We start from the raw sequence: 55,867 nt of genomic DNA, 5'->3' as shown, positions 1-55,867 counted from the left end.
GGCCTCTTCCAGCCAGGCGATGGCACCGATGTCCAGGTGGTTGGTGGGCTCGTCCAGCAGCAGCAGGTCCGGTTCGGAAACCAGCGCCTGGGCCAGCAGCACGCGGCGGCGCCAACCACCGGAGAGTTCCGCCAGGGTCTTGTCCGCCGGCAGCTGCAGGCGGCTCAGGGTACTGTCCACCAGTTGCTGCAGGCGCCAACCGTCCTTCGCCTCCAGCTCCTGCTGGACATGGGTCAGGCGCTCCAGGTCGTGCTCGTCGCGGATGTTCTGGCTCAGGTGGTGGTACTGGGCCAGCAACTCGCCAACGCCAGCCAGGCCCTCGGCCACCACGTCGAACACCGTGCGTTCGTCGGCACGGGGCAGCTCCTGGGGCAGTTCGCCGATCTTCAGCGCCGGAGCCCGCCAGATCTCGCCGTCGTCCGCGTGCTGCTCGCCCTTCACCAGGCGCAGCATGCTGGACTTGCCGGTGCCGTTGCGGCCGATCACGCAGACCCGCTCGCCCCGGGCGATCTGCCACGACACCTTGTCCAGCAACGGCATGGCGCCATAGGCAAGGGAAACATCGCTGAACTTGAGCAGGGTCATGGGGGCCTCCGAAAGATGGGCGCGCATTCTACCCCGATTGGTCATCGCCACGGCCGCCATTTTTTCATCATGTTTCCCCCCTCCGACGAGACTCCACCTGCACCCGGCAAACGGCTAAGCTACGCACCTCCGGTGGCCCCGTGGCCGTCGCCCACTACGTTTTCTCTACCCGGAAGTGTCATGCGCGGTCGTCTGCTCAGCCTGTTCTCCTGCCTGCTTCTCACCACCCTCACGCTCGACGCGGCCCACGCGGTGCCCCTCGCCCAGCAGCGGCAGATGTACGACGAGGCCAAGCGCGCCCTGGCCAAGGGCGACAGCGGCCCGTACAAACGCTACGCCAGCGCGCTGGCCGACTACCCGCTGGAGCCGCACCTGGCCTACGACGAGCTGACCGCCCGCCTGAAATGGGCCAGCAACGAGGAAATCGAGAAATTCCTCGCCGAGCATGGCGACCTGCCCCAGTCCAACTGGATGCGCCTGCGCTGGCTACGCTGGCTCGCCGAGCGCGGCGACTGGAAGACCTTCGTCAACCACTACGACCCCAAGATGAACTTCACCGAACTGGACTGCCTCTACGGCCAGTACCAGCTCAAGCACGGCCTCAAGGCCGAAGGCCACAAGACCGCCGAGAAGCTCTGGCTGGTGGGCAAGTCCCAGCCCGAGGCCTGCGACGTGCTGTTCGAACTCTGGCGCGCTGACGGCCAGATGACCGAACAGATGCGCTGGCGCCGCGCCAAGCTGGCGGCCGAAGCCCGCAACTACGGCCTGGCCAGCTTCCTGGCCAAGAGCCTGCCGAGCCTGTCCACCCAGGGCAAATTGCTGGTGGACGTCGCCCAGAACCCGCAACTGCTCAGCCAGACCGCCCGCTTCAGCCCCGCCGACCGTGCCATGGCCGACGTGGTCGGGCTCGGCCTGCGCCGCCTGGCCCGCCAGGACCCGGACAAGGCCACCACCCTGCTGGACGCCTACGCCGCCCGCATGCCCTTCTCCAGCGAGGAGAAGGTCGCCATCGCCCGGGAGATCGGCCTGGCACTGGCCAAGCGCTTCGACGCCCGCGCCCTGCAGCTGATGACCCAGTACGACCCCAAGCTGCGTGACGACACCGTTAGCGAGTGGCGCGCGCGCCTGCTGCTGCGCCTGGGCCGCTGGCAGGACGCCTACCAGCTGACCCGGCAGATGCCGCCATCGCTGGCTAGCACCAACCGCTGGCGCTACTGGCAGGCCCGCAGCCTGCAGCTGGCACAGCCGCAGAGCGCCGAAGCCACCCGCCTCATGCAGCCCCTGGCCCGCGAGCGTGACTTCTACGGTTTCCTCGCCGCCGACCGCATCCAGGTGCCGTACCAGCTCAACAACAAGCCGATGGCCATCGACCCCAAGGTGATGCAGAAGGTGCACAACACCGCCGGCATCCGCCGGGCCATGGAGTTCCATGACCGCGGCGAGATCGTCGACGGCCGCCGCGAGTGGTACTACGTCAGCCGCCTGTTCAGCCGCGAGGAACTGGTCGCCCAGGCCAAGCTCGCCTACGACATGGAGTGGTACTTCCCGGCTATCCGCACCATCAGCCAGGCCCAGTACTGGGACGACCTGGACATCCGCTTCCCCATGGCCCACCGCAGCACCCTCACCCAGCAGGCCAAGGTGCGCGGGCTGCATTCCAGCTGGGTGTTCGCCATCACCCGCCAGGAAAGCGCCTTCATGGCCGACGCCCGCTCCGGCGTGGGCGCCATGGGCCTGATGCAACTGATGCCCGGCACCGCCAAGGAGACCGCGCGCAAGTTCGGAATCCCCCTCGCCTCGCCCCAGCAGGCGCTCAATCCGGACGTGAACATCCAGCTCGGTGCCGCCTACCTGAGCCAGGTACACGGCCAGTTCAACGGCAACCGCGTGCTCGCCTCCGCCGCCTACAACGCCGGCCCCGGCCGCGTGCGCCAGTGGCTCAAGGGCGCCAACCACCTGGCATTCGACGTCTGGGTGGAGAGCATCCCCTTCGACGAGACCCGCCAGTACGTGCAGAACGTCCTGTCCTACTCGGTCATCTACGGCAAGAAGCTCAACGCCCCGCAGCCCCTGGTTGACTGGCACGAGCGCTTCTTCGACGACCAGTGATCCCCTCCTGAAACAAGACGGGCGCCCATCGGCGCCCGTCTCGTTTCATCGTCCTGCTGCAGCGGGGTCAGCCCCTCACTTCCAGCACCTCCACCGCCATCCCCACCTCCAGGGTGCCGCTGCTGCGGTTGATCAGGTTCTGCCCGAAGAACACCTCGCCCTCCCGCTCCCGATAGGTCTTCAGGGTGGTCAGTGGTTCCCGGTCGGCACTGCGCTCGCCGGTGGCCGGGTCGATGGTGGTGAGGATGCAACGGCTGCAGCCCTTGGCAACGCTGAACTCCACGCCGCCGATGCGGATGCGCTTCCAGCTGTCCTCGGCATAGGGTTCGCTGCCCTCCACCACCAGGTTCGGGCGGAAGCGCAGCATCTCCAGCGGACGACCGACCCGGGCCGAGAGGTCATCGAGGGAGGCCTGGCCGATCAGCAGCAGCGGGTAGCCGTCGGCAAAACCCACCTTCTCTTCCGGCAGCAGGCTGCCCGGAATGTCCCGGGCACGCTCGGCCGGCACGTGCACCAGGCGGCACGGCTTGCCGATGAAGCGGCTCAGCCACTCGGCCGCCTCATCGCCGGCATCCGGCACCCGCATCGCATCGCTCCAGATCAGCGCGCTGCGCAACTCCGCCTCGGCCCCCGGCAGGGGCACCTCCAGTTCCGGCAGGCCGGCGGCACGCAGGCTCAGGCCACCCGTGGCGTTCCAGCGGGCGCTGAGCTGGGACATCTGCGGCAGTGCACGCTGGGTGAGGAAGCGCCCGTTGCTGGCGTCCACCAGCATCCAGCGGCGATCACCGGCCAGGCCGAGGCCGTCCAGCTCGGCGCGCACGAGGGGCTCGCCGATGGCGGATTTCATGGGGTAGCGATACAGGGCGGTGAGACGCAGCATGGGCCAGCTTCCATCAGGCGGTCGGAAGCGTCCCTTATACGGAATCGGCGACGGGCGGCCAAGCCCGTCGCCCGGCGGTCAGTTGCCCTTGCTCAGGCGGTCCGCCACCACGTCGACCAGCTTGTCGGGCTGGAACTTGGAGAGGAAGTTGTCGCAGCCCACCTTCTTCACCATGGCGTCGTTGAAGCTGCCGGACAGCGAAGTGTGCATCACCACATAGAGGTCACGCAGGCGCGGGTCGTTGCGGATCTCGGTGGTCAGGCGATAGCCGTCCATCTCCGGCATCTCGGCATCGGTGAAGATCATCAGCAGCTTGTCGGTCATCACCTCGCCGGAATCCGCCCACTTCTTCAGCAGGTTGAGGGCCTTCAGGCCGTCACTGGCGGCATGGGTGCGGATGCCCAGCTGGGACAGCGTCTCGCGCAACTGGGTCAGGGCGACGTTGGAGTCGTCCACCAGCAGCACTTCGCGGCCACGGGCGCGCTCCAGCAGCGGGTTGCCCAGGCGCTCCTCCGAAACGCGGGTGCTCATGGGCACGATCTCGGCCAGCACCTTCTCCACGTCGATGATCTCGACGATCTGGTCCTCCACCTTGGTGATCGCCGTCAGGTAGTGCTGGCGGCCGGCCCCACCGGGCGGCGGCTGGATGGACTCCCAGTTGAGGTTGAGGATGCGGTCCACGCCCCCCACCAGGAAGGCCTGCACCGAGCGGTTGTACTCGGTGACGATGATGGTGCTGTTCTGGTCCGGCACCAGCGCGCGCATGCCGATGGCGCGTGACAGGTCGATCACCGGCAGCGTATGGCCGCGCAGATTGACCACGCCGCAGACGTAGGGATGGCGCTGGGGAATCAGGGTCAGCTTGGGCAGTTGCAGGACTTCCTGCACCTTGAACACGTTGATGGCGAACAGCTGACGGCCCACCAGTCGGAACATGAGGATTTCCAGGCGGTTCTCACCCACCAGTTGGGTGCGCTGGTCGACTGTGTCGAGAATACCGGCCATTGCATGCTCCTGTAGAAAATTCCAGCCGGGCTGCGGCTGCTTCACCTTATCGGCAGGGTGATGGGATAACTGTAGCCGTCATGGCGGGGAGCCATCATGCACCACCCCGGCGCACCACACCAGAAGGCGGCTCACGGCACGGCAGCCTGTAGCAGCGGCGAACCCTCCGGCAGATGTAAGCGTAGTGCGTTACGGCGTGCACTGAAGCGAACCTGCCGACATTCCAGCGGCTCGCCGTCCAGATTCACATCCAGCCCCTCCGGCGCCTCCACCTCCACCCAGGGCAGACGGGCGGTCACGGACACCGCCTCCAGGCCTCGCATGCCGCCCGACAGCAGCGTCCCCAGGGTGCCCACCACGTCCTGCGGCGCCGGCACGATGCACAGGTCGAGCAGGCCGTCGTCCACCCGCGCATGGGGGCAGAGCACGTGCCCGCCGCCCGCCTGGCTGCCGTTGCCGATGCCCAGGGCGAGGAACTCCCCCTCCCAGGCGAAATCAGGCCCACGGAAGCGCCCGAAGGCGGCATGCACCTCCGAGAAGCGCGTCAGCCCGGTGAGCAGGTAGGCCGCCCCGCCGAGCACCTTCTTCAGGTCCTCCGAGGTGTTGGCCGTGACCTTGGAACCGAAGCCGCCGGTCGCCATGTTGAGGAACAGCCGCCCGTCGGCTTCCCCCAGGTCGATGGCCCGGGCCGGCACGTCCAGCAGCGCCAGCGCCTCACCGGGCACCAGCGGCACCCCGGCTGCGCGAGCGAAGTCGTTGGCGGTGCCCAGGGGCAGCAGGGCCAGGCTGGCGTCCTCGCCCGACAGGGCAATGGCCTCGGCCACGTCCCGCAGGGTGCCGTCGCCGCCCCCGGCCACCAGGGTGCGGTAGCCGGCCGCCAGGGCCTCGTCCACCAGCCGGCGGGCATCGCCGCCTTCCCAGGTCACCCGCACCGCCAGCTCCCAGCCCGCCTCACGGCGGGCCATCACCGCCGCGCGAACCTCTTCGTTCATGGCCTGCTTGCCATGCAGCACCAACACCGCCTTGCGTTCAGTCATCAATCGCTCCACGCCGGGAATGGGCCCGAGTATAGGCACGCACCCAGAGAAAAAGTGAAAAGGCCTGTCAGCCAAACCCAAAACAACCATCGAACACATCGATAGCTGGAACCCAGAAATCCCGCTTCTTCACCGCCTTCAGTCGATGGATCATGGCCACCATTGCACCGGGGAGCCCAACCCACCCCGGCCCGACAGGAGATTCCCATGATCGACGTACGCCCCTTCCAGCAACTCGGCGCCGCCCAGCATGGCTGGCTGAATGCCCGTCACCACTTCTCCTTCGCCGAGTACCACGACCCGGCGCGGATGAACTGGGGCCAGCTGCGGGTGTGGAACGACGACGAGATCGCCCCGCACTCCGGCTTCCCGCCGCACCCGCACCGGGACATGGAGATCATCACCTACGTCCGTGACGGCGCCATCACCCACCAGGACAACCTCGGCAACAAGGGCCGCACCGTGGCCGGCGACGTGCAGGTGATGAGCGCAGGCACCGGCATCGCCCACTCCGAATACAACCTGGAGGACGAGACCACCCGCATCTTTCAGATCTGGATCATGCCCACCGAGTTCGGTACGGCGCCGTCCTGGGGTACCCGACCGTTTCCCAAGGAGGAGCGCGCCGGCACCTTCGTCACCCTCGCCAGCGGTATCGACGAAGGCGGCGATGCCCTGTACATCCGCGCCAATGCCCGACTGGTAGCCGCCACGATCAAGGCCGGCCAGACCGCCGAGTACCACCTCGAACCCGGCCGCAAGGCCTATCTGGTGGCGGCCCAGGGTCGCTACGAAGTGAACGGCATCCCCGCCCAGGCCCGGGACGGCGTCGCCGTGAAGGATGAAACGCACCTGTCCTTCAGCGCCCAGGAAGACACCGAGATCGTGCTGGTGGACGTGGCCTGACCCGAAGCAGAACGCCCCCGGTGGCAACCACCGGGGGCGTTCCATTCAAGCCGTAGCCCGGGCTTCAGTCCGGGATCACGACACGCCCGTGCCGCGGATCCATTCAGGCCGGGTAGCCGGTGATGTCGCGGATCTTCTGGTACAGCGGCTTCAGCTGCCGGTACATGTTCAGGTACACCTCGCGGTACAGCTGCTCGTACACCCGCCGCGCCTCCGGGTTGGGCTGGAACACCTGCCCCACCCGCGTCATCGCCGCGATGGCCGTGGGGAAGTCCGGGTGCAGGCCCAGGCCCACCGCGCAGTCGATGGCCGCCCCCAGCCCCGAGGTTTCGAACACATGGGGCCGCTCCGCCGGCAGGCCGAAGATGTCCGCCGTCAATTGCATCGCCGCATCGCTCTGGGAGCCCCCGCCGGACACCCGCAGCCGGGTGATGCGCGTGCCGGAGCGCTTCTCGATGCGCTCCTTGCCCTGGCGCAGGGCGTAGGCCAGCCCTTCGAGGATGGCCCGGTAGATGTGCGCCCGGGTGTGCACGTCGCCGAAGCCGATGATCGACCCCTTCGCCTCCAGCCCCGGCTCACGGATGCCCGGGGACCAGTACGGCTGCAGCGTCAGCCCCATGGAGCCGGGCGGCACGCCGTTGACCAGCTCGTCGAACAGCGCCTCCGGCTCCACCCCCAGCTCCCGCGCCCGCTGCATTTCCCGCAGGCCGAACTCCTGCTTGAACCAGCTGACCATCCAGAACCCGCGGTAGATCATCACCTCGGTATTGAAGTGGTCCGGCACCGCCGCCGGGTAAGGCGGGATCAGCGGAATCGTCTCCAGGTAGCGCTGGCGCGTGGTGTTGATGGTGGCCGTGGTGCCGTAGGAGAGGCAGGCCGTATCCGGCGCCACCCCGCCCGAGCCCATCACCTCGCAGGCCTTATCGGCAGCGGCGGCCACCAGCGGCAGCCCCTCGGGGATGCCGGTCAGGCGGCTCGCCTCGGCGGTGATGCGCCCCAGGGTCTCGCCCGGCTTGCACAGGTCCGGCAGCTGCTCGCGGCGCACCGGCATCGCCTGCCACTTCCAGTCGCTCGGCTTGGCCCAGTCCAGGCGCTTGTAGTCGAACGGCAGGTAGGCCACCTGGCAGCCCACCGAGTCCACGAAGCGGCCGCACAGCCGGTGGGTCAGGAACCCCGACAGCAGCAGCACCTTGTGGGTCCGCGCCCACAGCTCCGGCTGGTTCTGCGCCACCCAGTTCACCTCCGCCTGGGTGCGGAAGTGGTCCACCGTCGGCTCCAGCCGCAGCAGGCGGAACAGCCAGCCCCAGGGCCCCTTGATGCGGCCCTCGGCCTCGGCGCGACGCTGGTCCAGCCAGATGATCGCCGGGCGCAGCGGCTGGCCCTGTTCGTCCACATGGATCACCGTGCCGCGCTGGGTGGTCAGGGCCACGCCACGGATCAGGCTGCGGTCGATGTCCACCGACGCCCACAGCAGGCGGCAGGCCTCGGCCAGGCTCGACCAGTAGTAGTCCGGGTCCTGCTCGGCCCAGCCGGGCTGCTTGGAGTAGTAGGCCTCCAGCGGCACCTTGCCCTTGCCCACCAGGTTGCCCTGCAGGTCGAACAGCAGGGCACGCACGCTCTGGGTGCCGTTGTCGATGGCCAGCAGGTAGCTCGTTTCGCTCACGGTGACGTCCTTTCTTGTCGTTATGCGGGCAGGCTGTAGTACCGGCGCCACAGTGCCCGGTATGCCTGCTCCTCGTGCGCCCAGCGCGCATCGTCCCATTCCAGCAGCGGCTGGCACAGTGCGCGGATACGCGGCAGGTACGCCTGGCCGCCCTCCGCCACCAGCAGGCCCAGCCGCGTGCGGCGCAGCAGCAGGTCATCCAGGTGCAGCACCAGCTCGCCTTCGGCCGCCCAGGCCAGCTCGGCCCAGAGCACCTCGCTGCCGCCCACCCGCTCGCTCCCCAAGCGCTCCAGCCAGGGCGCCAGCCGCGCCAGTTCCGGGCCATGGCGGCCCGCCAGGCGCCGTTGCAAACCCGCGCCCACCAGCAGGGGCGGCAGCGGTGCCGGCGTGAACACCGCCGAACCGTGGTCCGCCACTTCGCGCCCGGTGAACGGTGCGCAGGCCTGCAACACCTCCAGGGCCAGCAGGCGGAAGGTGGTGAGCTTGCCCCCGGCCAGGGTCACGCAACCGGGCTCCGTCCACAGCGCGTGCTCGCGCTTCTCGTCGGAGGGCTTGCGACCCTCGGCCCCATCGCTGACCACCGGCCGCACACCGGCCCAGGTGGAGAGCACATCGGCGCGGCCGATGGCGGCACCCGGGAACTGCGCGGCGCAGGCGGCCAGCAGGTAGTCGACTTCCTCGGCGCTGATGGCTGCGTCTTCGGTCAGCCCCGCGCGGTGGTCCAGGTCGGTGGTGCCCACCACGGTCGCGCCCTCCCAGGGGAAGACGAACACCGGACGCCCGTCATCCGGGTGCATGAAGCTGATGGCATGGGCCAGCGGCAGGCGCCAGGCCGGCAACAACAGGTGACTGCCCCGCAGCGGGCGGATGTGCTCCGGCCCCTCGCGACGGCGCAGCTCGTCCGCCCAGGCGCCGGTGGCCAGGGCCACGGCGCGGCTGCGAAACGCCAGCCGCCCGCCGCCCTCGGCGTCTTCCGCCACCAGGCCGGTCACCCGCCCCTGGTCGCGGGTCAGTTCCAGCACCCGCATCCCGTTGAGGGCTTCACCGCCCTCGCGCCGGGCCTCGGCCAGCACCCGCATCACCAGGCGTGCATCATCCGTCACGGCATCGAAGAACTGCGTCCCGCCCTGCAGCCCCGCCTCGCCCAGCCCAGGGGCCAGGAAGCGCAGTTGCGGCAGCGGGTGATAGCGGTGGTTGCGCACCCCGGCCAGGGCGTCGTACAGCGCCAGCAGCGTGCCGAACACCCGGGGACCGGGAAAGCCGCCGCGATGGGGCATCACGAAGCTCAGCGGGTCCACCAGGCCGGGCGCCTCCGCCAGCAGGCGCTGGCGCTCGCGCACCGAGTCGCGGGTGAGGCCGATCTGCCCCTTGGCGATGTAACGCAGGCCGCCGTGGACCATCTTCGACGAGCGGCTGGAGGTGCCCCAGGCAAAGTCGCGCTGCTCCAGCAGCAGGCAGGACCAGCCCCGCCGCGCCGCCTCACGCAGGATGCCGGCCCCGGTGATGCCGCCGCCGACCACGATCAGGTCCCACTCCCGCGCAGCCAGCACCGGCAGCGCGGCCGCCCGCCAGGCGGCGTTCCAGGTCTCCACGGCTCAGTCCTGCAGCAGCACGCCGGGCGCCAGGCGGCCGTCCGGGTCGAAGTGGCGGGCCATGGCCTGCAGCGTGGCCATTCCACGCACTCCCTTTTCCAACGGCAGCCAGGGCGCATGGTCGCGGCCCACGCCGTGCTGGTGGCTGATGGTACCGCGGTTGTGGGCGATCACCTCGCTCGCCGCGAACTTGAGGCGCTGCCAGCGGCCCAGGGCCGTCTCGTAGCTCGCACCAGGGCGGAACACGTAGGTGGTGTAGATGCTCGACCCCTCGCCGTAGACGTGGGACAGGTGGGTGAACACGTGCACCCGCTCGCCCTCGTCCGCCAGGCCCTCGCGCAGGCTGGCCTCCACCTTGCCCATCAGGGCGTCGACGTTGGACCAGTCGGTGGCCGTCTCCAGGGTGTCCACCACGTAGCCGGCCTCCCACAGGGCGTGGCGCAGGTAGGGGAAGCGGAAGCGGTTCTCCGCCCACTTGCTGCCCAGCAGGGTGCCGGTGAACACCCCGCCAAACGGCTTCAGCAGCGCCTTGGCCTGGCGCAGCGAGGCGGCGTTCTGCACCCGCGAGCCGGTCACGCCGAAGGTCAGCATGCACTTGCCGGCGCGCGCCCCACGGAACGCCAGGTACTTCTCCAGCAGCGCGATGCGCTCCGGATGGCCGGCCAGGGCCAGCTGGGTCTCGGTCTCGATGGCGTTGGACAGGCGCAGCATGGACAGCGGCACCCGCGCCTGGGCCAGGGTCCGCACCGCTTGCAGCGCCCGCGTCCAGTCCGGCAGGAACACCGCGTAGAAGCGCTCCTGATCGGCCAGGCGCGACACCCGCACCTTGACCTCAGAAATCACCCCGAAGCGCCCCTCGGAGCCCAGCACCAGCTCGCGCAGGTCCGGCCCGGCCGCCGAGGCCGGAAAGGTCGGCAGCTCCAGCGGACCGTCGAAGGTTTCCAGGGTGCCGCCGGCGAACAGCTGTTCGATGCGCCCGTAGCGCAGCGACTGCTGGCCACTGGAGCGGCTGGCAACCCAGCCGCCGAGGGTGGACAGCTCCCAGGACTGCGGGAAGTGCCCCAGGGTGAAGCCCTGGGCACGCAACTGGCTTTCCACCTGCGGGCCGTTGGCACCGGGGCCGAAGGTGGCGATCTGGCTCGCCTCGTCCAGCTCCAGCAGGCGGCTCATGCGCGCCAGGGACAGGGTCAGCACCGGGCGGCTGGAGGCCTGCGGATTGATGTGCCCGGCCACAGAGGTGCCGCCACCGTAGGGGATCAGCACCACGTCGTGCTGGGCTGCCCAGGCCATCAGCACGCGGATGTCCTGCGGGCTTTCGGGGAAGGCCACGCCGTCGGGGAACACCTCGAAGCGGCCTTCGCGCATCGCCAGCCAGTCCGGCAGGCTCTGGCCACGGGCGTGGCGCACCCGCACCTCCGCATCCTGGCTCACCAGCGGGTGCACCGGCAGGCGCGAGGCCGGCACGCTGGCCAGCACCTGCTCCAGGGTGGCATCCGCCAGCACCTGCCCGGCGCCGACCCGCGCGCCCAGGAATTCGGCCCCATTGGCCGGCAGCTCCACCACGGTCGACTCGTCGCCCCAGCCGTTCCAGCGTCGCATCCCGTTCTCCTTGTCCTGGTTGTTTCGAAGGTTTTCGATGGCTGCCTATACTAGCCAGCCGCCCCGCAGCGTCACTGTCTGATCGGGACAGCGGCTATCGCCAATCAGGACAACCCAGAACAAGAAGAACCCATGCACGCGCTCGGCTATACCTCCGTTCCCGCCCTGCTGAAGTACCTGCGCCATGCCGACCACCTGGGCCTGGACCGCGACGCCGCCCTGCGCGCCGCCGGCCTGCAGCCCGAGGACCTCACCGACAACGGCCGGCGGATTCCCAGCGAGAGCCACGAACGCCTGCTGCAGCACCTGATCGAAGTGTCCGGCGACCCGCTGTTCGGCCTGCACTCCGCGCATTTCGTCCAGCCGGGCTCCTGGAGCGTGCTGGGCTACATCACCATGAACTGCGCCACCCTGGGCGAAGCCATGAGCCGCATCATCCCCTACGAGAAATTGGTGGGGGACATGGGCACCAGCCAGATCGAAGCCGGCGCGGACCACATCCGCCTGAGCTGGAACTGCCGCCACGAAGCCCCGGAGATCCGCCGGCACATGGTGGAGAACGTGCTCGCCTCCTGGCTGCTCTACGCCCGCTGGATCGCCGACATGGAGCGTTCGCCCCGCGAGGTGTGGTTCGAGCACGCGCTGCCAACGGGCACGCGCCAGGAGGACTACGAAGCGGTATTCGGCTGCCCGGTGCACTTCGAGCAGCCCTGCAGCGCCCTTCTGGTACCCCTGGAATACCTCGCCGTGCCCCTGCGCCAGGCCGATGCCAACCTCCTGCGCACCCTGGAGGAACACGCCCTGGCGATGATGGCCGGGCTGGACCAGGACGAGCCGCTGCCACAACGGGTGAAGAACGCCCTGCGCCTGCTGCTCAAGGACGGCCTGCCACGCAAGGAGCGGGTGGCGGAGAAATTCCACATGACGGTGCGCACCCTGCAGCGCCACCTGCAGCAGGCCGGCACCAGCTACCAGCAGATCCTCGACGAGCTGCGCCAGGAACTGGCCGAGCACTACCTGCTGCGCAGCGACCTGGCGATCCAGGACATCGCCGCCTACCTCGGCTTCACCGAATCACGCTCGTTCCACCGCAGCTTCAAGGCCTGGACCGGCCAGACACCCGGCGAATACCGGGAGGCCAAGCGCCAGGGCTGAGCGCTCCATCCCGGACTGAAGTCCGGGCTACCAAAAACCCGCAAGCACCGCCCCGTAGCCTGGGCTTCAGCCCAGGAGCTCTTCATCCCCGGACTGAAGTCCGGGCTACAAAAGCCCCGCAAGCACCGCACCGTAGCCTGGGCTTCAGCCCAGGGGCTCTTGATCCCCGAGCTGACGCCCGGGGCTCCGGGCTCGCCAGATCAGGCCTGCAGTTCGCTGAGGGGGATGAAGCGCAGCAGGTCGCCCTCGGCCAGGGTGGTGCCTTCCAGCACTTCCACCAGGCCGTCTGCCCAAGCGGCACTGCGCAGCACGCCGGAGCTCTGGTTGCGGTAGATCACCGCCCGGCCATTCTCCAGCCGTGCCCGCAGGTACTCGCGGCGATTGCCCGGCTTGCTCCAGGTGAACCCGGCCGGCACCGGGAAGCCCAGCGGCTCGATGCGTTCCACGCCCAGGCGACGCAGCAGGTAGGGCCGCGCCAGCAGGCCGAAGGTCACCAGGGTCGAGGCCGGGTTGCCCGGCAGGCCGATCACCGGCACACCCCGGAAATGCCCGAAGGTCAGCGGCTTGCCCGGCTTGATGGCCAGCTTCCACAGCGCCAGCTCGCCCTCCTCGCGCAGCGCCAGGCCGAGGAAGTCCGCCTCGCCCACCGACACCCCGCCCGTGGAGAGAATCAGGTCCACATCGCTCAGCGCGCCCAGGGCCTGGCGGGTCAGTTCCAGGTCGTCGGCGAGGATGCCACCGTCCACCACCTCGCAGCCCAGGCGGCGCAGCCAGGCGCAGAGCAGCGTGCGGTTGCTGTTGTAGATCTGCCCGGGGCCAAGGGCCTGGCCCGGCTCCACCAGCTCGTCACCGGTGGAGAGCACCGCCACCCGCGCACGGCGGCGCACCGGCAGCACGGCCACGCCCAGGGTCGCGGCCAGCCCCAGTTCGATGGGGCCGAGCAGGGTGCCGGCATCCAGCACCGTCTCGCCCACCCGCGTTTCCTGGCCACGGGGGCGCACGTTCTGCCGGGCCTTGAGCGGCTGCAGCAGGCGCACCCGGCCATCGGCCAGCACTTCGACGTTCTCCTGCATCTCCACGCAGTCGGCGCCCTCGGGCAGCGGCGCCCCGGTGAAGATACGCGCGCAGGTGCCGGGCTGCAGCGGTGCCGGGGCACTGCCGGCGAGGATCCGCTGGCTCACCACCAGCGGCTCGCCCTGCCAGTCGTCCAGGCGCAGGGCATAGCCATCCATGGCGCTGTTGTCCCAGGGCGGCAGGTCCAGGCTTGCCACCAGGGGCTCGGCCAGCACGCGGCCATCGGCCTGGGCCAGCGGCAGGGCTTCCACGCCGGCGATCCGCGCCGCATCGGCCAGCGCCAGCAGGCGTGCCTGGGCCGCCTCGACCGGCAGCAACCCGGGGTGGTCGCAGCCGCTCATCCGCGGCTCTCGCAGGGGGCGGCGGCCTTCAGGTGCGGCACGAAGTTGCAGGGGCGGTGGCGGTTGTCCAGCTGCTCGCCGAGGATGCCGTCCCAGGCGGTGCGGCAGGCATTGGTGGAACCCGGCAGGCAGCACACCAGGGTGCCGTTGGCCAAGCCCGCCAGGGCGCGGGATTGCAGGGTGGAGGTGCCGATGTCGGCCACCGAGATCTGCCGGAAGTACTCGCCGAAGCCGTCGACGCGCTTGTCCAGCAGGCAGGCCACCGCCTCGGGGGTGCTGTCGCGGCCGGTGAAACCGGTGCCACCGGTGATCAGCACCACCTGCACGGTGTCCTCGGCGATCCAGGTGGCCACCTGGGCGCGGATCTTGTACAGGTCGTCCTTCAGCAGGACGCGCGCAGCCAGGTTGTGGCCGGCAGCGGTGAGGCGATCGACGAACAGCTGGCCGGAGGTGTCGGTCTCCAGGGAGCGGGTGTCGCTGACGGTGAGCACGGCGATATTGAGCGGCACGAACACCGCCTCGGCCTTGTGGTTCATGGCTGGCTTCCAGTTGTAGGACAGGGAGGCCGGTGTTATATCACAGCGCCCGTTCGCCGAGACCTCGCCCATGCCCGCCGTGCCTGCCCTGCCCTGCTCCGTCCTGCTGCTGTCCGGTGGACGGGGGCAACGCCTGGGCGGCCGCGACAAGGGCCTGGTGGAATGGCGCGGCCGTCCGCTGATCGACTGGCTGCACGCCGTGGCCCGGCCGATCACCGACGACCTGATCATCTCCTGCAACCGCAACACCGAACGCTACGCCGCCTGGGCCGACCGCCTGGTGCAGGACGACAGCCCCGACTACCAGGGCCCCCTGGCCGGCATCCGCGCCGGACTGGCCGCCGCCCGCCACCCGCACCTGCTGGTGCTGCCCTGCGACGCCCCGCTGGTGGACGACGAGCTGCTGCAGCGCCTGCTGGACGCCGCCGGCGAGCGCCCGGCGATGCTGCACCGGGGCGGCTTCTGGGAACCGCTGTTCTGCGTCCTGCCGCGCAGCGTGCTGCCGGTGCTGGAGGCCGCCTGGCAGGCCGGCGAGCGCAGCCCCCAGCGTGCCCTGCGCCCGCTCGACCCGCTGGCCATCCCCTGCGCCGACGACGACCCGCGCCTGGCCAACCTGAACACCCCGGAACTGCTTGAAAGCACGCCCCCGACGGCGTGACACTGGCCCGGTTCCGGAACTTTGGCCGCGCTTCGTCCGTCAGAGCCTCCAGAACAACCCGTTCATTCATCAAGGAGATGGCAGATGAACCAGCGGATCCTTCCCGCTTTTGCGCTTGTACTGGGCCTGGCCGCCCTCGCCGGCTGCTCCACCCCCAGCGTGATCACCCTCAACGACGGCCGCGAGCTGCAGACCGTGGACAAGCCGGACTACGACGACGACACCGGCTTCTACGAGTTCGAACAACTCGATGGCAAGCGCGCCAAGGTCAACAAGGACCAGGTCCGCACCATCAAGGAACTCTGATCGTCCCGCGCCTCACCCGCGCCCAGCCCGCCACGGGTCCTGCCCGTCGCGGGCTTTGTTTCATCTGCACCCCCGCCAGAGCGCGAAAACCGTCGCCCCGCAAAATTTTTTTCGCTAACCCCTTGTCGACCAAAAAGTTTTCTGTAGAATGCGCGCCATCTCACGGAGCGTAGCGCAGCTTGGTAGCGCGTCTCGTTCGGGACGAGAAGGTCGCTGGTTCGAATCCAGTCGCTCCGACCAAATCCCGAAAAAACCCGCCTAAACGGCGGGTTTTTTATTGCCTGCCGAAAACCCCAGGCCCCTCACCCCGCCGTTTCTTCCAGCGCAACGGCTGCAGAACGCAGACCGGTTCACATCCTCACCAACGAACCGGGACGGCCATTGGCCAGCATGGTAGAAAGCCGCCCCCTTTCCCCCCGTCTACACTTCTCCGGGCACACGCCCGGGATAGCCAGTTCATGCCGAGCTTCAAGCCACTTGCCTGCCTCATCGCCTGCCTCCTCTGCCTACCAGCCCGGGCGGACTCCACCGGTCCACTGGTGTTCTGCTACGAGGACCAGGATTCCTGGCCCTGGGTGATGCTCGATGGCAGCGGCCTCAACCAGGCCCTGCTCAACCAGCTCGGCAAGGACCTGCACCTGGACATCCGCCAGGTGCCGATGCCCTGGAAGCGCTGCCTCGACGGCCTGTCCCGAGGGCTCTACGACGGCGCCTTCGCCGCGTCCTTCAACCCGGAACGCCTGGTGCTGGGCGCCTACCCCGACATCAAGAATGGCCGTCCGAACCGCGACTACCGCCTGCACGACGCCAGCTACTCGCTCTACCGCATCAAGGGCAGCGCCGCCGACTGGGACGGCCAGGCCTTCCACGGCATCCAGGGGCAGGTAGGCTCCCTCAGCGGCTTTTCCATCATTCCGATGCTGCTCAAGCACGGCCTGCAGGTGGAAGAAACCAGCCGCGACCCGGTGGCACTGATGCGCATGCTCCACGGCCACCGCTTCGACGTGGCGGCCATGCAGACGCTGCGGGCGGACAAGGTCCTGGCGGACCACCCGGACCTGTCAGTCGATATCGAAAAGCGCCCCATCCCGCTGGAGCAGAAGGACTACTACCTGATGCTCTCCCACCAGCGGGTGCAGACAACGCCCCAGCTGGCCCAGGCGATCTGGGATGAAGTGCGCCGCCAGCGCGAATCGGACGCCTACCGCCAGCGCCTGCAGAGCACCCTCGGCAAGGCCCCCTGAACCGCCGTCGCTAGCCCAGCAACTGGCTCAGCACCGCCCGCAACTTGCCCGGCTTCACCGGCTTGTTGAGCATCGGCGCACCCAGCCCCTGCAGCTCGCGGCGGCACTCGTCACTGCGGTCGGCCGTGATCATCACCGCCGGGATGGGCCGCTCGAACTGCTCCCGCAGGGCCCGCACCACCTCGCAGCCGGTCACCCCGTGGTCTAGGTGGAAGTCCGCCAGGATCGCCTCGGGCGCCTGCCCCTGCAGCACCGCCCGTGCGGCGTCCAGGTCCGGCGCCACCAGCACCTCGCAGCCCCACTGCCCGAGCAGCGCCGCCATGCTGTGGAGGATGCTCACCTCGTTGTCCACCACCAGCAGGCGTCGTCCCGGCAGCGGGTCACCGGCCAGCGGGCGCGCCACTGCGCTATCACGGACCGGCACCTCCGGCAGCGGCGCCAGCGGCACGCGGATGGCGAAGACAGAGCCCCGCCCCGGCTTGGAGCGCACCTCCACCGGGCAACCGAGGATGCCGGCGATGCGGTCGACGATGGCCAGGCCCAGGCCCACACCCTTGCGCTCGGCCGCCCGGCCCCGGTCCAGCTGGTTGAACTCCAGGAAGATCGCCCGCAGTTGGTCCGCCGGAATGCCCCGGCCGCTGTCCCACACCTCCAGGCGCACGGTATCGCCCTGCCGGCGGCACCCCAGCAGCACACGCCCACGCTCGGTGTAGCGGCAGGCATTGCTGAGGAAGTTGCGCAGGATGCGCGTCAGCAGGCGGAAATCGGTGCGCACCGCCAGGTGCCGGGGAATGCGCGCGCGCAACTGCAACCCGGCGGACTGCGCCACCCCTTCGAACTCCGACACCAGCGGCGCCAGCAGGTCCTGCACGCGGTAGGCCTCCACGTCCGGGCGGATGGCGCTCTGGTCCAGCTTGGAAATCTCCAGCAGGTCGGTGAGCAGGTCCTCCGCCCCTTCCAGCGCCAGGTGAGTGCGCTCCACCAGTTGCTGCTCGGCGCTCGGCAGGCGGCGCTCGCGCAGGGTCGCCACCAGCAGTCGCGCCGCATTGAGCGGTTGCAGCAGGTCGTGGCTGGCCGCCGCCAGGTACTTGTCCTTGCTCAGGTTCGCCGCCATGGCGGCATCCCGCGCTTCGCGCAGCTGGCCGTTCAGCGCCTCCAGCTCGGCGGTGCGCGCCGCCACCCGCTGCTCCAGCTCATCGTTGAGGTGCTGCAGGCGCTGCTGGGCGAGGATGCGCTCGGTGATGTCGGCGACGAAGCCCTCCACCAGCCCCTCCTCGTCCGGCTTGAGCAGCAGGTTCATCAGCACGTCCACATGGCTGCCGTCGCGCCGCCGCAGGCGCGTCTCGTAGCCGAACAGCCCCGGCTTGCCGCGCAGGCGGGCGCGGATGCGCTCCAGCTCCGCCGCACCGTCGGCGAACAGCAGCGCCGCGAAATCCGCCGGCATCGCCAGCAGCTCGTCGGCCTGGGCGTAGCCCAACATCCGTGCCAGCGCCGGGTTGGCCGCGCGCAGCCCATCCTGCAGGCTGGCCTGGAAGATGCCGTGCACCGCGTGCTCGAACAGCCACTTGTAGCGGTTGCGCTCGGTCTCCAGCTCCTCCAGGCGGCTCAGCAGCTCGGGGTAATGGCTCTTGCGCGCGGAGTGGCTGCCCAGGCCCAGCAGGGCCTGGCGCTGCTCCTCAGAGTGCCTCGGCATACACCACTTCCACGTCCCGCTGGCTGGACTCGCGGGGGTTGGTGAGGATGCACGGATCCTCCATGGCGTGGCGCGACAGGAAGGGGATGTCCGACACCGACACCCCGTGCAGGCTCAGGGTGTCGGCAAAGCCCACCGAGCGCTTGAAGGCCACCAGGTGTTCCACCAGGCGCTGGCGGGTCTGCGTCTGGTTCAGCCCACGCACGTCCAGCCCCAGGGTCTCGGCCACCACGCGGAAGCGCTCCGGCGCGGCGTTGTAGTTGAAGGCCACCACGTGCTCCACCAGCGCCGCGTTGCACATGCCGTGGGGCAGGTCGAGGAAGCCGCCCAGGCTGTGGGACATCGCATGCACCGCCCCGAGGATGGCGTTGGAGAACGCCAGCCCCGCCTGCATGCTGCCGAGCATGATCTTCTCGCGGCGGCCGATGTCGTCGGGGTTGGCGATCATCTCCACCAGGTTGCCGCTGATCAGCCGCATCGCCTCCAGGGCATGGGGATCGGTGAGCGGGCCGCTGCCGGTGGAGACGAACGCCTCAATGGCGTGCACCAACGCATCGATGCCGGTACAGGCCGAGAGGAACGGGTCCATGCTCAGGGTGGTTTCCGGGTCGATCAGCGACACATCGGGCACCACCGCCTTGCTGACGATGGAGAACTTCATCCGCTCGGTCTGGTTGGAAATGATCACGAACTGCGAGACGTCCGCCGAGGTGCCGGCGGTGGTGGGGATCAGGATCAGCGGCGGGCTGGGCACGCGGATGGTGTCCACCCCCTCGAACTCCAGGATGCTGCGCCCGTGGGCCACCACGATGCCGATGCCCTTGGCGCAATCCATCGGGCTGCCGCCGCCGACGGCGACGATCACGTTGCAGCCCTCGGCGCGGTAGACGTCCGCGCCCTGGTGCACCTCCTCCACCCGGGGGTTCGGTGACACCTGGGTGAACAGCCGGTAGTCGATGCCCTGGGCCGCCAGGCTGGCCTCCACATCGGCCACCCAGCCGGCCGCGACCACGCCGGGGTCGGACACCACCAGCACCTTGCGCGCGCCGAAGGTGCTGGCGTAGTTGCCGACGTTATGCCGGCAGCCGGCACCGAAGATGATTTCCGGGGAGACGAATTTACGCAGTTGGCTGATGTCGTGGCGCATGAAACCGCCTGATTCTTGTTGTTATGGAATGGGCTAGCAGACTACTGCAAAAGATAACGTTTTCAATCCGACCATCGGGTGTTGTCCGACAGAAAAAGCCGACCACCACGCTTGCGTTTCGCCAACCAATCTGCGGGCGACTCCGCGACATTCCGCCACACCCACCCCGCTGCCCGTTTTACAGGCTCGCACGACACCTTGCTGCGGCAGGTCGTCGCAGTTGTTGAAGCCCGGCCCGCTGCCTAAGGTGCGCCTCACTTCAGGCCGGAAGATCGCTGAAAAATGGGTTTCCACGGTTAGGCCTGAAGCTTTTTGGATCGGTTTGATCATGGATGGCCCTTCCCCGCAAAGGGCCTCTCTTTCAGCCACCGGCGCCGTACTCGCCCGGGTTCCGATCCCGCCCCGGCGGCCATGCCGCCCTCCCCTCGCCCATCGGTATCGACGAGGTCAACGTGCCCGACACAGGCGCCACCCGCAGCGGGTGGACATTGAACATTCCACTGCTCCTGCTCTGCGCCTGCCTGCACGGCTGCGATGGCTCGCCCCAGGCCCGCCTGGAGCCTGGCGAGAGCCACCCGGGCGGGGCCACCACCACCGCCCAGCAGGATGCCAACGCCTTCTCCATGCCCAGCAACAACCTGCGCCCGATCCGGCGCATGGACTTCTTCGTCGGCAATGCCTTCTTCCGCTCCGGCTGGAAACCTGCAGGCAACGGCGCACAGGGCAAGAGCGGCCTCGGGCCGCTGTTCAACACCGACGCCTGCCAGAGCTGCCACATCAAGGACGGCCGTGGCCACCCGCCCCACGAGCAGAGCCTGGCGCCGGCGCTCTCCGCCCTGGTGCGGCTGTCGATCCCGGCAAGCGAGGAGGATGCCGCGAGCCTGGTGCGCAACGGCGTGCTCGCCGAGCCGGTCTATGGCGGACAGCTGCAGGACAACGCCCTCGAAGGCCACCGCCCCGAAGGCCGTGTGTGGCTGGAGTACACCCCCAGCAGCGTGACCCTGGCCGACGGCACCGACGTGCACCTGCGCCAACCGAAGATCGAGATCCGCGACCTCGGCTACGGCCCGCTCCACCCCGACACCCTGATGTCATTGCGTGTCGCCCCGCCGATGATCGGCCTCGGCCTGCTGGAGGCCATTCCCGACGCAGAACTCGAAGCCAACGCGCGCGACCAGGCGAGCCACGGCCAGGTGAGCGGCCGCCTCAACCGGGTCTGGGACGAAGCCAGTGCCCGTACGGTTATCGGCCGCTTTGGCTGGAAGGCCGGGCAACCCAGCCTGCGCCAGCAGAACGCCGCCGCCTTCGCCGGCGACATGGGCCTGAGCAGCAGCGTGTTCGCCCATGACGACTGCACCGGCGCGCAGTCCGCCTGCCGGGAAGCGCCCCAGGGCAGCCAGCCCGAGGTCAGCGAATCGGTCCTCGACAGCGTGCTGTTCTATACCCGCCACCTCGCCGTGCCCATGCGTCGCGAGGCGGGCAGTCCAGACGTCCTGCGCGGCAAGGCCGTGTTCAGCGAGCTGGGGTGCGCCGCCTGCCACCGACCCTCCTACACCACCGGCGAGGCCGCCGAAGCGGAGCTCGCCCAGCAGCACATCTACCCCTACACCGACCTGCTGCTGCACGACATGGGGCCAGGCCTGGCCGACGGTCGCCCCGAGTTCCTCGCCAGCGGCAGCGAATGGCGGACACCGCCGCTGTGGGGCATCGGCCTCACCGCCACCGTCAGCGGGCACACCCAGTACCTGCACGACGGCCGCGCCGAAAGCCTGCTGGAAGCCATCCTCTGGCACGGCGGCGAAGCCCAGGGCTCGCGCGACAGGGTCGTGGCCCTGGCCACCGACGACCGCCTGGCCCTGCTGCGCTTTCTCGAATCGCTCTGAACCCGGCCAGCAAACAGCACCGCACAACAAAAACCCAACAAGGAATCGCGGATGAACAGCCCCCTACTGCGTCACGCCATGACCCTGGCCCTCACCGGCATGAGCGGCCTCACCCAAGCCGCCGCCCTGGAGCTGGACACCACCCAGGTGGTGGACTCGCCGGTGATCGACCAGAACGAAACCGACCGCTTCGGCAGCCTCGCCACCGTGGTCGGCCAAGAGCAGATCCGCGACCTGAATGCCCTCGACCTGTCCTCCGCCCTGCGTCGAACCCCAGGCGTCACCGTCTCGCGCTTCAACCCGGTAGGCGCCTTCGGGGGCGCCGAAGGGGGTGCGGTCTACATCCGCGGCATGGGCGCCAGCCGCCCGGGCAGCGAAATCAAGACCTACATCGACGGCGTGCCGTTCTACATGCCGGTCTGGAACCACCCGCTCCTCGACCTGCTGCCCATCCATGGCATGCAAAGCGTCACCGTCTACAAAGGGCCGCAACCACAGTGCTTCGGCAACACCTTCGCCGCCATCGACCTGGCCCCGCGCCTGGCCGGACCGGGTGACAACCATCACGGCGAACTGCAATTGACCGGCGGCAGCTTCCGCACCGTCACCGAACAGGCCGCCCTCAGCGGGCGCAACGGCGACTGGGACTACACCCTGGCCCAAGGCAGTGCCCACTCCGACGGCGACCGTGCCGATGGCGACGGCCGGCTCAACAACGGCCTCGGCCAACTGGGCTACCGCCTGAATGAAAACTGGTCGACCCGCTTGCTGCTGCTGCACGCCGACAACGAAGCCTCCGACCCCGGCCAGTTGCACAAGCCGGAAACCCGCAACGGACGCTTCCGCACCCGAGGAACCCTCGCCGCCCTGACCCTCGCGCATGACTACGAGCAGGCCCAGGGCAGCCTCAAGCTGTACCGCAACGAAGGTCGCGGCAGCGCCCTGGAGCAGACCGGACTGGACGGCGACACCATCACCGACTTCGTCCTCCAGGGGCTGCGCTGGGAAGAAACCCTGCAACCCTGGTCCCAGGGCGAGCTGGCGCTGGGCCTGGACATCGACGAAACCCGGGGCGACGTCACCTTCCGCCGCGTCGCACCCGCCCCGCAGGACCAGTTCGACACCCCGACCTTGCGCCTGGTCTCCCCGCATATCGCAATCAGCCAGGCCATCGACCTGGGGCCGGACTGGACCCTCACCCCCTCCGCCGGCATCCGCACCTACGACCACAACGTCTACGCCAGCGAGCAGGCGCCCCATGCCGGGGTGGTGCTCTCCACCCGCAACCTGGAGCTGCGAGCCAACGTCTCCCGAGGGGTGAACTACCCCGGGCTGGAAACCTCGGTGCTCTCCCACCTGATCCCCGCCCTCGGGCAGACCTGGCGCGAGCTGGCCCCCGAGCGCCTGGACCACCGCGAACTGGGCGTGAAGTTCAACCCCACCGACAGCGCCACCCTCGACCTGGCCGTGTTCCAGGACAAGCTCGAGAACCGCTACCTCTTCGCCTTCCCGCCTGCCGTGTCGCAACCGACCTACATCAACCTCGGCGACTACGAAGTGCGCGGCAGCGAGGCCAGCTGGCAGCAGCGCTGGAACGCCAACTGGAGCAGCTTCCTCGGCCTCACCTGGCTGGACCCGACCCTCAAGACCCTGCCGTATGCCCCCGAGCGCTCCGTCTCCCTGGGAGTCACCTACGCACAGGGCCCCTGGCGCGTCAGCACCGATGCCCAGTACCAGAGCCGGATGTACGTCCTGCAGGAAGAGCGGGTCAACGGCGCCAGCAACACCGAACAGGTGGACGCCTTCACCGTGGTCAACCTGCGGGTCGGCCATGCCGTGCCGGCCCTCGGCGAAGTGGGCGAGGTCTTCCTCGCCGTGGAAAACCTGTTCGACCGCGACTACGCCTACCGCACCGGCTACCCCATGCCCGGCACCTCGGCCCAGGTCGGCGTGAAGATGGGCTTCTGAAGCCCCATGAAAGGAGACGCCCCATGACCACCCTGCGAACGCTGGCCCTTCTGGGCCTGTTGAGCCTGGGCAGCCCGCTTGCCCAGGCCGACGAGACCCAGCAGATCGAGCATCTGATGAAACACACCTGGGAAAAGCCCGGCGCGCCGCTGGATGTCGGGCCGGTCAGCACGGTCGAGGATTACGCCATCGCCGGCTGGACCCAGGGCGAGCGTGGCGGCCGGGCACTGCTGCAGCGCACTGCCGAGGGCTGGCGCGTGGTGCTCTGTGCCGGCGACAGCCTGCTGGACAGCGCCACCCTGCGCGATGCCGGCGTACCCGAAGCCCGGATCGGCACGCTGCAAGGCAAGGCCCGCGAGGCGGAAGCCCGGCAACCGGCCGCCCGCATCCGCCAGTTCGCCCTGTTCCAGGGGCAGGTGCGGGTGGACGCCGAGCACGCCCACGGCACGCACTGAGGCCTCACAACCACCGCCGATAGAACCCGTACTCCGCCTCCAGCGCATGGGCCAGGTTGGCGGCCTGGCGGAAGCCGTGGCCTTCCGCCGGGTAGAGGTGCACCTGGGCCTCGCGGCCGAGGCGCTGCAGGGCGTCGGCCATGGCCCGGGTCTGCTCCGGCACCACCACCATGTCGCGGCCGCCCTGGAAGAACAGCACCGGCGCGCGGATCGCCTCCGGGTGCAGGGCCGGGCTGCGGGCGTGGTAACGGGCGGCATCGCGCACGGGGTCGCCGATCAGCCAGTCGAGGTAATCGGCCTCGAACTTGTGGGTCACCCGGCGCAGCGCCAGGGGCTCGCTGACGCCGTAGAGGCTGGTGCCGGCGCGGAACGGCGTGTCCCCGGCCAGGGCCAGCAGGGTGGTGAAGCCGCCGGCGCTGGCGCCACGGATGAACGCCCGCGCCGGGTCGATGCGCCCAAGCCCGGCCAGGTGGGCGACCACCGCACGCGCATCCGCCACGTCCACCTCGCCCCAGCGCCCCTGCAACCCCTGACGGTAGGCACGGCCATAACCGCTGCTGCCCCGGTAGTTGAGGTCGAACACGGCAAAACCGCGCTGGGTCCAGAACAGGATGCGCGGGTCGAACTGCGGGTAGCAGGCCGAGGTCGGCCCGCCATGGACGAACACCAGCAGCGGCGGCCGGGCCCCCGCCGGGCCTTCGCAGGCCGGGTTGCACGGCGGGTAGAAGAAGCCGTGGGCCGGCTCGCCGTCGCTGGCGAAGGTGATGGCCTCGGGCCTGGGCACGGCCTCGGTCGGCAACGGCCGCTCGCCCCCGGCCAGCACCTGCACCTCGCCCCCGATTCGGTCCACCGCCAGCACCGCCGGTGATCGGTCCGGCGCATGGGCGATGCAGTAGAAGGCCCGCGCATCCGCCACCAGGGCACGGAAGCGGGTCCACTCCGGGGCCAGGCGCCGCTCGGCGTGGCCCTGCTGCTCCACCAGGTGGCCGAAGCCGCCTTCGAAGCGGCTCAGCAGCAGGTGGCCGGGCGCCAGCGACAGCCAGGTGCACAACCCCAGCTGCCAGGGTGCCGGCGCGTGGTCCAGCCGTGCGCAGCCCGGCAGCGGCAGCCAGCCATCGGCCGTCTCGCCCCAGGGACGCCAGGCCCCGTCGCGGTCGCTGAGGCAGAGCAGGCGTCGCCGGGCGTCGAAGCGCGGTTGCTGCAGGGATTCGCCACCGCCCTCCCCCGCCACCACGCGCGGCGCCGACCAGCCACCCGTGGCTTCGCGCCAGGCGCAGCACAGGCGGGTACTGGTCCAGGGTTGGGCGGGCCGGTCCCACTCGATCCAGGCCAGGCGAAGGCCGTCCTCGGAGAGGGTCGGCGCAGCGTAGAAGTCGGCCCCCTCGGCCACCACCCGGCGCTGGCCGTCGCCCAGGTCGAGGCTGACCAGGCGATTGCGCACCGGCCCATTACCGTGCTGCTCCTCCACCGCCAGCACTGCCCGGCCCTGGCGGTCGAAGGCCAGGTCACCCAGGCGGCTGCCCGGCGCGCCGGCAAGGCACAACGGGTCGCCATCGAGGGGCTGCAGCCAGAGCTGCTGGTCGGCCTCGTCGACGAAGGCCACGGCGCCATCCAGCACACAGAAGGCACCCCCGCCGTACTCGTGCACACGGCTGCGCACCGACTGCCCCGGCGGGGTCAGGCAGCGGGGCGCGCCGCCCTGCCACACCCACAGGGTGGTGCGCGCATCGCGCGGGTCGAAACGGCTCCACAGCAGCCCCTCGGGCGCGACGCGCAGCTCACCGAAGTCACAGCTGGCGGTGGCTGCATCGATCGCGCTGAAGGTGCTCGGCCAGGCCCCGAAAGGCAGGGCAGTTGACGGCATGACGGCCTCCGTTCAGGGCCTCGGCAAGGGTCACGCCTTGGCGATCAGCCGGGCGTTGGCCGGGTTGCGGAACACCAGCTCATCCAGCCCGCCGGGCGCCTCCTCGGCCTGGCGGCGGGCATCGAGGATGAGGCCGTGGTGCTTCGATTTGCTGCACACCGGGTCGGCGTTGCTGGCATCCCCGGTGAGCATGAAGGCCTGGCAGCGGCAGCCGCCGAAGTCGCGGTCCTTCTCGTCGCAGGAACGGCACGGCTCGGGCATCCAGGCATCGCCGCGAAAGCGATTGAAGCCGAAGGAGTCCTGCCAGATGTGGCGGATGCTGTGCTCGCGCACGTTGGGGAACTGCACCGGCAGTTGCCGGGCGCTGTGGCAGGGCAGCGCGGTGCCGTCGGGGGTGATGTCGAGGAACAGGTTGCCCCAGCCGTTCATGCAGGCCTTGGGGCGTTCCTCGTAGTAGTCCGGGGTGACGAAGATCAGCTTGCAGGGGTGGTTCTCGGCCGCCAGCTTGTCGCGGTAGGCATTGGTGATGGCCTCGGCGCGCTCCAGTTGCTCGCGGGTCGGCAGCAGGCCGGCGCGGTTCAGCTCGGCCCAGCCGTAGAACTGGCAGGTGGCGAGTTCGACGTAGTCCGCCTCCAGCGCCAGGCACAGCTCGATGATGCGTTCGATGTGGTCGATGTTGTGCCGGTGGGTGACGAAGTTGAGCACCATCGGGTAGCCCGCCGCCTTCACCGCCCGGGCCATGGCCAGCTTCTGGGCGAAGGCCTTGCGCGAGCCGGCCAGCAGGTTGTTCACCGCCTCGTCGGCGGCCTGGAAGCTGACCTGGATATGGTCCAGCCCCGCCTCGGCGAATTCGGCAATGCGCGCCTCGGTGAGGCCGATGCCGGAGGTGATGAGGTTGGTGTAGTAGCCCAAGCCACGCGCCGCGCGGATCAGCTCGGCCAGGTCCTGGCGCACCAGCGGCTCGCCGCCGGAAAACCCCAGCTGCGCCGCGCCCAGCTCACGGGCCTGGCGGAACACCTCGATCCACTCGGCGGTGCTCAGCTCCTCGTCCTGGCGGTCGAAGTCCAGGGGGTTGGAGCAATAGGGGCATTGCAGCGGGCAGCGGTACGTCAGCTCCGCGAGCAGCCACAGGGGCGGGCCGGGCGGGCTGGCCGTGCCGAGCGATTCAACGCAGCTCGATCCAGAACTGAGCACTGGCCACCTCCATGAAGGCGAGGATGTCCTCGTCCAGCCCCGGCACGCCGGGGAAGCGCTCGGCGAGCTGGTCGATGATGGTGGCGACGCTGCGCTGGCCGTCCACCCGTTCGAGGATCAGCCCGGCGCTCTCGTTGAGCTTCACCATGCCTTCCGGGTAGAGCAGCACGTGGCAGCCCTGGGCCGGCTCGAACTGGAAGCGGAAGCCCCGGCGCAGGGCCGGTACGCGGATGCGCAGGTCCTCGCTCATAGCCCCAGCCCCCGGTGCCAGACCCGCTCGCGGGTCACCGTGTGGTAGGGCGGGCGCTCCAGCTCGTAGGCCATGCTCATGGCGTCGAGCATGCTCCACAGCACATCGAGCTTGAACTGCAGGATCTCCAGCATCCGCGCCTGCTGCTCCGCCGTGCGGTAGTGCGCGAGGGTGATGCGCAGGCCGTGCTCCACGTCGCGCCGGGCCTGGGACAGGCGCGAGCGGAAGTAGTCGTAGCCGGCCGGGTCGATCCACGGGTAATGGGTGGGCCAGGCGTCGAGGCGCGACTGGTGGATCTGCGGCGCGAAGAGCTCGGTCAGCGAGCTGCTCGCCGCCTCCTGCCAGCTGGCGCGGCGGGCGAAGTTGACGTAGGCGTCCACGGCGAAACGCACCCCCGGCAGCACCAGCTCCTGGGACAGCACCTGCTCACGGTCCAGCCCCACCGCCTCGGCCAGGCGCAGCCAGGCCTCGATGCCGCCGGCCTCGCCCGGTGCGCCGTCGTGGTCCTGGATGCGCTGGATCCACTCGCGGCGGGTGTCGCGGTCCGGGCAGTTGGCGAGGATCGCCGCATCCTTCAGCGGGATGCACACCTGGTAGTAGAAGCGGTTGGCCACCCAGCCCTGGATCTGCTCGCGGCTGGCGCGGCCCTCGTACATGGCGACGTGGAACGGGTGGTGGATGTGGTAGCAGGCGCCCTTGGCGCGCAGGGCCTGCTCGAATGCCGCCGGGGTCATGGCGTGCTGGCTCATGGGCAAGGCTCCTATAGCCGGATGTCCATTCCGTCCCGCGCCACCTCGATGCCATGGCGGGCCAGTTCGGCCCGCTCGGCGGAGCCGGCGTCGAGGATGGGGTTGGTGTTGTTGATGTGGATGAGCACCTTGCGCGGGCCGGGGATGCCGTCCAGCACCTCGATCATGCCGCCCGGCCCGCTCTGGGGCAGGTGGCCCATCTCGCTGCCGAGCTTGTCGCCCACCTCGCACAGGCGCATCTCGTCATCGCGCCAGAGCGTGCCGTCCACCAGCAGGCAATCGGCGCGGCGCATCCAGCCCAGCAGGGCCTCGTCCACCTGCCCCAGGCCCGGCGCGTAGAACAGCGATCCGCCGCTGCGCAGGTCCTCGATGAACAAGCCGATGTTGTCCCCCGGGTGCGGGTTGCCCCGGTGCGGCGAATAGGGTGGCGCGCTGCTGCGCAGGGGGATGGCGGTGAAGCGCAGCCCCGGGCAGGCGGGGATGACGAAGGGCTCACCGTCCAGCGCAATGGGGTTCCAGGCCAGGCCGCCGTTCCAGTGCCGGAGCATCTCGAACAGCGGGAAGCCCCGGGTCAGGTCCTGGTGGACCATCTCGGTGCACCAGACCGCGTGCGGGCAGCCCTCGCGCAGGCTGAGCAGGCCGGTGACGTGGTCGATCTGGCTGTCCATCAGCAGCACCGCCGCGATGCCGGTATCCCGCAGGCGGCGGGCCGGACGCAGCGGCGCGAAGGACTCGATCTGCGCGCGGATGTCGGGCGAGGCGTTGCACAGCACCCAGTTCACCCCGTCGTCGCTCAGGGCGATGGACGACTGGGTGCGCGCCTCGGCGTCGAGGGTGCCGGCACGCAGGCCGGCGCAGTTGCGGCAGTGGCAGTTCCACTGCGGGAATCCGCCGCCAGCGGCGGACCCGAGAATGCGGATATGCATGGGAGAACCCCCAGGACGCCCCGGCGGACCGGGGCGCTTCGGATCAGCGGTTGGCGAAGTACAGCGTCACTTCGAAGCCAATGCGCAGGTCGGTAAAGGCGGGTTTGGTCCACATGGGTCGATCCTCTTCTTATTGGGGGCCGGAGCATTCCGGCGCCTCGAGTTAAACACCGGCCCGGAGGGCTCCGAATGCTACTTTCGACGGAGTTCCGGTCCTGATTTGGTAGGGGTCGGCGAGCCCTTGCGCACCGGCCGATCGGGTCACCGAACCCGCCACGGCAAGGCCCCGCGTGCCCTACCCGGGATTGGAGGGCCCGAGCCCGCCCCGGGTTCGAAGAAAACGGCGACCGGTGCCCAGCCCTCTCTCACCAGGCCCGACCCGCAGCCCGCCAAGCCCCGATAGATGGGGCCTTGCCCCGCCCCAGCCGCCGACCACGGGGACCCGCTCTACTACTTTGGTACTGCTTCAATCCGTAGAACGTAGGATTTGCAAGGCTCCCGCCCTGGCATGTAATGGGCCGACAAGAACAATGAGAACCTCGCCATGCGCCTCATCCAGAAGGCCCTGCTGCTCTGCCTGCTGTCCGTCCCTGCCTGGGCGGCGGACACCACCGCCCCGCTGTTCTCCCCGGACGGCTACCGCATCACCCAGTACCGCAGCCCCACCCCGGCCCGGCACGAGCAGGCCCGCACCCTCGATACCGAGGGCCTGCGCCAGTTGCTGGCCCGCGAGCCGCGTACCCGCCTGGTGGACGTCTACCGGCGCACCTGGCTGAACGAGCGCTTCATCCCCGACGAGGTCCACGCCAACCTGCCCGGCAGCCTGTGGCTGGCCAACACCGGCGACGGCGCCCTGGCCCCGGACTGGCAGGCCTACTTCAGCCGCAACCTGGAACGCATCAGCCAGGGCGACAAGGACTGGCCCCTGGTGTTCTACTGCCGCTCCGATTGCTGGCTGGGCTGGAACGCCGCCCGCCGCGCCCACGCACTGGGCTACCGCAACCTCTACTGGTACCGTGACGGCATCGACGCCTGGCAGCAGGCCGGCCTGCCGCTGACACCGGCCGAACCGCAGCCCTTCCCCTGATCGCCGTCCACCCACAACCACAACAACGAGGTGACCTGGCCATGTACAAGATCCTGATCGCCGACGATCACCCCCTGTTCCGCGAAGCCATCCACAACGTCATCAGCGACGGCTTCCCCGACAGCGAAGTCATGGAGACCGCCGACCTGGACAGCGCCCTCGGCCTGACCCAGGAGCACGACGACCTCGACCTCATCCTGCTCGACCTGAACATGCCCGGCATGCACGGCCTCAACGGCCTGATCAACCTGCGCAACGAGGCGCCGACCATCCCGGTGGTGATCGTCTCCGCCGAGCAGGACAAGCAGGTGGTGCTGCAGGCCATCACCTACGGCGCAGTGGGTTTCATCACCAAGTCCTCGCCGCGCGCGCAGATGACCGAGGCCATCGAGCAGATCCTCAACGGCAACGTCTACCTGCCCTCGGACATCATCCGCACCCAGAAGGCCGCGCCGCGCCGGGGCCAGGACGAGCACGCCATCCCGCCGGAGCTGCTGCAGGCGCTGACCCGCAAGCAGCTGCTGGTGCTGGAGCGCATGACCAAGGGCGAATCCAACAAGCAGATCGCCTACAACCTGGACATCGCCGAGACCACGGTGAAGGCCCACGTCTCGGCCATCCTGCGCAAGCTCAACGTGCACAACCGGGTGCAAGCGATCCTCTGCGCCAGCGACATCGACTTCTCGGCCTACCTGCGCCGCTGACCACGGCGCCCACGCCCGGAGGCCCATGCCCGCTCCACGCATTCTGCTGCTCACCGCCCTGGCCATGCTGGCCTTCGCCGGCAACTCCCTGCTCTGTCGCCTGGCCCTCAAGCACACCGCCGTGGACGCGGTGAGCTTCACCGTGCTGCGCCTGGTGGCCGGTGCCCTGGTGCTCGGCCTGCTGCTGCGCCTGCGCCGCCCGTCCCTGGCCCCCAGCGGCAACTGGCGGGCCGCCACCGCGCTGTTCGTCTACGCCGCCGCCTTCTCCTACGCCTACCTGCACCTGGATGCGGGCAGCGGCGCACTGCTGCTGTTCGGCGCGGTGCAACTGAGCATGGGCGCGGTGGGCCTGCTGAGCGGCGAACGCCTGGGGCCGCTGCAGAGCCTCGGCTTCCTGCTGGCCGGCGGCGGGCTGGTGGTCCTGTTGCTGCCCGGCGCCAGCGCCCCGCCCCTGGGCGGCGCCCTGCTGATGCTGCTGGCAGGCCTGGCCTGGGGCGCCTACACCCTGCTCGGCCGCCAGGCCGGCCCGCCGCTGGCGGCCACGGCGGGCAACTTCATCCGCGCCCTGCCCCTGGCCGGGCTGTTGCTGCTGCCCTTCCTCGGCCAGTTGAGCTGGGACGGCCCGGGCCTGGCCTATGCGCTGCTCTCCGGCGCGCTCACCTCCGGCATCGGCTACGCCATCTGGTACAGCGCCCTCCCCGGTCTGGGCGCCTTGCAGGCCGCCAGCGTGCAGCTGAGCGTCCCGGTCCTGGCCGCCCTCGGTGGCGCCCTGCTGCTGGGGGAAGCCATCAGCCTACGCCTGGCGCTGGTGTCGGTGGCGGTGCTGGGTGGTATCGCACTGGTGCTGCGGGGGCGGTTCCGGACTTAGACCCAAGGTCGTTTTCAAGAGAGCCGCCCACAACACAGGGTGACGTGAAACATGGCAATCACGGCTCATCACATAAAAAGCAGTGTGTTGAGGTATGTGCGGTAACGGACTCGGCGCCAGGCTGATTATCGAGTTCTGCTGGTGTTTTCTGTTTCGCCCTCCCGGGCGAGCCCCTTTTGGCAGTCGCCCCAAAAGGGGCCAAAAGGGCTTGCCCCTGCATACGGGTCCCGCTACGCGGGACTTCCCTCGCTCCATCGTTGTTCCAGGGGCCCGCGCTGACGGGCCATCCATGGCCCAACAGCGCTCTCGCGACATCCATGTCGCTCAACCCCTTGCACGACGATTCCGCTCAGCCTCCTGAAGGGGCGCTATCCCTGCACGCCCCATCGGCTTCACTGGAGATAACGCAGTGGGCATTTCGATCCGAGATAAAAAGCGCAGCAGAAAGAACCCATTCCATGATCCACCGCGCATTGACGCGGCCTTTCATGCCGCTAGAATGCGCGACCATGAATACGTTAACGATCCGCCTCGCGGCCGCCTATTACGCCTACCCGACCCCTGATTCCAGGCGGTAGCCGCGTGCTCATCCGATCCGCCTGAGGCGGCTCGGAATCCCCGGTCTCCTCGGGCCCAACCAAGGAGACACCATGAACACCACCCCCGACCTCCTCGCCCTGCTGCAAGCCCGCGGCTTCGTGCACCAGTGCACCGACCTGGAAGGCCTGCGCCAGCACCTCGCCCAGGGCCCGGTCAGCCTCTACCTGGGCTTCGACGCCACCGCCGACAGCCTCCACGTCGGCCACCTGCAGGGCCTGATGCTGATGCGCTGGATGCAGCGCTTCGGCCACCACCCGATCCTGCTGATCGGCGGGGCCACTACGCGCATCGGCGATCCCAGCTTCCGTGACGAGAGCCGGCCGATGCTGAGCGAGGCGCAGATCCAGGCGAACATCGCCGGCATCACCTCCGCCTTCGGCCGCTACGTCGACCTCGACGCCCCCGGCGCGCGGGTGGTGGACAACGCCGAGTGGCTCGACGGCATCGGCTACCTGGCCTTCCTCAATCAGGTGGGCCGGCATTTCTCGGTCAACCGCCTGCTGACCTTCGACGCGGTGCGCCAGCGCCTGGACCGCGAGCACTCGCTGTCCTTCCAGGAGTTCGGCTACACCCTGCTGCAGGCCCACGACTTCACCGAGCTGGCGCGCCGGCATGGCTGCACCCTGCAGCTGGGCGGTGCGGACCAATGGGCGAACATCATCAACGGCGTGGAGCTGGGGCGCCGCCAGGGCACCGCGCCGCTCTACGGGCTGACCATGCCGCTGCTGACCACCAGCGACGGGCGCAAGATGGGCAAGTCCGCCAATGGCGCGGTGTGGCTCAACGCCGACCGCCTGGCGCCCTATGCCTTCTGGCAGTTCTGGCGCAACTGCGACGACCGCGATGTGGCCCGCTTCCTGGCCCTGTTCACCGAACTGGAACTGGACGAGATCGCCCGCCTGGCAGCCCTCAAGGGCGCCGAGCTGAACGCCGCCAAGGTGGTGCTGGCCAACCACGCCACCGCCCTCGCCCACGGCGAGGCGGCGGCCCGTGAGGCGGAAGCCACGGCAGCGGCGCTGTTCGGCGGCGGCCAGGGCGACCTGGCGGCGGTGCAGCTGGAGCTGTCGGCCGAGGCGCTGGCGCGGGGCGCGACGCTGATCGACCTGTTGCTGGATGCCGGCCTGCAGCCCTCCCGTGGTGCGGCCCGGCGCCTGGCTGCCGGAGGTGGCGTGCGCCTGGACGGGGTGGAGGTGCGCGACCTCGACGCGCCGCTGCCGGCCGATGCCCAGGGCTGGACCCTGAGCCTGGGCAAGAAGCGCCACTACGCGATCCGCGTGACCCGCGGCTGAGGCTCAGGCCGGGGCGCTCTCCGGCGCCTCGGCCTCGCGGGCCTGGGCGTCGAGCATGGCCTGGATCTCCTGGGTGGCCTGGCGGGTGTTGCCGGCGAGCTTCTTCACCTCGTCGGCGACCACCGAGAAGCCCCGGCCGACATCGCCGGCCCGCGCGGCTTCGATGGCGGCATTCAGGGCCAGCAGGTTGGTCTGTTCGGCGATGCCCTTGATCACCCCCACCACCTGGGCGATCTGCCCGTAGGCCTGCTGGTTGCGCCGCTGGCGCTGCTCGTGGGCCAGGTGCAGGGCGCGCTCGTCGCTGATGTCGCGCACGGCGCCGATCACCCGGTACAGCCGGCCGCCTTCGTCGCGCACCGCACGCCCGCGCTCGCGGCACCAGATGTAGCCGCGCTGGCGATGGCGCATGCGGTACTCCACCACGTATTCGCCGCTGCCGGCGGGGTCGGCGATCTCCCGCTCGAACAGCCCCAGCACCCGGGGCAGGTCCTCGGGGTGGGTGATGCCCACCTGGCTGTCCCAGCCATCGGGCAGTTCGTCCGGGCGGTAGCCGAGCACGGCGCGGAACTGGTTGGAGATGCGCATCAGGCTGTGGGGGTCGTCGAGGCGCCCGTTGGCCACCTGCAGGTCCCAGCAGCCCTCGGTGAGGGTGGCGCGGGTCTGCTCCCAGACATGGGTTTCCAGCGCCCAGTCGCGCTGGGCCTGGGCCCAGTGCCGGCGTTCGGCGTCGAAGGCCTGGAGGGTCTCGGCCTGCTGCCCTTCGAGCTGGGCGAGCTGCCGCGCAAGATCGGCAAGGCGGGCCCGGTCGGCCGCATGCTCGCGTTGGCAGCGCGCCAGGTCGGCACCCAGGCGCTGCGCCTCCAGCAGGGCCTGGCGCAGGGCCTCCAGAGGTTCGGCGAGTGCGCGGTCGTGGAGTTGGGCGGGCGTTTGGCCGGGGTCAGCGAGCACCTGCCGCAGCAGGGTGTCGAGTTGGCGGACCCAGTCCTTTCGGGTGTCGCGGAACAGCATGCATCCTCCCGGGCGCCGCCCCGGCGAGGAAGGTGGGAAGGGCGACGTGCCGGGCACTCTAGGAAAGCCGCCGGGCAGGGTCTTGCACGACCCTGCCCGGCGCTTGACCGAGCCTGCCGGCACGGATCAGGCGGCGATGATGGCCTTGAGCACGCTGCGGAAGGTCTCCACCTGTTCGGCGCTGAACTGGCTGAAGACGCTGTCCTGCTGCTCCTGGGCAATGCTCCAGAGCGCTTCGGCCTGCTCCACGCCCAGCGGCGTGAGGGCGTAGCTGCCGCCCTGCTCCACCACCATGTCCTTGCGCCGGAGGATGGCGGCCGCTTCCTCGATCTCGCGCCTGGGCATCGCCACTTCGCGCTGCAGGCCGCACTCGTCGAGGCCGGCGTCGTTCTCCAGCACCATCAGCATGCGCGCCTCGCTGGTGCGCAGGCCGGTGGACAGCTGGCGCGGCTGGTAGGCGGCCTGGTAGCTGCGCAGGGCCTGGGTCATGAGGTAGTAGAGGTTGTGCCGCAGGCGGCCCTGGAAGGCGCTGGTGGCAGGGCGCTCCTCTTCCTTGCGGGTCATCCGCGCATGGGGCAGGACCATGGAATAGGCGCCCTGGTGGTAGAGCAGCGGGGAACGGCCGAAGTCGTCGAAGGCCACCACCTTGCCGATCAGGATCCAGTGGTCGCCGCCCTCGATCTGCGCCCACTTCTCGCACTGGAAGCGCGCCGAGCAGTCGGCGAACAGCGGGGAGCCGCCAAGGCCGACCTCGTGCTCGAAGCCGGCGAACTTGTCGTCCTTGGAGCGGGCGAAGCGGTTGGACAGGTCGATCTGGTCGGCGGCCAGGATGTTCACCGCGAAGTGGCTGGCCGCCTCGAACACCGGCAGGCTGCCGGAGCGCTTGTCGATGCTCCAGAGGATCAGCGGCGGGTCGAGGGACACGGAGTTGAAGCTGTTGGCAGTGACGCCAGCCTTCTCGCCCGAGGCGGTGGCGGCGGTGACGATGGTCACGCCGGTGGCGAAGTTGCCCAGCGCGCGACGGAAGTCGCGCGGGTCGAAGCACGCTTGGGTAGTCATAGTCGTCTCGCTGGCCGCCCTGCTGGCGAGGGCGGCGTTCTTGTTATCGGGTGGCGGGGTCAGACCATGCTCGGGTCCGGCTCCAGGCCCATCAGCTCGCGGCCGAGGATCTGCGCGCAGACGTCGTAGTCGGTGTAGGCGTGGGCGCCGGTCATGTGCGAGTCACGGAACAGGCGCTGCATCTCGTTGCCTTCGAACCAGGCAGTGCCGCCGGCGGCTTCGAACAGGCGGTCCACGGCCTGGATGCACATCTTCACGGCGTAGGCCTGGTTGGTGCGCCAGTAGGCCAGGGTCTCGCGGCTCGGGTACTCGTGGCGCTCGCCGTGGGCGGCGTGGTCCTGCCAGGTCTTCTCCAGGAAGGCGCGGGCGGCGGCCACCTGGTGGGTCGACTCGGCCAGGCGCATCAGTGCCGGGGTGGCGGTGCCGACGCTGGCGCCGGTGTAGGCCCGCACGCGGTTTCTGGTCTTCTCCTTGAAGGCCTCCAGCATGCGCTCGGCGATGCCCAGGCTGATGGAGGCGAAGCCGCTGGCGAAGTACGGGCGGTACGGGGTGTAGAAGATCTTGCTGTCGGGGTACAGGCCGAAGCCGGCGGAGCGGCCTTCCATCATGTCCTTGGCGGCCTGGATGCGGTGGTTGGGGACGAAGGCGTCCTTGATCACCAGGGTCTTGGTGCCGCTGCCGCGCATGCCGGCGGCGAACCAGTCGTCACGGATCTCGTAGTCGCTGCGCGGCAGCACGGCGAAGCAGTAGACCAGCTCACCCTCGGCGTTCTGCCGGCGGCAGCCGACGATGGCCCACTCGGCGTGGTCGCAACCGCTGCTCCAGCCCATCTCGCCGTTGAAGCGCACGCCGCCGTCCACTTCCTCGATGCGGCCGAAGGGGGCGATGGAGCTGCTGGCGGTGGCGTCCGGGTCCTTGCCCCAGATTTCGTCCTGCAGTTGCTTGGGGAACATCGCCAGCTGGTGACTGTGGGTGCACAGCAGGCTGAAGGCCCAGGCGGTGCTGGCACAGGCGCCGGCCAGGGCGATGACGCACTCGGTGAATTCCGGCAGGGAGATCTCCAGGCCGCCGTAGGCGCGGGGCTGGAAGGCACGGTGCATGCCGATGCCCTTGAGCATGGCGATGTTCTCGGCGGGGACCATGCGATCACGCTCGGCCTGGGCGGCATTGGCGGCGATGGCGGGGAGGATTTCCCGCAGTGCGTCGAGCAGGGGATTTGTCTTTTTCATCTGGAGGCCCTGGTTATTGTTGGTCGCAGGCAGGCGCTACCGCGAACGCTCCGGAACACCCGGCATACGTGACATGCGGTCTGACTACCCGGTGGGGTTCGGGCACATTATGAAGATATGAACGATCCCCCTGAATGGACGTTCCACAGGGTCGATTGTACTTTCCATGGGATTTCCGCGATTTCATGCCCGGCTTTCCAAGCGCTGCCGACGCCCGGCCCCGACCGCGCCGGGAGGCACCCGTTGCGACAGATATGAATATGTTAATGAACGGCGTTTTTCATTAGCATGGGCGCCCCGCCCTCCCTTGCCGCCGCCCGACCATGACCTGGCCCACCGCCCTGCGTGCCCTGCGCCACCGCAACTTCCGCCTGTACTTCTTCGGCCATGCCGTTTCCACCCTGGGCACCTGGATCCAGCAGGTGGCGCTGGCCTGGCTGGTGTACCGCCTTACCGGCTCCTCGGCGCTGCTGGGGCTGGTGACCTTCGTGGCGCTGCTGCCGCAGTTGCTGGTGGGCCCGCTGGCCGGCGCCTGGATCGACCGGCACGACAAGCGCCGCCTGCTGATCGCGGTGGAGGCGCTGCTCGGGGTGCAGGCCGCCACCCTGGCGGCGCTGACCGCCAGCGGCCTGATAGGGCCGGGGCTGATCGTATTCATGGCCGGGCTGCTGGGGGTGCTCAACGCGGTGGACACGCCGCTGCGCCAGTCGCTGCTCAGCCGCTTCGTCGACGAGCGCGAGGACCTGGCCAACGCCCTGGCACTGAACGCCATGCTCTTCACCCTCGCCCGCTTCGTTGGCCCGCCCCTGGCCGGGCTGCTGCTGGGGGTGGTCAGCGAGGCGCTGTGCTTCGCCCTCAACGCCCTCTCCTACGGCGCGCTGATGCTGGGTCTGTGGCGGGTGCGCATGGGGCCGATCCCGCGGGCCAGCGGCTCGTTCCGCAACGTGTTCGGCGAAGGGGTGGCCTATGCACGGGGCACGCCGACGGTGAAGGCGATGATGCTCAGCGTGATGGCGGTCAACCTCACCGCCTCCAGCTACGTGGTGCTGCTGCCGGTGTTCGCCAAGGACATCTTCGCCGGTGATGCCACCACCCTCGGCTGGCTCTGGGGGGCGGCCGGGCTCGGCTCGCTGGCCTCCAGCGTGCTGCTGGCCAGCCACCGGGCGCCGAGCGCCCTGCCCCGGGTCATCCTCGCGTCGGCGGCGGCCAGCGGGCTGGCCATGCTGGTGTTCGCCTGGAGCACGCAGCTATGGCTGTCGCTGGTGGCGATGGCGGTATTGGGCTTCGGCATCTCCAGCAGCAACGTCGGCACCAACATCGTGCTGCAGAGTTCGGCACCGGAGACCCTGCGCGGGCGGGTGGTGTCGCTGTACACCTCGGTGCGCTTCGGCTTCGACGCCATCGGCGGGCTGCTTGCCGGCCTGCTGGCGGCGCAGCTGGGCGCGCCGCCGGTGCTGGCCGCAGCCGGCGTGCTGTTGCTGCTCTATTGCCTGTGGGATGCGCGCCGGGCCAGCCGGTAGGCCAGCAGGCAACCGATGCCGGTGGCGCCGATCACCAGGCACATGGGCAGCGGGGTGCCGTCGTACAGGGCGCTGACCAGCGCGCTGCAGGCGGTGCCCAGACCGAACTGGGTGGCCACCGCCAGCCCGGCCGCCGCACCGGCCTGCCCCGGATAGGCCGCCAGCAGGCAGGCCAGGCAGTTGGCGCCGAGCAACCCGGTGACGCTGACGTACGCCACCACGCAGGCCACCACCATCGGCAACCCGCCGACCCCGGCGAGCCCCACGCCGGCCAGGGCCAGCCCGGCCACGGCGGCCACGGCGGTGCCCCAGGCCAGCATGCGCTCGGGCGACACGCGCCCCACCAGCCGGGCATTCAGGAAGGTGGCGACGATGATGCCGGCGATGTTCAGCCCGAACAGCCAGGCATAGCCCAGGGGCGAGACGCCGAAGTAGCCGATGTAGACGAAGGGCGAGGCGGTGATGAAGGCGAACATGCCGGCGAAGCACAGGCCCATGCAGAAGATGTAGCCCAGCGCCAGCGGCTGCAGCGCCATGCGCCCGTAGGCGCGGAAGGCCTCGCCCAGGGTGCGGCCACGGGCCTCCGGCAGGTGCGTCTCGGGGATCTTCCAGGCGGTGGCCAGCAGGCACAGCCCGGCGAACACCAACAGCACCACGAACAGCGAGCGCCAGCCGGCCACCAGCATCAGGTAGCCGCCCAGCAGCGGCGCCACCAGGGTGGCGAACATGGTCACCAGGTGCATCAGCGAGAGCACCCGGGCCGCATCGCGCAGGGGGAACAGGTCCCGCACGATGGCCCGCGCCAGCACCGAGGCCGCGGCTCCGCCGAGGGCCTGCAGCAGGCGCCAGGCGATCAGCGCCTCGACGCCGCTGGCCAGCACGCAGCCGAGGCTGGCCACCAGGTACAGGGCGATGCCGCCCAGCAGCAGGCGGCGCCGGCCGTAGCGGTCGGACAGCGGCCCGTAGGCGAGCATGCCCAGGCACAGCCCGGCGAGGAACACGCCGATGGTCAGCTGCACCGCCGACTCCGGCGCGCCCAGGTCGGCGGCGATGCGCGGCAGGCTCGGCAGGTACATGTCGATCGACAGCGGGGCGAAGGCCACCAGGGCGGCCAGCAGCACGATCAGGCGCTGGGGCTGGGCAACGGTCGGGGTCATGGGCGGGTTCCGCAGCGGCAGGAAGGAAACGGCCGCCCGCAGGCGGCCGGTTGGATCAGAGGCTGAGCAGCCACAGGCTGAGCCCGGGGAAGGCCACCAGCAGGGCGATGCGCACCAGGTCGGAACAGAGGAAGGGCACGATGCCCCGTGCCGTCTCGCCGTAGGGCACGTCGCCGGCGGCGCGCTGGACGATGAACAGGTTCATCCCCAGGGGCGGGTGGATCAGGCCGATCTCCACCACCATCAGCGCGAGGATGCCGAACCAGATGGACTTCTCCGTCTCGCCGAGGCCGAAGAAATCCAGGCCCATGATCATCGGGTAGAAGATCGGGATGGTCAGCAGGATCATCGCCAGCGAATCCATCACGCAGCCCAGCAGCAGGTACAGGGCGAGGATCAGGATCAGCACCAGCATCGGCGCCAGGCCACTGCCGATCACCCAGGCCGCCAGCTCGCCGGGCATCTGGGTCAGCGCCAGGCCGGAGTTGAGCAGGTCGGCGCCCAGCAGCACGAGGAAGATCATCGCGGTGGTCTCGGCGGTGCCCAGCAGGCTGGCGCGCAGCCCGCTCCAGCGCATGCTGCCCTGCAGCACGGCGAGCACGCCACAGGCGGCGGCGCCGATGGAGGCGGCCTCGGTGGGGTTGGCCCAGCCGCCGTAGATGCCGACGATCACCACCAGGAACACGCCGATCACCGGGCTCACGCCCAGCAGCGCGCGCAGCCGCTCCGCCGTGCTGGCACGGGGGGAGACGGTGGCCTGGCTCTCGTCCCGCGCCACCATGATCCGCAGCACCAGCATGTAGCCGAGGATGGCGATCACCCCCGGCACGATGGCGGCGACGAACAGCTTGGCGATGGATTCCTGGGTCAGCACCGCGTAGATGATCAGCGGCACCGACGGCGGGATGAGGATGCCCAGGGTGCCGCCCGCCGCTACCGTGGCGCTGGCCAGGCGCCCGGAATAGTTGTGCCGGCGCAGCTCCGGCAGGGCCACGTGGCTCATGGTGGCGGCGGTGGCCAGGGACGATCCGCAGATGGCCCCGAAGCCGGCGCAGGCGCCGATGGCGGACAGGCCCATGCCGCCCTTCCAGTGGCCGATGAAGGCCGAGGCGCAGCGGAAGATGGCCCGCGACAGGCCGCCGTGGGTGGCGAACTGGCCCATCAGCACGAACAGCGGGATCACCGCCAGGTCGTAGTTGGACAGCCGCGAGTAGGCCAGGTCGTTGAGGGTGAACAGCAGCGAGGACAGGTCACCGTCGTTGACCGCCCAGAAGCAGGCGGCGCCGCCCACCAGCATGGTGATGCCGATGTGCACCCGCAGCAGCAGGAGGCTCATGGTGATGGCCAGGGCGATCAGCCCGAGGGCGAGGCCGCTCATGCCGCACCCCCGCCGCCCAGTACCCGCGCCGCCCGGGCCAGCGCGCACAGGGCGAGCAGGCCGAGGCTGGGCACGATCAGCGCCAGGGGGATCCACAGCGGCAGCGAGAGCAGCGTGGTGGCATCGCCGTACTCGCGGTTGTCGACCATCTGCAGCGCGGTGCGCCAGGCCAGCAGGCCGGCCGCAGCGGCGCACAGCAGGTGGGCCAGGGTGTCCAGGCCACGGCGGATGCCCGCCGGCAGCCAGTTGCTCAGGGCATCGACGCGGATGTGCATGCCGCGCAGTTCGCACAGCGGCAGGAAGGCGGCGATGGCGATGGCCGCGCCGACTTCCATCAGTTCCATGTCACCGCGCACCGGGGTGGAGAACAGCTTGCGGCCGATGATGGAGAGCATGGACATGCCCACCAGGGCGATCAGCACCAGGCCACCGGCCAGGGCAAAGGCCTCGGCCACCCGCAGCAGCCCCCGCTGCAGCGGACCGAGGTCCGCCGCCGGGGTGAAATCCAGGGATTCCTTCATGGTGCTTACCGGGCCTCGCTGGCGAGGGTGCGCACGCCGTCGACCAGGGCACGGCCGTCCAGGCCCTTGCCGTCGGCTTCGCTGATCCACTGCTCGACGGCGCCGGCCGAGGCCTTGCGCAGGGCTTCGTAGTCGGCCTCGGCGAAGGTCACACGCGCGTCGGCCGGGGTGGCGGCGACGGCGGCATCGGTGGCCTTGTCCCAGGCGCTGGCGAAGCGTTCCGACAGGGCCTTGCCACTGTTGTGCTCGATGATGGCCTGCAGGTCCGGCGGCAGGCTGTCGAACTTGCGCGGGTTCATCAGCATCGCCAGCACGGTGTAGCCCACGGCGGGCTGTCCTTCCGGCACGTCGGTGTGGAACTGGGTCACTTCGTCGAGCTTGGTGGCGGGCACCACTTCCCAGGCGGCCAGGGCGCCATCCACCACGCCCTTGGAGATGGCTTCGGTCATCTGCGCCGGCGGCATGCTCACCGGGGTCGCGCCCAGGCTTTCGACGGTCTTGGCGGCGGTGCGGCTGGAGGCCCGCAGCTTCAGCCCGGCCAGGTCCGCCAGGGTCTTCACCGGCTGGCCACGGGTGTGCAGGCTCATGCCGCCGTCACCGTGGACCACCAGCACCTTGTAGCCCTTGAAGTCGTCCTTGGCGTAGCGCTCGTAGTAGTCCCAGATGATGGCGTTGCCCCGCCCGCCGCCGCTGGGCAGCACGAACGGCAGCTCCAGCGCCTCGACCCGGGGGAACTTGCCGGCGGAATAGGCCGGGGCGGTCCAGACGATGTCGGCCACGCCGTTGCGCGCCATGTCGGCGAGCTTGGCCGGCGTGCCGCCGAGCTGCATCGAGGGGTAGAGCTGGCAACGCAGGCGCCCGGCGGACTCCTCGGTCAGCTGCGCGCACCAGGGCTCGATGATGTTGGCCTGGGCGTTGGAGGTGGAAGGCAGGAAATGCGCCACCTTGAGGGTGATCACATCGGCGGCCTGGGCCAGGTGCGCCAGCGGCAGGGCCAGGCACAGGGTAGCGAGGGGAAGGATCTTCATCGGGGTGGCTCCTTGTTGTTCTTGTAGGGCGGGACGGGGAACGCAATTCCGTTAATAAGTTAATTTTATTGCGCGCACTGTCAACACCTCTTCGCGGGGCCGCTGCGTCTCAGGCTGGGTTAACTCGCGCCCTTAATTTAATTAAATTCTTATAAATCAATTAGTTAAATAACAATCCACATACGAGAATGTCACTTACCCCACCAAGGTCGATCTCCAGCCGTATTGTTAAAATATTAACTAAATGCCTAGAGTATGCCCGCCATCGCCCACCCGACGGCGATGGTTTCCCCTCAATCCTGGAGACAAGAACAATGATCAGGACCCCGAAACCGCTGGCACTCGCCTGCCTGCTGGGCCCCGCGCTGGGCCTCGGTGGCGTGGCACGGGCCGACTTCCTGGCCGACAGCAAGGCCAGCGTCGAAGCCCGCAACATGTACATGAACCGCGACTTCCGCCAGCACGGCGCCGCCCAGGCCAAGGCCGAGGAATGGGCCCAGGGCTTCACCCTGCGCTACGAGTCCGGCTTCACCGAAGGCACCGTCGGCTTCGGCCTGGACGCCATGGGCCAGACCGCCATCAAGCTCGACTCCGGCAAGGGCCGGCGCGGCACCGGCCTGCTGCCCTACGGCGCCCAGAGCCACGAGCCCGAGGACACCTACAGCGAGCTGGGCGTGACCGCCAAGCTGCGCCTGGCGCGCAGCGTGCTGAAGCTCGGCACCCTGCAGCCGCAGCTGCCGGTGGCCGCCTACAACGACGTGCGCCTGCTCTCCTCCACCTACTCCGGCGGCCTGCTGACCTCCCAGGACGTGGATGGGCTGACGCTGAACGTCGGCCGGCTGGAGAAGATCAACCTGCGTGACTCCTCCAGCAACGACGAGATGAACTACGGCGGAGTGGAAAGCGCACATCTGGACCTGATCGGCGGCAGCTACGCGGTCAACCCGGGGCTGACCCTCAGCTACTACGCCGCGCAGATGGAGGACATCTACCGCCAGCACTTCGTTGGCCTGGTGCACAACGCCACCCTCGGCGACGGGGTGACGCTGAAGACCGACCTGCGCTACTTCGACACCGGCGAGCACGGCGACCACCGCTACCGCAGCGCCAAGCGGGTGGACGGCGGGCGCATCAACAACCGCTTCTTCAACGGCATGCTCACCCTCGGCATGGGCGCCCACAAGGTCGGCCTGGGCTACCAGAACCTCTCCGGCGACGGCGACTTCGCCTACCCGGGGCTGGACCCGTACTCGGTCAACCTGGTGACCTTCAACGTCTTCACCAAGGCCGAGACGGACGCCTGGCAGGCGCGCTACGACTTCGACTTCGCCGCCCTGGGCATCCCCGGCCTGAGCTTCATGACCCGCTACGTGAGCGGTGAACACGTGCAGACGGCCAGCGTGCGCAACGGCAAGGAGTGGGAGCGCGACACCGACCTGGCCTACGTCTTCCAGGACGGCCCGCTGAAGGGCTTCAACGTGCGCCTGCGCAACGCCACCTTCCGCTCCAGCAACGGGCTGACCACCGACGTGGACGAGAACAGGCTGATCCTCGGCTACACCCTGCCGCTGTTCTGAGCCCAGTCGCGTCTCCCCGATGGCCACACGGGCCGTCGGGGAGCCGACATTCGGCGCGCCCCGGCGGAGGCTCGGTGCCGGCGTGAGCGTGGAGGGTTCTAGGCCGGAAGCGATAGGTGGGTGCGGATCGCCTCCAGCGCCGCGTCCACCGTCAGCCGGGCCGTGTCGACGGTGAAGGGCGGGCTGTCCCACGGGTCGAACGCGTGCCGCTGCACGGACGCCCAGGTGGGCGGCACCAGGCCCGGGATGTCGCCCTGGCGCGTCTCGACCCGGCGCCGGTGCTCGGCCGCGTCACTGCAGATCACCCGCACGTCGCACAGCCTCGCGCCGGCGTCGGCTGCCACCTGTGCCCAGGCCTGGCGGCTCTCGGCCACCGGGTTGACGCAATCCACCACCACCCGATGCCCCAGCCGCAGGTTGCCCAGGGCCAGGCCGTTGGCCACGCGGTAGCCACTGGTGCCCACGTCGGCGGCGATGCCGGACTCGCGGATGGCCTGCTCGATCACGTCGAGCCGCAGGTACACCGCGCCCAGCTCGCGGGCCAGACGCGATGCGAGCGTGGTCTTGCCGGTGCCCGGCAGACCCGTGAAGACGATCAGCACACTCATCTCATTCCGTCCCTCGGCTGCTGCGGTAGGCCCCCGGGGTCATCCCGGCGTGACGGGTGAAGAAGCGACTGAAGTAGGCCGGGTCCTTGAAGCCCAGGCGGTAGCCGATGCCGTTCACCGACTCCCCGGTGAACAGCAGCAGGCGCCGCGCTTCCTGCATCAGCCGTTCGAACACCAGGCGCTTGGAGGGCATGCCGGCGATGCGTCGGCACACCTCGTTGAGCCGTGCCTCGGTCACGCCCAGGGCATCGGCGTACTGGCCCAGGCCCCAGTGCTCGGGGTAGCGCTGTTCGATCAGCACGTTGAAGCGCTGGAAGATGTGCAGGTCCTCGCGGCGGGCCGGCTGGGCGGCCAGGGAGCGGCTGGAGAGGCGCAACAGGCTGATGAAGATCAGCTCGGTCAGCGCCACCAGGCTCAGGGCGCGACCCGGTCGGCTGTCGGCGAACTCCTGGCGCAGTTCGTCGAACAACAGGTTCAGGCGCGCCACCTCCCCTTCGTAGCGCGGCTCCAGCGCCCCCACCGACACGCACAACGGCGCGATGCGCGGGCCGCTGGCGAGCCCGGCGTGGGCCTCCAGCAGCGGCCACACCAGTTGCTGGCGCACGGTCAGCACATGGCCGTCACTTTCTGCATCGGTGACGAAGGCGTGGGTGACGGTGGGCGGGGTGAGGAAGAACATCGGCCCTTCCTGGACGAAGCCCTCGTCGTCGAGAAACACCCGCACGGTGCCGCTCTTGACGTAGTGCACCTGGAAGAAGCGGTCGTGGCGGTGCACCGGCATGTTGCGGCCGAAGAAGTCGGCAAGCTTGCCGAGGGCCTCGTAGTGCACGTCGGCATCGGCGTAGCGCTGGTCATAGACCTGGCCGATGTCGATGTTGGGGATGGGCGAGGACACCGCCATCGTGGCCGCCTCCGCGGGGCTCAGGGCTTGATCTGCTTCAGCTCGTTGAGCAGGTCCAGGAGCTGCTGCAGCTTGGCCTCGCCGAACTGCTGGTGGATCTTCTGGTAATTGCGCTCCATGCCATCGCTCATGGACACGAAGCACTGCTGGCCCTTTTCGGTCAGGCCGACAAAGACCCGGCGCTGGTCCTGGGCGGACTTCCAGCGGCGCACCACGCCATCACGCTCCAGGCGCGCCAGCACGCCGGTCATGCTCGGCTTGAGGATGCAGGCCTGCTGCGCCAGCTGGTGGCTTTCCATCTCGCCGGACTGGCGCAGGATGCGGATGACCCGCCACTGCTGCTCGGTCAGCCCGTGCTGGTTGAGCAGCGGCCTGAAGAAGGCCATGGCGGCCTCGCGGGCCTGCAGCAGGGTCAGGGTCAGGGACGGTCGTGGGGTCGACATCAGGCGGTCTCGGTGGGAAGTGAAGGTGAAGAATTTAATCAACAACCGCCGAACCGAGGCAATTACCTTCCTGCTGCCACAGCCTGTAAGCCCCCGCCTGGCAACCCGGTGCAACTCGGTTTGGCAGCCAGCGACAAGTCCCGTTTGCCCTCCGCGCTTTAAATAGCCACAGCCCGATCGCACGACCAAGGCTTGATTGTCGTTAACATATTAACTATAAAAGTTAACCTGTTAATGAGTTAACGGTTTTCAGGTGCTGCGCTCCCACCGTCGAGCCCACCTGTTTTTTTCATCGGGGCCCTGCCCCACCTGCGTCAGGAGTGAACAGATCCATGCGTCGCGCCACTAGCGAAGTCGCCCAAGGCACCCTGTTCGGCGTCGCGCTGAACTACAGGGGGCTGCTGGAAAGCCGACTGCCCGAGTTCAACGAGCCGCCCTACCAGAAGCCGCCGGTCAAGCCGGTGCTCTTCATCAAGACCCCGAACACCCGCAACCACGACGGCGGTGCCGTGCCCTTCCCGGCCGGCGAGCGCCTGCAGCCGGGCCCGGCCCTGGGCGTGGTGATCGGCCGCGACGCCAGCCGCGTCAGCGCCGAGGACGCCCTGGCCCACGTGGCCGGCTACGTCATCGTCAACGAGTTCAGCCTGCCGGAAACGAGCTACTACCGCCCGGCGGTGAAAGCCAAGTGCCGCGACGGCTTCTGCGCCCTCTCCGACGAGCTGGTGCCGGCCGAGAGCATCGGCAACCCGCACGCCCTGGGCATCCGCCTGCGGGTGAACGGCGAGCTGCGCCAGGAAAACAGCACCGCCAACCTGGTGCGCAGCATCCCCCAGCTGATCGCCGAGATCAGCGAGTTCATGACCCTGCACGAAGGCGACGTGCTGATCACCGGTACCCCGGAAGGCCGTGTCGACGTGCAGCCCGGCGATGAGGTGGTGGTGGAGATCGACGGCCTCGGCCGCCTCGCCAACACCGTGGTTGCGGAATAAGGAGTCCCTGATGAAACACGCACGTATCCGTTACCAGGGCGACATCCACGCCGTGACCGTCGAAGACGGCAACGCCGTCCGCCTCGCCGATGGCCGCCTGCTGGCCGAAGACCAGGTCGAGTGGCTGCCCCCGGCCACCGGCAGCATGTTCGCCCTCGGCCTTAACTACGCCGACCACGCCGCCGAACTGGCCTTCAAGGCGCCCACCGAGCCGCTGGCCTTCATCAAGTCCCCCGGTACCTACACCGGCCACAACCAGGTCACCTGGCGCCCGGACAACGTCGCCTACATGCACTACGAGTGCGAACTGGTGGCGGTGATCGGCAAGCCCGCGCGCAACGTCAAGCGCGAGGACGCCCTGCAGTACCTGGCCGGCTACACCGTCTGCAACGACTACGCCATCCGCGACTTCCTCGAGAACTACTACCGCCCCAACCTGCGGGTGAAGAACCGCGACTGCACCACCCCGGTCGGCCCCTGGATCGTCGACGCAGCCGACGTGCCGGACCCGTCGAAGCTCAGGCTGCGCACCTGGATCAACGGCGAGCTGAAGCAGGAAGGCACCACCGCCGACATGATCTTCGACATCCCCTACCTGATCGAATACTTCTCCAGCTTCATGACCCTGCAGCCGGGCGACATGATCGCCACCGGCACGCCGGAGGGCCTGGCCGACGTGGTGCCGGGCGATGAAGTGGTGGTGGAAGTGGAAGGCGTCGGCCGCCTGGTCAACCGAATCGTCAGCGAAGCCGAGTTCTTCGCCCGCAAACAAGAGGCATGAGCAGCATGATCAAGCACTGGATCAACGGCCAGGAAGTCGAAAGCAAAGAGACTTTCGTCAACTACAACCCGGCCACCATGGACGCCATCGGCGAAGTCGCCAGCGGCGGCGCCGAAGAGATCGCCGCAGCCGTCGCTGCCGCCAAGGACGCCTTCCCCAAGTGGGCCAACACCCCGGCCAAGGAGCGCGCCAAGCTGATGCGCAAGCTGGGTGAGCTGATCGACCAGAACGTGCCCAAGCTGGCCGAACTGGAGACCCTGGACACCGGCCTGCCGATCCACCAGACGAAGAACGTGCTGATCCCCCGCGCCTCGCACAACTTCGAGTTCTTCGCCGAGGTCTGCACCCGCATGGACGGCCACAGCTACCCGGTGGACGACCAGATGCTCAACTACACCCTCTACCAGCCGGTGGGCGTGTGCGGCCTGGTCTCCCCGTGGAACGTGCCGTTCATGACCGCCACCTGGAAGACCGCACCCTGCCTGGCCCTGGGCAACACCGCCGTGCTGAAGATGAGCGAACTGTCGCCGCTGACCGCCAACGAACTGGGTCGCCTGGCGCTGGAAGCCGGCATCCCCAAGGGCGTGCTCAACGTGGTGCAGGGTTACGGCGCCACCGCCGGCGACGCCCTGGTCCGCCACCCGGACGTGCGCGCCATCTCCTTCACCGGCGGCACCGCCACCGGCCGCAAGATCATGCAGACCGCCGGCCTGAAGAAGTACTCCATGGAGCTGGGCGGCAAGTCCCCGGTGCTGATCTTCGATGACGCCGACCTCGACCGCGCCCTCGACGCTGCGCTGTTCACCATCTTCTCGCTCAACGGCGAGCGCTGCACCGCCGGCAGCCGCATCTTCATCCAGGAGACCGTCTACGACCGCTTCGTCGCCGAGTTCGCCGCCCGCGCCAAGCGCCTGATCGTCGGCGACCCGCAGGACCCGAAGACCCAGGTCGGCTCGATGATCACCCAGGCCCACTACGACAAGGTCACCGGCTACATCCGCATCGGCATCGAGGAAGGCGCCACCCTGCTGGCCGGCGGCCTGGAGCGCCCGGCCAATCTGCCCGCGCACCTGTCCAGGGGCCAGTTCATCCAGCCCACCGTCTTCGCCGACGTGGACAACCGCATGCGCATCGCCCAGGAAGAGATCTTCGGCCCGGTGGTGTGCCTGATGAAATTCAAGGACGAGGCCGAGGCCCTGCGCCTGGCCAACGACACCGAATACGGCCTGGCCTCCTACATCTGGACCCAGGACATCGGCAAGGCCCACCGCCTGGCCCGTGGCATCGAAGCCGGCATGGTGTTCATCAACAGCCAGAACGTGCGCGACCTGCGCCAGCCGTTCGGCGGTGTGAAGGGCTCCGGCACCGGCCGCGAAGGCGGCCAGTACAGCTTCGAAGTGTTCGCCGAGATCAAGAACGTGTGCATTTCCATGGGGAGCCACCACATTCCCCGCTGGGGCGTGTAGCCACGCCAGGTACTCATGCAGAACGCCCAGGTGCCGGAACCCGGCACCCAGGGCGTCGTATCAGCTGGCGTGCATCCACAACCACAAGAATCCCGGCCGCCCCACCAGGCGCCCGCCACCAGGAGAACCGTCATGGGCAACGTTGCTCTGGCTGCCAAGATCACCCACGTCCCCTCCATGTACCTGTCGGAGCTGCCCGGCCCGCGCCACGGCTTCCGCCAGGCCGCCATCGACGGGCACATCGAGATCGGTCGCCGCTGCCGCGAACTGAACGTCGACACCATCGTGGTGTTCGACACCCACTGGCTGGTCAACGCCAACTACCACGTCAACTGCGCCGCCCAGTTCGAAGGGCTCTACACCAGCAACGAACTGCCGCACTTCATCAGCAACATGGACTACGCCTTCCCCGGCAACCCCGAGCTGGGCCGCCTGCTGGCCGAGGAATGCAACCGCCTGGGCGTGGAGACCATGGCCCACGACGCCACCACCCTCGCCCCCGAGTACGGCACCCTGGTGCCCATGCGCTACATGAACACCGACCGCCACTTCAAGGTCATCTCCGTCTCCGCCCTGTGCACCTCCCACTACCTCAACGACAGCGCCCGCCTCGGCTGGGCCATGCGCCAGGCCGTGGAGAAGCACTACGACGGCAACGTCGCCTTCCTCGCCAGCGGCTCGCTGTCCCACCGTTTCGCCCAGAACGGCCAGGCCCCCGAGTTCGCCACCAAGGTCTGGAGCCCCTTCCTGGAGACCCTCGACCACCGCGTGGTGCAGATGTGGCAGGACGGCGAATGGGAAGACTTCTGCGCCATGCTCCCCGAGTACGCCGTCAAGGGTCATGGCGAAGGCTTCATGCACGACACCGCCATGCTGCTCGGCGCCCTCGGCTGGTCGAAGTACGACGGCAAGGCAGAGGTCGTGACCCCCTACTTCGGCTCCTCCGGCACCGGCCAGATCAACGCCATCTTCCCGGTCACCCCCCAGGACGGCTCGGCCATTCCCGCCGCCCAGGCCTCCAACCCCGGCGGCAGCCCCACCGGCAGCCGCCTCTGAGGACCGCGCCATGCCGCACTTCATCGCCGAATACACCCACAACATCGAAGCCGAGGCCGACCTGCCCGGCCTGTTCGAGAAGGTCCACGCCTGCCTGGGCGCCTCCGGGGTCTTCCCCCTCGGCGGCATCCGCAGCCGTGCCGTGCGCCTGGACACCTGGCGCATGGCCGACGGCCAGCACGACTACGCCTTCGTCCACATGACCCTGAAGGTGGGCGCCGGCCGCGACCTGGCCACCCGCCGCCAGGTGGCCGATGCGCTGTTCGAAGTGATCAGCGGCCACTTCGCCGCGCTCCAGGCCCGGCGCCTGCTGGCCCTCTCCTTCGAGATGACCGAGCTGGACGCCGAGCTCAACTACAAGCTCAACAACGTGCACGCCTTCCTCAAGGGCCAGGCCGGCTGACCCCGGCCCACCGCCGGCGCGGGGTGACAACGCCCCGCGCCGCGCACCCCGACGCGACTCCCAACAAGAAGTACAAGACCATGAGCACCGCCCACACCGCCTGCCCCACCGGCGCTGACCACGCCACCCGCGACACCACCCACCGCACCGTCACCTGGCGGCTCATGCCGCTGCTGCTGGTGTGCTACCTGTTCGCCCACCTGGACCGCATCAACATCGGCTTCGCCAAGATGCAGATGAGCGCCGACCTGCAGTTCAGCGACACCGTCTACGGCTTCGGCGCCGGCCTGTTCTTCATCGCCTACGCCCTGTTCGGCGTGCCCAGCAACCTCGCCCTCGACCGCGTCGGCCCGCGCCGCTGGATCGCCACCCTGATGGTGGTCTGGGGCGTGCTCTCCACCAGCATGTTCCTGGTGCAGGGCGCCACCGGCTTCTACGTCCTGCGCTTTTTGCTGGGGGTCGCCGAGGCCGGCTTCTTCCCCGGCATCCTCGTCTACCTCAACCGCTGGTACCCGGCCCGCCGCCGCGCGCAGATCACCGCCCTGTTCGCCATCGCCGTGCCCATGGCCGGGGTGATCGGCGGGCCGCTGTCCGGCGCCATCCTCGAAGGCTTCCACGACGCCCTCGGCCTGCGCGGCTGGCAGTGGATGTTCCTCCTCGAAGGCGCCCCCGTGGTGCTGCTCGGCCTGCTGGTCTGGGCGCGCCTGCCGGAGCGCTTCGATGACGTCGCCTGGCTCGACGACGCCCAGAAGCGCCAGCTGCGCGAAGACATGGCCCAGGAGGAACAGCGCAAGCCGATCACCTCCTTCGCCGGCATCCTGCGCGACCGCCACGTCTGGCTGCTGGTGGCCATCTACTTCGCCGTGATGCTCGCGGTGAACACCCTGGCCTTCTGGATGCCCACCCTGATCCACGGCGCCGGCGTCGCCCGCGACAGCCAGGTCGGCCTGCTCAGCGCCGTGCCCTACCTCGCCGGGGTGTTCTTCATGCTCGCCTGCGGCCGCTCCTCGGACCGCCACCGCGAACGCCGCTGGCACCTCAGCGTGCCGCTGCTGATGTGCGCCGTGGGCATCGCCAGCAGCGGCCTCGCGCCCACCAGCGCGATCCCCGTGCTGGCCGGCCTGATCATCGCCGGCATGGGCGCCAGCGCCGCCCTGCCGATGTTCTGGCAACTGCCGCCGGCCTTCCTCTCCGATAAGGCCCAGGCCGCCGGCATCGGCCTCATCAGCTCCTTCGGCAGCATCGCCTCGTTCCTCGCGCCCTACCTCATCGGCTGGATGCGCGACACCACCCAGAGCGCCAGCCTCGCGCTGTTCGTCCTGGCCTTCTTCATCGCCCTCGGCGCCGGACTGGTGCTGCGCACCCCCGCCGCCCTGGTCAACCCACGCTAAGAGAGAACCCACCATGCTCGACGCCCCCCTGATCCAGCAGGCCGCCGCCCGACTCGACGCCGCCGAACGCGCGCGGCAGCAGATCCGCCAGTTCTCCCTGGACCACCCCGGCATCACCATCGAAGACGCCTACGCCATCCAGCGCGCCTGGGTGGCGCAGAAGATCCAGAACGGGCGCAAGCTGGTGGGCCACAAGATCGGCCTCACCTCCCGCGCCATGCAGGTGTCCTCCAACATCACCGAGCCGGACTACGGCGCGCTGCTGGATGACATGTTCTTCGACGAAGGCACCGACATCCCCTTCGAGCGCTTCATCGTCCCCCGCGTGGAAGTGGAGCTGGCCTTCGTCCTCGGCAAGCCGCTGCGCGGGCCGAACGTCACCCTGTTCGACGTGCTCGATGCCACCGAGTGGGTCATCCCCGCCCTGGAGATCATCGACGCCCGCATCCAGCAGGTGGACCCGCAGACCCAGGCCACCCGCAAGGTCTTCGACACCATCTCCGACAACGCCGCCAACGCCGGCGTGGTGATGGGCGGACGCGCCGTGCGCCCCACCGAGATCGACCTGCGCCGCGTGCCCGCCGTGCTCTACCGCAACGGCGTGATCGAGGAATCCGGCGTCTCCGCCGCCGTGCTCAACCACCCGGCCAAGGGCGTCGCCTGGCTGGCCAACAAGCTGGCGCCCTACGACGTCACCCTGGAAGCCGGGCAGATCATCCTCGGCGGCTCCTTCACCCGCCCGGTGGCCGCCCGCCCCGGCGACACCTTCCATGTCGACTATGACCAGCTGGGCTCGATCGCCTGCCGCTTCGTCTGAACCACCGCCCACGAGGAGTCCCCATGGACATGCCCGTCAACACCTTCAAGCAACGCCTCCTGGCCGGTGAGGCCCAGGTCGGCCTGTGGCTCGGCCTGGCCGACCCGTACTGCGCGGAGCTGGCCGCCAACGCCGGCTTCGACTGGCTGCTGATCGACGGCGAGCACGCCCCCAACGACCTGCGCAGCCTGCTCGGCCAGTTGCAGGCCGTGGCGCCCTACCCTGCCCAGCCGATCATCCGCCCGCCCATCGGCGACCCGGTGCTGATCAAGCAACTGCTCGACATCGGCGTGCAGACCCTGCTGGTGCCCATGGTGGACTCCGCCGCCCAGGCCGCCGAACTGGTGCGTGCCATGCGCTACCCGCCCTCCGGCATCCGCGGCGTCGGCAGCGCCCTGGCCCGTGCCTCGCGCTGGAACAGCATCCCCGGCTACCTGGACAAGGCCGACGAACAGATGTGCCTGCTGGTGCAGATCGAGAACCTCGACGGCCTGGCCAACCTCGACGCCATCGCCGCCGTGGAGGGCGTCGACGGCGTGTTCATCGGCCCGGCCGACCTCTCCGCCGCCATGGGCCATCGCGGCAACCCCGGCCACCCCGAGGTGCAGGCCGCCATCGAAGACGCCATCGCCCGCATCCGCCGCGCCGGCAAGGCCGTCGGCATCCTCAGCGCCGACGAGGCCCTGGCCCGCCGCTACCTGGAGCTGGGCTGCAGCTTCGTCGCCGTCGGCGTCGACACCAGCCTGCTGATGAAGGCCCTGCAAGGACTCGCCGGCCGCTTCAAGGGCACGCCCGCGCCGCCGTCCAGCACCGGCAGCGTCTACTGACCCGCATTCCCGACCCGCTCCCTCCATCAACGTCCGCCCCGGTGCTGCACGCAGCACCGGGAACGGGCGACGACCGTCCGAAAGAAGGCAGACCGATGACCCTCGATGACCTCAACCTGCTGCGCGAACAGGCCTACGTGAACGGCCAGTGGATCGAATCCGACGACGACGCGCGCTTCGCCGTGACCAACCCCGCCAACGGCGAGCTGATCGCCGAAGTCGCCTCCCTCGGCCGGGTGGAAACCGCCCGCGCCATCGACGCCGCCCAGGCCGCCCTGCCCGCCTGGCGCGCCCGCACCGCCAAGGAGCGCAGCACCATCCTGCGGCGCTGGTACGAGCTGATCATGGCCAACCAGGAAGACCTGGCCCGCCTGCTCAGCTGGGAACAGGGCAAGCCCCTGGCCGAGAGCCGGGGCGAGATCGCCTACGGCGCCAGCTTCATCGAGTGGTTCGCCGAAGAGGCCAAGCGCGTCTACGGCGACGTCATCCCCCACGACAAACCCGGCCGCCGCCTGGTGGTGATCAAGCAGGCCATCGGCGTGGTCGCCGCCATCACCCCGTGGAACTTCCCCAACGCCATGATCACCCGCAAAGTCGGCCCGGCCCTGGCCGCCGGCTGCACCGTGGTGCTCAAGCCCGCCTCGGAGACGCCGCTGTCCGCCCTCGCCCTGGCGGCGCTCGGCGAGCGCGCCGGGATTCCCGCCGGGGTGCTGAACATCGTCCCCGGCACCCGCTCGCGGGAGATCGGCGCCGAACTGACCGGCAACCCACTGGTGCAGAAGCTCTCCTTCACCGGCTCCACCGGCATCGGCAAGCTGCTGATGGCCCAGTGCGCCGAGACCATCAAGAAGGTCAGCCTGGAACTGGGCGGTAACGCGCCCTTCATCGTCTTCGACGACGCCGACCTCGACGCCGCCGTGCAGGGCGCCCTCGGCTCCAAGTTCCGCAACACCGGGCAGACCTGCGTGTGCACCAACCGCCTGCTGGTGCAGCGCGGCGTCTACGACGAGTTCGCCCGGCGCCTGGTGGCGGCGGTCAACGCCCTAAAGGTCGCTCCGGCCGACGACGACGGCGCCCAACAAGGCCCGCTGATCAACGCCAAGGCCGTGGCCAAGGTGGAGGAACACATCGCCGACGCCGTCGCCAAGGGCGCCCGCGTCCTGGCCGGCGGCAAACCCCACGCCCTGGGCGGCAACTTCTTCGAGCCCACCGTGCTCGGCGAGGTGACCCCGGAGATGCTGGTGGCCCGCGACGAGACCTTCGGCCCGCTGGCACCGATCTTCCGCTTCGACACCGAGGAGCAGGCCATCGCCATGGCCAACGACACCGAATTCGGCCTCGCCTCCTACCTCTACACCCGCGACCTCGGCCGCGCCTGGCGGGTCAGCGAAGCCCTCGAATACGGCATGGTCGGCGTCAACGAAGGCCTCATCTCCACCGAAGTCGCCCCCTTCGGCGGCATCAAGCAATCCGGCCTCGGCCGCGAAGGCTCCAGATACGGCATCGACGACTACATCGAGCAGAAGTACATGTGCCTGGGCATCGGCTGATGCCCTCAGCGTTGGTCAGCGTGGGCTGAAGCCCACCCTACGGAAATGCCCCTGATCCACCGGGCAGCACCCTGTGGGAGCGGCATGGCTCCGGCGGTGGATCGATGAAGCGCGATCCATCCTGCGCCACGGTCATGTCCGTAGGATGCGGTGAGCTCGGCGAACCGCATCACCTCGTGCCCGAGCCCCGCAATGATGGGCTTCGCACAGCTCAGCCCATCCTACGTTTGTCGCCGCGACCCGGTGCGTGTGGGGGGCTGAAACGAAAAAACGCGGCCGAGGCCGCGTTTTTCGTGGAGCGGGTGGGGTCAGAAGAAGCCCAGGGGGTTGATGTCGTAGCTGACCAGCAGGTTCTTGGTCTGCTGGTAGTGGTCGAGCATCATCTTGTGGGTTTCGCGGCCGACGCCGGATTTCTTGTAGCCACCGAAGGCGGCGTGGGCCGGGTACAGGTGGTAGCAGTTGGTCCAGACGCGGCCGGCCTTGATGCCACGGCCCATGCGCCAGGCGCGGTTGATGTCGCGGGTCCAGAGGCCGGCGCCGAGGCCGAACTCGGTGTCGTTGGCGATGGCGAGGGCTTCGGCTTCGTCCTTGAAGGTGGTGACGCCGACCACCGGGCCGAAGATCTCTTCCTGGAAGACGCGCATCTTGTTGTGGCCTTTGAGCAGGGTCGGCTGGATGTAGTAGCCGGTGGCGAGGCTGCCTTCGAGCTTCTCGGCGGCGCCGCCGGTGAGCACTTCGGCGCCTTCCTGCTGGGCGATGTCGAGGTAGCTGAGGATCTTCTCGTACTGCTG

General features: G+C 69.2%; 51 protein-coding genes, 1 tRNA gene and 2 pseudogenes (1 of these 54 cut by a window edge). 25 read left to right on the top strand and 29 right to left on the bottom strand.

The features are described 5' to 3' along the window. Positions 1–585, bottom strand: partial view of an ATP-binding cassette domain-containing protein gene (locus tag RTK35_RS21500; protein WP_107328884.1) — the 5' end (the start) only. Its footprint begins 1,341 nt before the window's first position; only the first 585 of its 1,926 coding nucleotides appear in the window; its start codon is at positions 583–585; its stop codon lies beyond the left edge, outside the window. Positions 586–765: 180 nt separating this feature from the next. On the opposite strand from RTK35_RS21500, the gene RTK35_RS21495 reads away from it, so the two are divergent. Beyond that, positions 766–2,694 carry a transglycosylase SLT domain-containing protein gene (locus RTK35_RS21495; RefSeq protein ID WP_316908951.1) on the top strand — a complete coding sequence of 643 codons (1,929 nt, stop codon included), beginning with the start codon at positions 766–768 and terminating at the stop codon, positions 2,692–2,694. Between the two features lie 67 nt (positions 2,695–2,761). On the opposite strand, the gene RTK35_RS21490 is transcribed toward RTK35_RS21495, so the two are convergent. The 3 genes from RTK35_RS21490 to yegS form a co-directional block, all read right to left on the bottom strand. Beyond that, entirely contained in the window at positions 2,762–3,574 is an 813-nt protein-coding gene (locus RTK35_RS21490) for an MOSC domain-containing protein (protein WP_316908950.1), read from the bottom strand. A 78-nt stretch (positions 3,575–3,652) separates the two neighbouring features. Further along, positions 3,653–4,579, bottom strand: a complete 927-nt coding sequence (locus RTK35_RS21485; protein WP_044405093.1) for a chemotaxis protein CheV — start codon at positions 4,577–4,579, stop codon at positions 3,653–3,655. A gap of 131 nt (positions 4,580–4,710) precedes the next feature. Further along, positions 4,711–5,616 (bottom strand): lipid kinase YegS, encoded by a 906-nt coding sequence (gene yegS / locus RTK35_RS21480; protein ID WP_160481176.1) that lies wholly within the window; start codon positions 5,614–5,616, stop codon positions 4,711–4,713. Positions 5,617–5,823: 207 nt separating this feature from the next. On the opposite strand from yegS, the gene RTK35_RS21475 reads away from it, so the two are divergent. Beyond that, the gene (locus RTK35_RS21475) at positions 5,824–6,522 is read left to right on the top strand and encodes a pirin family protein (RefSeq protein ID WP_316908949.1); all 699 of its coding nucleotides are present in this window, start codon (positions 5,824–5,826) and stop codon (positions 6,520–6,522) included. Positions 6,523–6,625: 103 nt separating this feature from the next. On the opposite strand, the gene RTK35_RS21470 is transcribed toward RTK35_RS21475, so the two are convergent. From RTK35_RS21470 to RTK35_RS21460, 3 genes are read right to left on the bottom strand one after another with little or no spacing between them, the layout of a single operon-like run. Next, a complete protein-coding gene (locus RTK35_RS21470; protein ID WP_044405102.1) occupies positions 6,626–8,185 on the bottom strand; it encodes an FGGY-family carbohydrate kinase in 1,560 nt (519 codons plus the stop codon). Between the two features lie 20 nt (positions 8,186–8,205). After that, positions 8,206–9,777 carry a glycerol-3-phosphate dehydrogenase/oxidase gene (locus RTK35_RS21465; protein WP_316908948.1) on the bottom strand — a complete coding sequence of 524 codons (1,572 nt, stop codon included), beginning with the start codon at positions 9,775–9,777 and terminating at the stop codon, positions 8,206–8,208. A gap of 3 nt (positions 9,778–9,780) precedes the next feature. Continuing rightward, positions 9,781–11,376, bottom strand: a complete 1,596-nt coding sequence (locus RTK35_RS21460) for an FAD-binding oxidoreductase (protein ID WP_316908947.1) — start codon at positions 11,374–11,376, stop codon at positions 9,781–9,783. 132 nt (positions 11,377–11,508) lie between these two features. Between RTK35_RS21460 and RTK35_RS21455 the strand changes: the two genes are divergently transcribed. Next, positions 11,509–12,531 (top strand): AraC family transcriptional regulator, encoded by a 1,023-nt coding sequence (locus RTK35_RS21455; RefSeq protein WP_074968581.1) that lies wholly within the window; start codon positions 11,509–11,511, stop codon positions 12,529–12,531. 200 nt (positions 12,532–12,731) lie between these two features. Here RTK35_RS21455 and glp read toward each other — a convergent pair whose 3' ends face one another. Together glp and moaB are read right to left on the bottom strand one after the other, a co-directional pair. Next, positions 12,732–13,946 (bottom strand): gephyrin-like molybdotransferase Glp, encoded by a 1,215-nt coding sequence (gene glp / locus RTK35_RS21450; protein ID WP_172433015.1) that lies wholly within the window; start codon positions 13,944–13,946, stop codon positions 12,732–12,734. Next, a complete protein-coding gene (gene moaB / locus RTK35_RS21445; RefSeq protein WP_044405115.1) occupies positions 13,943–14,482 on the bottom strand; it encodes a molybdenum cofactor biosynthesis protein B in 540 nt (179 codons plus the stop codon). The genes glp and moaB overlap by 4 nt, the downstream gene beginning before the upstream one ends. A gap of 70 nt (positions 14,483–14,552) precedes the next feature. Between moaB and mobA the strand changes: the two genes are divergently transcribed. The 4 genes from mobA to RTK35_RS21425 all read left to right on the top strand — a co-directional run bounded on the left by mobA (position 14,553) and on the right by RTK35_RS21425 (position 16,690). Continuing rightward, entirely contained in the window at positions 14,553–15,140 is a 588-nt protein-coding gene (mobA, locus tag RTK35_RS21440) for a molybdenum cofactor guanylyltransferase MobA (RefSeq protein WP_074968577.1), read from the top strand. A gap of 84 nt (positions 15,141–15,224) precedes the next feature. Next, positions 15,225–15,446, top strand: a complete 222-nt coding sequence (locus RTK35_RS21435) for a YgdI/YgdR family lipoprotein (RefSeq protein WP_044405121.1) — start codon at positions 15,225–15,227, stop codon at positions 15,444–15,446. A gap of 163 nt (positions 15,447–15,609) precedes the next feature. Beyond that, positions 15,610–15,686, top strand: a tRNA-Pro gene (locus RTK35_RS21430). A gap of 218 nt (positions 15,687–15,904) precedes the next feature. Next, positions 15,905–16,690 carry a substrate-binding periplasmic protein gene (locus RTK35_RS21425; protein ID WP_182850604.1) on the top strand — a complete coding sequence of 262 codons (786 nt, stop codon included), beginning with the start codon at positions 15,905–15,907 and terminating at the stop codon, positions 16,688–16,690. Positions 16,691–16,700: 10 nt separating this feature from the next. Here the strand turns inward: RTK35_RS21425 and RTK35_RS21420 are convergent, their stop codons facing one another. From RTK35_RS21420 to RTK35_RS21410, 3 genes are read right to left on the bottom strand one after another with little or no spacing between them, the layout of a single operon-like run. Beyond that, a complete protein-coding gene (locus RTK35_RS21420; RefSeq protein WP_316908946.1) occupies positions 16,701–18,383 on the bottom strand; it encodes a NahK/ErcS family hybrid sensor histidine kinase/response regulator in 1,683 nt (560 codons plus the stop codon). Next, positions 18,367–19,530, bottom strand: a complete 1,164-nt coding sequence (gene ercA / locus RTK35_RS21415; RefSeq protein WP_044405130.1) for an alcohol dehydrogenase-like regulatory protein ErcA — start codon at positions 19,528–19,530, stop codon at positions 18,367–18,369. Before ercA ends, RTK35_RS21420 begins: the two co-directional genes overlap by 17 nt. A 33-nt stretch (positions 19,531–19,563) precedes the next feature. Then, positions 19,564–19,860 (bottom strand): hypothetical protein, encoded by a 297-nt coding sequence (locus RTK35_RS21410; protein WP_316908945.1) that lies wholly within the window; start codon positions 19,858–19,860, stop codon positions 19,564–19,566. A 122-nt stretch (positions 19,861–19,982) separates the two neighbouring features. On the opposite strand from RTK35_RS21410, the gene RTK35_RS21405 reads away from it, so the two are divergent. From RTK35_RS21405 to RTK35_RS21395, 3 genes are read left to right on the top strand one after another with little or no spacing between them, the layout of a single operon-like run. Beyond that, positions 19,983–21,413 carry a di-heme oxidoredictase family protein gene (locus RTK35_RS21405; RefSeq protein WP_410478701.1) on the top strand — a complete coding sequence of 477 codons (1,431 nt, stop codon included), beginning with the start codon at positions 19,983–19,985 and terminating at the stop codon, positions 21,411–21,413. 51 nt (positions 21,414–21,464) lie between these two features. After that, the gene (locus RTK35_RS21400) at positions 21,465–23,381 is read left to right on the top strand and encodes a TonB-dependent receptor plug domain-containing protein (RefSeq protein ID WP_316908944.1); all 1,917 of its coding nucleotides are present in this window, start codon (positions 21,465–21,467) and stop codon (positions 23,379–23,381) included. A 23-nt stretch (positions 23,382–23,404) separates the two neighbouring features. Next, positions 23,405–23,836 (top strand): copper uptake system-associated protein, encoded by a 432-nt coding sequence (locus tag RTK35_RS21395; protein WP_316908943.1) that lies wholly within the window; start codon positions 23,405–23,407, stop codon positions 23,834–23,836. Positions 23,837–23,840: 4 nt separating this feature from the next. On the opposite strand, the gene RTK35_RS21390 is transcribed toward RTK35_RS21395, so the two are convergent. Genes RTK35_RS21390 through pqqA form a run of 6 tightly spaced genes read right to left on the bottom strand, consistent with a single transcriptional unit; the run spans position 23,841 to position 28,934 of the window. Continuing rightward, the gene (locus tag RTK35_RS21390) at positions 23,841–25,700 is read right to left on the bottom strand and encodes a S9 family peptidase (protein WP_316908942.1); all 1,860 of its coding nucleotides are present in this window, start codon (positions 25,698–25,700) and stop codon (positions 23,841–23,843) included. Between the two features lie 30 nt (positions 25,701–25,730). Further along, positions 25,731–26,894: a pyrroloquinoline quinone biosynthesis protein PqqE gene (pqqE, locus tag RTK35_RS21385; protein ID WP_316908941.1), complete on the bottom strand. Its 1,164-nt coding sequence runs from the start codon at positions 26,892–26,894 to the stop codon at positions 25,731–25,733. Further along, positions 26,866–27,144 carry a pyrroloquinoline quinone biosynthesis peptide chaperone PqqD gene (gene pqqD / locus RTK35_RS21380; RefSeq protein ID WP_074968563.1) on the bottom strand — a complete coding sequence of 93 codons (279 nt, stop codon included), beginning with the start codon at positions 27,142–27,144 and terminating at the stop codon, positions 26,866–26,868. The genes pqqE and pqqD overlap by 29 nt, the downstream gene beginning before the upstream one ends. After that, positions 27,141–27,893 carry a pyrroloquinoline-quinone synthase PqqC gene (gene pqqC, locus RTK35_RS21375; RefSeq protein ID WP_074968561.1) on the bottom strand — a complete coding sequence of 251 codons (753 nt, stop codon included), beginning with the start codon at positions 27,891–27,893 and terminating at the stop codon, positions 27,141–27,143. The genes pqqD and pqqC overlap by 4 nt, the downstream gene beginning before the upstream one ends. An 11-nt stretch (positions 27,894–27,904) precedes the next feature. Next, positions 27,905–28,819, bottom strand: coding sequence for a pyrroloquinoline quinone biosynthesis protein PqqB (pqqB, locus tag RTK35_RS21370; RefSeq protein WP_074968559.1), 915 nt, complete (start codon positions 28,817–28,819; stop codon positions 27,905–27,907). A 43-nt stretch (positions 28,820–28,862) separates the two neighbouring features. Beyond that, the gene (gene pqqA / locus RTK35_RS21365; protein ID WP_072432761.1) at positions 28,863–28,934 is read right to left on the bottom strand and encodes a pyrroloquinoline quinone precursor peptide PqqA; all 72 of its coding nucleotides are present in this window, start codon (positions 28,932–28,934) and stop codon (positions 28,863–28,865) included. Between the two features lie 429 nt (positions 28,935–29,363). Between pqqA and RTK35_RS21360 the strand changes: the two genes are divergently transcribed. The 4 genes from RTK35_RS21360 (at position 29,364) to tyrS (ending at position 33,367) form a co-directional block, all read left to right on the top strand. Next, positions 29,364–29,906, top strand: a complete 543-nt coding sequence (locus RTK35_RS21360; RefSeq protein ID WP_142011141.1) for a PQQ-dependent catabolism-associated CXXCW motif protein — start codon at positions 29,364–29,366, stop codon at positions 29,904–29,906. A 41-nt stretch (positions 29,907–29,947) separates the two neighbouring features. Beyond that, entirely contained in the window at positions 29,948–30,610 is a 663-nt protein-coding gene (locus RTK35_RS21355) for a response regulator transcription factor (protein WP_044405153.1), read from the top strand. Between the two features lie 25 nt (positions 30,611–30,635). Then, entirely contained in the window at positions 30,636–31,478 is an 843-nt protein-coding gene (locus tag RTK35_RS21350) for an EamA family transporter (RefSeq protein ID WP_316908940.1), read from the top strand. A 650-nt stretch (positions 31,479–32,128) separates the two neighbouring features. Further along, entirely contained in the window at positions 32,129–33,367 is a 1,239-nt protein-coding gene (tyrS, locus tag RTK35_RS21345) for a tyrosine--tRNA ligase (protein ID WP_268194520.1), read from the top strand. A 51-nt stretch (positions 33,368–33,418) separates the two neighbouring features. Here tyrS and RTK35_RS21340 read toward each other — a convergent pair. The 3 genes and pseudogenes from RTK35_RS21340 to RTK35_RS21330 all read right to left on the bottom strand — a co-directional run. Next, positions 33,419–34,375: pseudogene (locus RTK35_RS21340) on the bottom strand (methyl-accepting chemotaxis protein); the annotation flags it as partial. 126 nt (positions 34,376–34,501) lie between these two features. Then, positions 34,502–35,434, bottom strand: a complete 933-nt coding sequence (locus tag RTK35_RS21335) for a p-hydroxyphenylacetate 3-hydroxylase reductase component (protein WP_107331669.1) — start codon at positions 35,432–35,434, stop codon at positions 34,502–34,504. Positions 35,435–35,493: 59 nt separating this feature from the next. After that, positions 35,494–36,663, bottom strand: coding sequence for a p-hydroxyphenylacetate 3-hydroxylase oxygenase component (locus tag RTK35_RS21330; protein ID WP_044405165.1), 1,170 nt, complete (start codon positions 36,661–36,663; stop codon positions 35,494–35,496). A gap of 323 nt (positions 36,664–36,986) precedes the next feature. Between RTK35_RS21330 and RTK35_RS21325 the strand changes: the two genes are divergently transcribed. Further along, entirely contained in the window at positions 36,987–38,183 is a 1,197-nt protein-coding gene (locus RTK35_RS21325) for an MFS transporter (RefSeq protein ID WP_142011152.1), read from the top strand. Here RTK35_RS21325 and RTK35_RS21320 read toward each other — a convergent pair. From RTK35_RS21320 to RTK35_RS21305, 4 genes are read right to left on the bottom strand one after another with little or no spacing between them, the layout of a single operon-like run. Beyond that, a complete protein-coding gene (locus RTK35_RS21320) occupies positions 38,147–39,340 on the bottom strand; it encodes a Bcr/CflA family multidrug efflux MFS transporter (protein WP_316908938.1) in 1,194 nt (397 codons plus the stop codon). The genes RTK35_RS21325 and RTK35_RS21320 overlap by 37 nt on opposite strands. A 55-nt stretch (positions 39,341–39,395) precedes the next feature. Beyond that, positions 39,396–40,718: a TRAP transporter large permease gene (locus tag RTK35_RS21315; RefSeq protein WP_316908937.1), complete on the bottom strand. Its 1,323-nt coding sequence runs from the start codon at positions 40,716–40,718 to the stop codon at positions 39,396–39,398. Then, on the bottom strand, positions 40,715–41,239 hold the full coding sequence (locus tag RTK35_RS21310) for a TRAP transporter small permease (protein WP_044405178.1): 525 nt from the start codon (positions 41,237–41,239) through the stop codon (positions 40,715–40,717). Before RTK35_RS21310 ends, RTK35_RS21315 begins: the two co-directional genes overlap by 4 nt. Before the next feature lie 5 nt (positions 41,240–41,244). Further along, positions 41,245–42,267: a TRAP transporter substrate-binding protein gene (locus tag RTK35_RS21305; RefSeq protein WP_316908936.1), complete on the bottom strand. Its 1,023-nt coding sequence runs from the start codon at positions 42,265–42,267 to the stop codon at positions 41,245–41,247. A gap of 314 nt (positions 42,268–42,581) precedes the next feature. Between RTK35_RS21305 and RTK35_RS21300 the strand changes: the two genes are divergently transcribed. Then, entirely contained in the window at positions 42,582–43,844 is a 1,263-nt protein-coding gene (locus RTK35_RS21300; RefSeq protein ID WP_309042400.1) for an OprD family porin, read from the top strand. Positions 43,845–43,942: 98 nt separating this feature from the next. On the opposite strand, the gene RTK35_RS21295 is transcribed toward RTK35_RS21300, so the two are convergent. From RTK35_RS21295 to hpaR, 3 genes are read right to left on the bottom strand one after another with little or no spacing between them, the layout of a single operon-like run. Then, positions 43,943–44,446 (bottom strand): AAA family ATPase, encoded by a 504-nt coding sequence (locus tag RTK35_RS21295; RefSeq protein WP_316909085.1) that lies wholly within the window; start codon positions 44,444–44,446, stop codon positions 43,943–43,945. A 7-nt stretch (positions 44,447–44,453) separates the two neighbouring features. Further along, the gene (gene hpaA / locus RTK35_RS21290) at positions 44,454–45,353 is read right to left on the bottom strand and encodes a 4-hydroxyphenylacetate catabolism regulatory protein HpaA (protein WP_069564844.1); all 900 of its coding nucleotides are present in this window, start codon (positions 45,351–45,353) and stop codon (positions 44,454–44,456) included. A gap of 20 nt (positions 45,354–45,373) precedes the next feature. Further along, on the bottom strand, positions 45,374–45,796 hold the full coding sequence (gene hpaR / locus RTK35_RS21285) for a homoprotocatechuate degradation operon regulator HpaR (protein WP_044405190.1): 423 nt from the start codon (positions 45,794–45,796) through the stop codon (positions 45,374–45,376). A gap of 332 nt (positions 45,797–46,128) precedes the next feature. On the opposite strand from hpaR, the gene RTK35_RS21280 reads away from it, so the two are divergent. From RTK35_RS21280 to RTK35_RS21240, 9 genes are all read left to right on the top strand, one after another. Next, positions 46,129–46,785 carry a fumarylacetoacetate hydrolase family protein gene (locus tag RTK35_RS21280; protein WP_107331043.1) on the top strand — a complete coding sequence of 219 codons (657 nt, stop codon included), beginning with the start codon at positions 46,129–46,131 and terminating at the stop codon, positions 46,783–46,785. Positions 46,786–46,795: 10 nt separating this feature from the next. Then, complete coding sequence (locus tag RTK35_RS21275) at positions 46,796–47,566, top strand: fumarylacetoacetate hydrolase family protein (RefSeq protein WP_074968526.1); 771 nt, start codon at positions 46,796–46,798, stop codon at positions 47,564–47,566. A gap of 5 nt (positions 47,567–47,571) precedes the next feature. Beyond that, positions 47,572–49,032, top strand: coding sequence for a 5-carboxymethyl-2-hydroxymuconate semialdehyde dehydrogenase (gene hpaE, locus RTK35_RS21270; protein WP_236211486.1), 1,461 nt, complete (start codon positions 47,572–47,574; stop codon positions 49,030–49,032). Positions 49,033–49,164: 132 nt separating this feature from the next. After that, on the top strand, positions 49,165–50,088 hold the full coding sequence (gene hpaD, locus RTK35_RS21265; RefSeq protein ID WP_222901423.1) for a 3,4-dihydroxyphenylacetate 2,3-dioxygenase: 924 nt from the start codon (positions 49,165–49,167) through the stop codon (positions 50,086–50,088). Between the two features lie 10 nt (positions 50,089–50,098). Continuing rightward, complete coding sequence (locus tag RTK35_RS21260) at positions 50,099–50,491, top strand: 5-carboxymethyl-2-hydroxymuconate Delta-isomerase (protein ID WP_044405200.1); 393 nt, start codon at positions 50,099–50,101, stop codon at positions 50,489–50,491. Positions 50,492–50,571: 80 nt separating this feature from the next. Further along, on the top strand, positions 50,572–51,882 hold the full coding sequence (locus RTK35_RS21255) for an MFS transporter (protein ID WP_044405203.1): 1,311 nt from the start codon (positions 50,572–50,574) through the stop codon (positions 51,880–51,882). A 13-nt stretch (positions 51,883–51,895) separates the two neighbouring features. After that, on the top strand, positions 51,896–52,699 hold the full coding sequence (hpaH, locus tag RTK35_RS21250) for a 2-oxo-hept-4-ene-1,7-dioate hydratase (RefSeq protein WP_316908935.1): 804 nt from the start codon (positions 51,896–51,898) through the stop codon (positions 52,697–52,699). Positions 52,700–52,722: 23 nt separating this feature from the next. Beyond that, positions 52,723–53,526, top strand: a complete 804-nt coding sequence (hpaI, locus tag RTK35_RS21245; RefSeq protein WP_316908934.1) for a 4-hydroxy-2-oxoheptanedioate aldolase — start codon at positions 52,723–52,725, stop codon at positions 53,524–53,526. Positions 53,527–53,621: 95 nt separating this feature from the next. After that, on the top strand, positions 53,622–55,076 hold the full coding sequence (locus RTK35_RS21240) for an NAD-dependent succinate-semialdehyde dehydrogenase (protein ID WP_316908933.1): 1,455 nt from the start codon (positions 53,622–53,624) through the stop codon (positions 55,074–55,076). Positions 55,077–55,384: 308 nt separating this feature from the next. Here the strand turns inward: RTK35_RS21240 and adh are convergent. Further along, positions 55,385–55,867, bottom strand: a pseudogene (gene adh / locus RTK35_RS21235) (aldehyde dehydrogenase); the annotation flags it as partial.

It is taken from the genome of Pseudomonas sp. zfem003, from assembly GCF_032621675.1.
Classification (GTDB): domain Bacteria; phylum Pseudomonadota; class Gammaproteobacteria; order Pseudomonadales; family Pseudomonadaceae; genus Metapseudomonas; species Metapseudomonas otitidis.
Note: the sequence above shows the minus strand (reverse complement) of the source record. Positions and strands in the feature narration are given on the sequence as shown.

Bases quoted from the DNA above. Each gene is read 5' to 3' on its own strand.
- RTK35_RS21495 (WP_316908951.1), top strand. From the start codon at position 766: ATGCGCGGTCGTCTGCTCAGCCTGTTCTCCTGCCTGCTTCTCACCACC.
- RTK35_RS21490 (WP_316908950.1), bottom strand. From the start codon at position 3,574: ATGCTGCGTCTCACCGCCCTGTATCGCTACCCCATGAAATCCGCCATC.
- RTK35_RS21485 (WP_044405093.1), bottom strand. From the start codon at position 4,579: ATGGCCGGTATTCTCGACACAGTCGACCAGCGCACCCAACTGGTGGGT.
- yegS (WP_160481176.1), bottom strand. From the start codon at position 5,616: ATGACTGAACGCAAGGCGGTGTTGGTGCTGCATGGCAAGCAGGCCATG.
- RTK35_RS21475 (WP_316908949.1), top strand. From the start codon at position 5,824: ATGATCGACGTACGCCCCTTCCAGCAACTCGGCGCCGCCCAGCATGGC.
- RTK35_RS21460 (WP_316908947.1), bottom strand. From the start codon at position 11,376: ATGCGACGCTGGAACGGCTGGGGCGACGAGTCGACCGTGGTGGAGCTG.
- RTK35_RS21455 (WP_074968581.1), top strand. From the start codon at position 11,509: ATGCACGCGCTCGGCTATACCTCCGTTCCCGCCCTGCTGAAGTACCTG.
- glp (WP_172433015.1), bottom strand. From the start codon at position 13,946: ATGAGCGGCTGCGACCACCCCGGGTTGCTGCCGGTCGAGGCGGCCCAG.
- moaB (WP_044405115.1), bottom strand. From the start codon at position 14,482: ATGAACCACAAGGCCGAGGCGGTGTTCGTGCCGCTCAATATCGCCGTG.
- mobA (WP_074968577.1), top strand. From the start codon at position 14,553: ATGCCCGCCGTGCCTGCCCTGCCCTGCTCCGTCCTGCTGCTGTCCGGT.
- RTK35_RS21435 (WP_044405121.1), top strand. From the start codon at position 15,225: ATGAACCAGCGGATCCTTCCCGCTTTTGCGCTTGTACTGGGCCTGGCC.
- RTK35_RS21425 (WP_182850604.1), top strand. From the start codon at position 15,905: ATGCCGAGCTTCAAGCCACTTGCCTGCCTCATCGCCTGCCTCCTCTGC.
- RTK35_RS21420 (WP_316908946.1), bottom strand. From the start codon at position 18,383: ATGCCGAGGCACTCTGAGGAGCAGCGCCAGGCCCTGCTGGGCCTGGGC.
- ercA (WP_044405130.1), bottom strand. From the start codon at position 19,530: ATGCGCCACGACATCAGCCAACTGCGTAAATTCGTCTCCCCGGAAATC.
- RTK35_RS21410 (WP_316908945.1), bottom strand. From the start codon at position 19,860: ATGATCAAACCGATCCAAAAAGCTTCAGGCCTAACCGTGGAAACCCAT.
- RTK35_RS21400 (WP_316908944.1), top strand. From the start codon at position 21,465: ATGAACAGCCCCCTACTGCGTCACGCCATGACCCTGGCCCTCACCGGC.
- RTK35_RS21395 (WP_316908943.1), top strand. From the start codon at position 23,405: ATGACCACCCTGCGAACGCTGGCCCTTCTGGGCCTGTTGAGCCTGGGC.
- RTK35_RS21390 (WP_316908942.1), bottom strand. From the start codon at position 25,700: ATGCCGTCAACTGCCCTGCCTTTCGGGGCCTGGCCGAGCACCTTCAGC.
- pqqD (WP_074968563.1), bottom strand. From the start codon at position 27,144: ATGAGCGAGGACCTGCGCATCCGCGTACCGGCCCTGCGCCGGGGCTTC.
- pqqC (WP_074968561.1), bottom strand. From the start codon at position 27,893: ATGAGCCAGCACGCCATGACCCCGGCGGCATTCGAGCAGGCCCTGCGC.
- pqqB (WP_074968559.1), bottom strand. From the start codon at position 28,819: ATGCATATCCGCATTCTCGGGTCCGCCGCTGGCGGCGGATTCCCGCAG.
- RTK35_RS21360 (WP_142011141.1), top strand. From the start codon at position 29,364: ATGCGCCTCATCCAGAAGGCCCTGCTGCTCTGCCTGCTGTCCGTCCCT.
- RTK35_RS21355 (WP_044405153.1), top strand. From the start codon at position 29,948: ATGTACAAGATCCTGATCGCCGACGATCACCCCCTGTTCCGCGAAGCC.
- RTK35_RS21350 (WP_316908940.1), top strand. From the start codon at position 30,636: ATGCCCGCTCCACGCATTCTGCTGCTCACCGCCCTGGCCATGCTGGCC.
- tyrS (WP_268194520.1), top strand. From the start codon at position 32,129: ATGAACACCACCCCCGACCTCCTCGCCCTGCTGCAAGCCCGCGGCTTC.
- RTK35_RS21335 (WP_107331669.1), bottom strand. From the start codon at position 35,434: ATGACTACCCAAGCGTGCTTCGACCCGCGCGACTTCCGTCGCGCGCTG.
- RTK35_RS21330 (WP_044405165.1), bottom strand. From the start codon at position 36,663: ATGAAAAAGACAAATCCCCTGCTCGACGCACTGCGGGAAATCCTCCCC.
- RTK35_RS21325 (WP_142011152.1), top strand. From the start codon at position 36,987: ATGACCTGGCCCACCGCCCTGCGTGCCCTGCGCCACCGCAACTTCCGC.
- RTK35_RS21320 (WP_316908938.1), bottom strand. From the start codon at position 39,340: ATGACCCCGACCGTTGCCCAGCCCCAGCGCCTGATCGTGCTGCTGGCC.
- RTK35_RS21315 (WP_316908937.1), bottom strand. From the start codon at position 40,718: ATGAGCGGCCTCGCCCTCGGGCTGATCGCCCTGGCCATCACCATGAGC.
- RTK35_RS21310 (WP_044405178.1), bottom strand. From the start codon at position 41,239: ATGAAGGAATCCCTGGATTTCACCCCGGCGGCGGACCTCGGTCCGCTG.
- RTK35_RS21305 (WP_316908936.1), bottom strand. From the start codon at position 42,267: ATGAAGATCCTTCCCCTCGCTACCCTGTGCCTGGCCCTGCCGCTGGCG.
- RTK35_RS21300 (WP_309042400.1), top strand. From the start codon at position 42,582: ATGATCAGGACCCCGAAACCGCTGGCACTCGCCTGCCTGCTGGGCCCC.
- hpaA (WP_069564844.1), bottom strand. From the start codon at position 45,353: ATGGCGGTGTCCTCGCCCATCCCCAACATCGACATCGGCCAGGTCTAT.
- hpaR (WP_044405190.1), bottom strand. From the start codon at position 45,796: ATGTCGACCCCACGACCGTCCCTGACCCTGACCCTGCTGCAGGCCCGC.
- RTK35_RS21280 (WP_107331043.1), top strand. From the start codon at position 46,129: ATGCGTCGCGCCACTAGCGAAGTCGCCCAAGGCACCCTGTTCGGCGTC.
- RTK35_RS21275 (WP_074968526.1), top strand. From the start codon at position 46,796: ATGAAACACGCACGTATCCGTTACCAGGGCGACATCCACGCCGTGACC.
- hpaE (WP_236211486.1), top strand. From the start codon at position 47,572: ATGATCAAGCACTGGATCAACGGCCAGGAAGTCGAAAGCAAAGAGACT.
- hpaD (WP_222901423.1), top strand. From the start codon at position 49,165: ATGGGCAACGTTGCTCTGGCTGCCAAGATCACCCACGTCCCCTCCATG.
- RTK35_RS21260 (WP_044405200.1), top strand. From the start codon at position 50,099: ATGCCGCACTTCATCGCCGAATACACCCACAACATCGAAGCCGAGGCC.
- RTK35_RS21255 (WP_044405203.1), top strand. From the start codon at position 50,572: ATGAGCACCGCCCACACCGCCTGCCCCACCGGCGCTGACCACGCCACC.
- hpaH (WP_316908935.1), top strand. From the start codon at position 51,896: ATGCTCGACGCCCCCCTGATCCAGCAGGCCGCCGCCCGACTCGACGCC.
- hpaI (WP_316908934.1), top strand. From the start codon at position 52,723: ATGGACATGCCCGTCAACACCTTCAAGCAACGCCTCCTGGCCGGTGAG.
- RTK35_RS21240 (WP_316908933.1), top strand. From the start codon at position 53,622: ATGACCCTCGATGACCTCAACCTGCTGCGCGAACAGGCCTACGTGAAC.